Origin of the sequence: Rhizobium sp. BK602 (genome assembly GCF_014195095.1) — a bacterium.
Lineage (GTDB): Bacteria > Pseudomonadota > Alphaproteobacteria > Rhizobiales > Rhizobiaceae > Rhizobium.
The window spans coordinates 504,189-555,398 of record NZ_JACIBC010000006.1 but is presented as its reverse complement, the minus strand read 5'-3'; the positions used below and the strand labels follow the sequence as shown (position 1 = coordinate 555,398).

Here is a 51,210-nt window from a genome sequence, read left to right as displayed (position 1 = left end):
CCGATACGACAAACTCCTCGTTAACTTCAGAGGATTCGTCATCATCGCTGCCATAACAATCTGGCTCAGATAGTTAATTCGTCACCACAGCCTAGCCCGAAGCGTGGCCCCCTAATACAATGCCAACCGCTTGCTTCATCATGCGCTCTGCATTCTTGCAGTTTCCAAGCAGAGGGGCCATCTTCGGATAGTACGAGGTGAGTTTTTTGGGGAGGGAAAATGGGGGGCAGTGTAGCTGAAGAAAAGCCCGTTATCCGTACAGAGGCAGAGGTTTTTCAAGAGATTGCCGCCCTCTGTGCGTCGCCCGGATATATTCATGCGATAGCGTACTTCTGTTTTCGGGATAACCTCATCAAGTTCAGTGAAAATCTGGTCGTAAAAGACATGGATTCTCACTATGAGGGCTCCAGTCTTCTCCGCAGTGAAATCTCCACGTTGATCGGCTTAATGGCTCGGGCGCCGATCGGGCTAGAGCTTCCGGCTCCACAGGTCCTGCAAACCTACGTTGAACGCACAGATTCATTGATGAAAGAACTTCATCACGCAATGATGACGGGCGCATTCTTTGGAGGAAAGGATTGGGCTGCGCTTCTCGCAGAAGGTAGGGATCCATTCGATGATGGGGCCGCGATGCGTGAGCCCATCTTTTACGGTGGAGAGTCTGCATACAACTTCCAATACGAGGGCCTGACTGCTCCGAAGTACAGTGCTGACGATCCTTGGCTTGTCGACAAGCGAGGCTTCAGCATTGCCGATGCTCTAACTGTCACAAAGGCGATTGGCAAAGGGCATATTTCCAAGCTTTCTTCGCTTCGCAAGGAAATGCGCGCAAAAAGTCCTGATGAGTGGACCTTTCTGCCTGCTTTTATGTTCACTGCGAAGGAGATTGTTGACGAGTCAGGGCTGGACGCGGCGACTGTGGATGCTGTCCTGCGGGCCTTTCGATTTGAGAGCTACGAGCGCAATGCCCCTTTTACAGGCATCAGTGAATTTAACGAAACAAATGTGCGGCCAATCCTGTCCCTTGCTGAAGGCCCGTATGTCTTGCTTCAGCACTATCAGCTTCAGGAATCGCTGTATGAGTCGCCATTTTTCTGGATGATGGCAGATGATGACTATCGTTCCACCGCCACAGCGCATCGAGGAAGCTTCACCGAAACCTATTCGAGCGATCGACTCAGAGCCGTTTTCGGCGACGCTCGCGTACTGAGAAACATCGACATCTATCGCGGCAAGAATCGATATGCTGAAGCCGACGCATTAGTCCTGTTCGGCAATCATGCGATCGTCGTGCAAGCTAAATCGAAACGGTTGACGCTAGAGGCGCGGAAAGGCAATGACCGCGCACTACGGGATGATTTTAAAAAGGCAGTCGAAAACGCATACGATCAGGCGCTACTCTGTGCAGAGGCCCTGCAGAATCCCAACGCATTCATATTTCGAGATCCGTCCGGAGCTGAGGTAAGGCTCCCCAATTCTATTGATGTCGTCTTCCCGGTTTGTGTTCTGGCCGATCACTATCCCGCCTTGAGTTTCCAAAGCCGTCAATTTCTGAAGGTCCGCGCCACAGGCTCTGTCAAGCCTCCCCTGGTGACAGACGTGTTCACTCTCGATGTCATCGTTGAGTTTCTTGATACCCCGCTACAATTCCTAAACTACCTCGATCTACGGGCTCAGGCATTTGACAAGCTTCTTATCACCAATGAGTTGATCCCGTTTTCCTATCATCTTCGGAACAATCTTTGGCTCGATCCCAAGTACGACATGGTCAATCTTGGGGAGGATTTCACGGCACACGTCGATGTCGCAATGGCAGTGCGGCGGCAAGGCGTATCCGGCAGCCCTGAAGTGAGAGGGGTGCTGACACGGTATCGCGGAACGCGTACCGGAGCGATTCTCGACCAGATTCAAGAAGCAACAATCCCAGAACTGACCGAGTTGGGTCTTTGGATACTACAGCTTTCGGGCCAGACAGCCGATGGTGTGTCGCGGGCTCTTGAAAGCCAAATCCGAGCAGCGTTGAAGGAGCATGTAACAAAAGATCTTACTTTCCCCTTCGAGGATCAGTCTGCCGGATTGACAATTCATCTCAGCGCATTGCCGGATGAAATTGCGCAACAGAAAATCCTTCAGCACTGCCAATTGAAAAAGTACGATCTTAAAGTCGATCGCTGGTACGGGCTCGTCCTTCGCCCAGAAGACCTTGGGATTAGACATGCACTTGTTTTGAATGAGCCGTGGAAGCAAAATATCGCTATGGACAAGGTTCTATCGACACTTCCGCGACGTGCGCCGGTTCGGCTTGAGGCTATGGGGCGGGCTTCCCAAAAGGTCGGGCGCAACGAACCTTGCTCGTGCGGCAGTGGGCTGAAGTATAAGAAGTGCTGTTTGCCTCGATAGCTGCGATTAAGGACGCGGCATTATTGACCGCCTACGTAGACCTGCCAGCGGCGACTGGCAAATCCTTCCTGAACAAACAAACCTGCCAGTCCGCTTCCGGCCCCAAGTCGGTCATTCGTAACTGGCGCGCTGTCGTCTGCTTTTGGCCAACGCGATCGGCGTTTCATAAATTATAAAGGCGTCACAATGACATAGAGGTGCCCAGTTTCATCCTCTCCTGCGCGCCATTTTCTGCCAGATACGCTTCCTATAATCATTGCTGCTGCAGGATAACTGGCGGCACATACATCGGTGTTATGAGACCGTCGCTTTGGATTCGTTTCTGGACATTGGATGGCCGCGAAGCGGATGGCGTCGGTTTCGTGCCGGCATTCTTCTTTCCGGATGGAGGCTGCGCCGCGACCGATTGCGATTCCGTGAGCGTCATTGCCTGGAGTACGGCAAGCGCGAAATCGCTATATGCCTTTCCTCCTTGCGAAAACAGCCAATATTTTCCGTATTGACCCAACGTTACGCATTGCAGTCCACCCGCCGAGCATGAGGCTGGCGGGGTCGAGGCCCGGCTGTGGTATAGCCAGCCATGATGAGGTGGCTTTATCGTCAGCGCCGCCAGATCCTCAGGCCGAATTGGGTCGCCATTTACGGCGTTTGCGTAGAGATCGCGCATGACTTGAACGGCTTTGGCGCTATTGACTGGCGTCACCGAAAGCGTTGAAGAGCTGGAAAAAGACCCGACACTCAATGCAACCTCACTGGTGACACCCGCAGGTGCGAATGTCCGTTTTGGAGAAGCGCTCAATGAGCTGTCATATTTGAGGCTGGCGCCGGAGATATTCGCGAACGCCGGAACCGCGTAGGGATCGTCGATCGCTTTCGAAAGCTGCATCTTTATTTGATCGTACGATGCGGATTCGACGCTGCTCTGATATCTTTTTGCCCCCTGCAGGCTGGCGACATCAGCACAGCCCGAAACAAGTATCGGAAATAAAACGACAAAGAATCTTGTTTTCATAATCGCCCCATTCGCCCATCAAACAATCGCAATAGTTGCAGACATAAGCTCTCGCATATCTTCAATTCCGCCCTTTGGGCTCGCTCCCATCGGGCTTGCCATTTCCCGACCAGACATCGCCTCGCCGCTTGGCCTACCGCCCCAACCACGCCCTCAACCTGCTCCCTCGATGCGGGTCGGCATAGTGAAACAGCGCCGTGGCCCTGATCTTGTCCGGGTCGCAGGGAGCGTTCGTGTGGATCGAGCGATAACCCCAGAAGAAATAGAGGTCTCCGGGCACCATGGAGATGCGCAGAAACCAATCCGGGAGCGATTTCGCCAGGCTGCGCAGACCCCATTGCGTGAGCGGATTGTCGAGCAGGACCTTGTCGACGAGATTGCTGGCATACCAGCGTCTGACGCGCCGGAAGTTCGGCAGGACGATGAGTTCGCCGCTGTCCTTTCCGCTCGGCACCTCGATGGGCAGGAGCACGGTCAGAACGTAGGAATCGAAGTGAAACACCATGGAATGCTTGCGGCCCGTGCTCCCGGTCAGGCATCGCAGGATCTGATAATAGGGCTGGTCGGGCGCGGGTCTCGATGTTGCGATCTCATAAGCGCGCATACAAATGTGCCGGAGCGCCGGCGAGGATGCCATCCTGCCGAGTACGGTTTCGGCGACAGGTTCCGGGCCGCGCAGCATGGTGTAACGATTGCCCGCCTCCGTCACCCTGTCCCGCACGAATTGGCGCAGGGCATCCATGTCGGCGGGCGCGATATAGCGGGGAAGCACGGCATATCCATCGCGATTGATCTCCTGCACCAGCGCTGAAATCTCCTCTTCCGACAATTCGCGGCAATCGGAAGGCTGGCGAGGGTCGGCAGGCTCCGCCGGCTGGCCGACACCTGTCGCAGCGACGAATTCGGAAGCCATATTAGTCCCTCCCCTCATCCATATAGATTCAATTAAAAGTTAAGACAAAACTGTCGTCAACGACGTTTTTCTTTAATAACACGAACTTATTTTGGATATTTCCACCTTGAAAGGAATTTTGTAGCAACAACAATGAGGTATATTTTTTATATTCTTGGTATCGTCTTCTATTTCCGACGTATATTCGGCACGGAAACGGATGGGACTGCCATCCTGAGACGCGGATGAAGTATTCCTGGCCATACCTTTGCGCAATTTTCGGCCGCACCGATTGCACCTCTTCATCGCGAAAATGAGCCGGGCAGATGCCGTCCAGCGACGGCAACACGGCACCCGCCGGTCAGAACCATGAAAAAACTGTAACTTGCCTCTTGCCGCGTTGAGAGCGACATTTCCCCCGCGCCGGATAGATGAGGTGATAGACATGACAGATTTGGAAATGTTGGTCAGACGCCGGATTGAAGAGGAACGTGCCAAGGGGACCTCCCCCGAGCACATCACTCAGATCATCCAGGAGCTCTTCAACAGCGTGGACGCCTCCCAGGCGAGCGCGCCCGTAGCGGTTTCCCGCAGGCGATAGCAGAACCTCCCAGACTGACAGCGGCCGGTCGTGCCGCATGATATCTGCCGATTGACGGACCTTCCACGCTTGCCAGAGGCGCGTGGAAGGTCTTTTCATCTCGTCGATCGTCAGTCGGCCCTTTTCGCACCGAGCCGGTCGTCCAGCGCCGCCAGGATGCGGTAGGCCGCCTCGATACGCTCCGGAATGGGATAGTTTTTGTTGGCCAGGATGACGATGCCGATGCTGCGGCTAGGAATGAAGACGGCATAGGCTGCAAAGCCGCTGGTCGAGCCGGTCTTGTTGAACAGCATCTCGCCATGCGGCGCCTGCGGCGGAACGAGCTTGCCCGCCTTGTTGGCATTGCGCGACATGTGGCTGGAATTCCCTGCCAGCAGCCGGTCAAGGCCGATCGGATAGGCATAACTTTCCCAGCCCAGCCCCTGCCTCATATCGCCGATGCGATAATAGCCGACATGCGTGGCGGCGATTGCGCTGCGCAGCGTCCCGTCCAGCTTCGAGGCGTCCATATTGACCTCGAGGAAACGCAGCATGTCGGTCGCCGTCGTCTTCACGCCATAGGCTTCCGCATCAAGCACGCCCGGCGTCACGCGCCTGGGCTTGCCGGCCGTCGAATAGCCATAGGCATAATTGCCCATCTGATCGCCGGGCACGCGGATGTAGGTGTGGCTGAGGCCGAGGCCCGGAAAAATCGTCCGCTCCATCAGCGCATCGAAGGACTCGCCCATGCTGGCGGCGGCGAGATGACCGAACAGGCCGATGCTCGGGTTGGAATAGAGCCGATGAGTGCCCGGCGCATAGGCCGGGCGCCAGGTCCTGTAATAGGCGATCATCCTGTCCTGATCGGTCACATCGTCGGGAAATTGCAGCGGCAGTCCGCCCGCCGTATAGGTGCCGAGGTCGAGCAGGCTGATCTTGTCGAAGCTGCTGCCGGCAAGCGCCGGCATATATTGGCTCGCCTTGTCGGAAAAGGAGAGCGTTCCGCGCGTCGCGGCATAGGATGCCAGCGTTGCCGTGAAGGTCTTGCTGATCGAGCCGATCTCGAACAGCGTCTCGTCGCTGACCTTCTGCCCGCTTTCCCGCGAAGCGACGCCGTAATTGAAGACGTGCCGCCTCCCCTCCACGGTAACCCCTATCGCCATCCCAGGCACGCCGCTTTTGGCCATGATGGGACGGATAGCTTCATTCACGGTGCGCTCAAGCCGGGCCTGATCGACGCCATCGGCGGCATGGACATTGCTTGATAGAAAAAGAGAGGCGGCGATCACGCCAAGCTTCGGAAAAGACATTGTTTTCATCACGCGGACAAATCCTGTTAGGGGTGGCGAACATGGAAGGGAGTGGCTGGCGACGTCTCAAATCTGCGCCGCGATCCGGCCGATCTCGGCGATGACAGCGTTGCGTTCGTCGGCGGCGATCGCGGGGATCTCGCAGAAGGCCGTGACGATGATCGGCGCCCGGTCCGGCGGCCACAGAATGGCGACATCATTGGCATTGCCGTCCTTGTCGCCGTTGGTGCCGGTCTTGTCACCCGCCAGCCAGGTTTTCGGCACGCCGGCGCGCAGCCGCGCGTCTCCGGTCTTGTTGAGGATCAGCCATGCCGCCAACTGCGAGCGCGACGCCCCGGACAACACCTCGGTAAAAAGCAGCTTTCGCAAGGTCTCGAGCATGGCGCCGGCCGAGGTGGTGTCGCGGATGTCATCGGGGCCGTCATGGTAGTTGAGTTCGGTCTCGGTACGGTCGAGACGCGAAACCTCATCACCAAGGCTGCGGCAGAAGGCGGTCAACGCTTCCGGCCCGCCGAAGCTCTCAAGCAGGAGGTTCCCGGCCGTGTTGTCGCTCCGCGTCACGGCGGCGTCGCAGAGTTCGGCAACGGTCATGCCGGGCGCGCCGACATGCGCCTCGGTCACCGGCGATCCGGATTTCACCAGATCCTTCTCCGTGAAGGTGACGCGCCGGTCGAGTTTCTCCTCGCCCTTGTCGACCCGCGCAAGGACGAAGGCCGCCGCGAGGGCCTTGAAGGTGCTGCACATGAGGATGCGCTCGTCCCCGCGATGATCGAGGCGCTTGCCGTTTCCGAGATCGAGAATGCTGACGCAGATGCGGCCCGCATGCCTGCGCTCCAGCTCGGCCAGCCGAGCCTTGGCGGCCTCTATGTCCGGAGCCCGGCCATCCTGGGCATTGCCCTCGGCATCGAATGCCGCAAGGGCCGGAATAGTGAGCAAACTGCCGGCAAAGGCCTGCCGGCGTGACAATAACATCGTCATTCCTGTCATCCATTTCGGGTTGGTGTTGGAAGGAGAGCCGCGGCCTTGTCGGGCCGACCTCGCCCGATCCACCTGCTCTCTTGACGCAGACTATGACGATGCGTCTTGGCCTAGACAAACGATCAATTCTGAGCTTAGACATGAGAAAAACTTGGGCTAAAGGGACAATGGACATTTCGCAGCTGCCGCTGAACGCCCTGCGCGTCTTCGAAGCCTCGGCGCGGCATTGCAGTTTCACGCGGGCCGGGCTGGAGCTTCGGGTCACGCAAACGGCCATCAGCCACCAGGTCAAGGCGCTCGAGGATGTGCTGGGCGTCACCCTGTTCAAGCGCCTGCCGCGCGGCCTGGCGCTGACCGACGAAGGCCATGCCTTGCTGCCGGTGCTGACCGACGCCTTCCGCCGCATGAGCGCAACGCTCAGCCAGCTCGAGGAAGGCAATTTCGACGAGATCCTGACCGTCGGCGTTGTCGGCACCTTCGCGATCGGCTGGCTGCTGCCGCGCCTTGCTTCGTTTAAGAGGCGGCATCCCCATGTGGATCTGCGCCTGAAAACAAACAACAACCGCGCCGACATGCTGATCGACGGTCTCGATTTCTTCCTGCGCTTCGGCGACGGCGCCTGGCATGGGACGGAAGCGATCCATCTGATGGATGCGCCCCTTTCCCCGGTGTGCACGCCCGCCTTGAGCGAGGGACTTCGCACGCCGGCGGATCTGGCCAATGTCGAGCTTTTGCGATCCTACCGGGTCGACGAATGGCCGCTCTGGTTCAGGGCGGCAGGCGTCGCCCCGCCCAATCTGCGCGGCTGGATGTTCGATTCGTCCCTGACGCTAGTCGAGGCCGCCGCGCGCGGCGTCGGCGTCGCGCTCGTCCCGGTCGCCATGTTCTCTGAGGAGATCGCCGCAGGCCGGATCGTCCAGCCGTTCGAGATCACGGTGCTGACCGGCAGCTATTGGCTGACACGGCTGAAATCCCGCGCTGAAACCGCGTCCATGCAAGCCTTTCGGCAATGGCTGATGGCGGAAATCGAAGAGCTGCCTTAACCGGGCTCGGCTAGTTTCGGCCGTCCGCCGTCAGCGCGAAGAGATTGGTCGGGGCGCCATGCAGCATGAACTCACGCTCGAAAACAAAACCGCATTTTTCCAGAACCTTCCCCGAAGCCGTATTGACGGGGCGCACCAGGCCGATCACCCGCTTGGCCTCCAGCTCGTTGAAGGCGATGTCCAGCACCTGGCCGACGAGTTCCGTCGCATAGCCCCTGCCCCAGCTATCCGGATGCAGATGATAGGAAAGGTTCAATCCCTCGAACTCCTTCGAGACAGTCACGCCGCCGAAGCCGATGAGGCTTCCGTCCGCCTCCACCGCCCAGCGCCCGAATCCATGGCTGTGCCAATGCTCGATATCGCGGGACAGGCGCCGGGCGCTCTCTTCCGGCGTATCCGGCGTCGGATCGGGCCGGTGCGCGACCAGTTCCCACCGGGCGAACAGCGCGGTCACGAAGCCGAGATCCGTCTGCGCCGGCATCCGCAGGCGCAGGCGTTTCGTGCGTCGAATGCGATCAGTCATGGCTCACCCTGGCAATCCCGCCCGAACAAGAGATCCGATGCGGCAGATGGAAATTGCGACGAACACTTTGCGGTCTTCCTTGGATTATGTAAATCGAACGGGAACAAGGATTGGGAGATGATCATGAGCGACGACCTGCTGGGCACCGATGTCAATGCGATTGCGCGCATCCATGGGACTTTCACGCTGCGATCCGGCCAGGTCTCGAACGAATATTTCGACAAATACCGATTCGAATCCGACCCGGCCCTTTTGCGCCGCATAGCGCGACGCATGTTGCAGCTTCTGCCTGGTGATACCGAGGTGCTCGCCGGGCTGGAACTGGGCGGCATTCCGATCGCTACGGCAATGTCGCTGGAAAGCGGGTTGCCGGCCGCATTCATCCGCAAGGAGGCAAAGAGCTACGGCACCTGCAAGGCCGTGGAAGGCCTTGATATCAAGGGCAAGAAAGTCACCTTCATCGAGGACGTGATCACCACCGGCGGCGCGGTTGTCGATGCGGCGAGGCTGGTCAGCGCCGAAGGAGCCGATATTCTTGCGGTCGTTTGCGCGATCTGGCGAGGAAACGGCGAGCCCGCCATTCCCGGCTTGCCTGGCCTGCCTGTCCTCCCGGCGCTGCTGGCATCGCAGTTGCGATAGAGCCGCGACCCTCAAGCATCATATGGCTTCGGCCAAGGGTGCCGGTTCGTAGCAGCAGGCAGCCTTGGAAACACCCATGCGGCATCCGGATTCCTGAAGCGCCTCTCCTACCACTTCCACGAACAATCGGCGAAACCACAAGGCCCTGCTATCAGCCTGGTCGATACGGCGGTAGAGCATCGTCACCGAATCGACCGGCAGATCGAGGGGAAGCTCGGAAACAGTCAGATCATGCAGTTGCGCCATGCAGCGGGCGATCGATTCCGGGATCGTCGCGACGGCCGGCATGGCTCGCAACGTCGTCGGCAGGGCAGAAAAACGCGGGACCGTCGCCACCACCTGGCGGCGATGTCCAAGACGGGCGAGAGCGACATCGATACCGCTGGATGTGCTGCCGTCAAGGGATACGGTAATATGCGGCGCAGCCGCAAAATCCCGCAGGCTGAGCGGCGGCATGCGCTTCAGATGCCGGGCGTCGTAGATGCATAGCGAAGCCTGCTCGAACAGCGGCGCTCGAATATGCCAGGAGGCGGGCTCGTCATGTACGGAGATGCTGAAATCATAGGCCCCCTCGTCCAGGAGACGCGCGGCATCACGCTTGTCGAACGCCACGCCGATCAGGCGTGCTCCCGGCGCCAACTCGCGCAGCCGCGCGACCAAAGGCCCGAAGAAAGCCGATTCGAGATTGTCGCACATGCCGATGCGGAACTCGCCCTGCCAGTTCGCCGGATCGAAAGCGACCGGCGGCCGGATGGCCCGCTCGATGCCCGATAGCGCATCCTCGATGGCGGGCGCGATCGAAAGCGCACGCGGCGTCGGCTGCAACCCGCGTCCGACGCGCACGAACAATTCGTCATCCAGCGTCTCGCGCAGCCGCCGCAAGGCCGCCGACAGGCCGGGCTGTCCCAGCAGCAGGCGCTCGGCGGCACGGCTCACGTTCCGCTCCTGCATCAGCACGGAAAAGGCGAGCAGCAGATTGAGGTCGATCTTTCGGAGCGTCGCATCATTTATCATCACCAGTAATACCTGACATGGTTACTATCAATTTGCAATAGGATTGGAAGCTGTACATTTTCTCGTTCCCTGCCGCCCGCCAACCTCCCGAGAGGCGGCAGCATAGGAAGGAACGATCCGATGACTCTCTCCCAATCCAAAGGCGGAGCGGGGCTGGCATTGCTGCTGCTCTGCGCCGCCAACTTCCTGGATGCCATGGATGTCTCCACCATCGGCGTGGCCCTGCCCGCCATCCAGACGGAGCTCGGCATGCAGGCGACATCGCTGCAATGGGCGGTCAGCGCCTATGTGCTCGGCTATGGCGGCTTTCTGTTGCTGGGCGGCCGTGTCGCCGATCTTTTCGGCCATCGCCGCGTGTTCCTCTGGTCGCTCGGCATCTTCGCCGCCGCCAGCATCGCCGGCGGCTTCGTCGACAGCGCGCCGACGCTGATTGCCGCCCGCCTGATCAAGGGCATAGCCGCAGCCTTCACCGCGCCGGCAGCACTTGCCCTGCTGCTCTCCGTCTTCGGAGAGGGCAACGCTCGCGCCAAGGCGCTCGGCGTATTCTCCTCGACGGGTGCGGCCGGATTCGTACTCGGCATGGTACTGGGCGGGGCGGCAACCATCGTCAGTTGGCGCGCGACCCTGGTCATGGGCGCACCCGTCGCCATCCTCGCGCTGATTGTCGCCCCCTTCGTCCTGCCTGCCGATCACAAGCGAAGCGGCCCACGCGCCCGCTTCGACTGGGCCGGTGCGCTGACGATAACACCCGGACTGCTGCTGTTCGTCTTCGGCGTCACCAACGCCGCTGCCGATGGTTGGCGGGCCTTTCCCACCTGGGGAGCGCTGGCGGCCGCTCTGGTCCTGATCCTGCTCTTCCTGCTGGTGGAGTCCCGTCATAGCGATCCGATGGTGCCGCTTGCCATGTTCCGCCGACCCAAGCTCAGCCATGCCAACGCCGTCGCCGCCCTGTTCCAGGGTGCCTATGTCGGCTTCCAATTCACCGCCACGCTCTATTACCAGACCGTCGTGGGCTGGTCGGCTTTCGCCACCGGCTTCTCCTTCGCCATTGGCGGTATCTGCGTGATGTTCCTGGCACCTCGCTTTGCAACGATCGGACAAAACCGGGGCACCACCGGGCTGATGACGCTCGGCGTCGCCCTGCAGGCCGCCAGCTATGTCTTCTGGGCGATCTCGGCCGGGCATATCGATACGATCGTGCTCGTCGGCATCTCCCAGATCGTGCTCGGTCTCGGCTACGCCATGACCTATCCGTCCGTACAGGTCGCCGCACTTGCCGACGTCGCCGACGATCAGTCGGGCCTGGCCTCCGGCATGCTGTTCGCCTCCTTCCAGATCGGCGGCGGCATCGTGCTGGCGGCGGCATCGGCCATCTTCAGCGCGGCTCCGGGGTTCGGCTGGGATTCCTACATCGCCGGCACCGCCTTCGTCGCGGCCCTGGCAACGGCGATCACTGTTCTGGCGGCCATGGGCCCGCGCGGCGCCACGGCACGTCCGGATGCCTACCAGGCGGCAGAATAGTCTGCCCCTCATACCCGCGCCGGATCGGCGCGGGTATGAGCAATGGCGCCCGCCCCTCTCAACGCCCTTGCTATTCATTGACTTCACACCGACGTTGCAAGATGCTGAAAGCAACGCTGAAACCCCGGCTCCAAGGGACCGCATGCCGTCCGGCCGGGAATGCATCAGGCGGCAAACAGGCAAGGGGAGACTTCACCCATGTTCGACCACATCTCGATCGGCGTCAAAAGTCTGGAGAGATCCCGGCAGTTCTACGATGCCGCCTTGGCACCTCTCGGCTATGAGCGGCTCTCAAATTTCGACGGCACAGTCGGCTACGGCACCGAGCGGCCGCAGTTCTGGGTGAGCGAAGTGGAGCGCCCCGTGCCGGCGGATCGCGGCTCCGGCCTGCATTTCTGTTTCGTCGCGCCAAGCCGGGAAGCGGTGGATGCCTTCCATGCCACCAGCCTTGCCCAGGGCGGCGAGGACAATGGCAAGCCGGGCATCCGGCCGGATTATAGCCAGTTCTATTATGCCGCCTTCATCATCGACCCCGACGGCTATCGCCTCGAGGCCTATTTCCAGACCGACGCGTAATCACCGCGCACCCCGTCCCATAACCATCTGATGTTTCAGGCTGCTGTCAGGCTTCTGTCATAAATGAATGGCGAGGCGGGATCGGCCGCGCCGTTGCGCAGGCGCTTGCGATCTCCGTCCGATCTTGCATTCGATGACGGAAGGCCGCGTTTCCCGATGTACAATGACTCCGTTGCATACCCGAAACGCACGACCTCCCTCAGCAAACCCCTCCTATCCTTTCTCGCACTGTTCGCGGCCTGGTGGCTGCTGCTGCTCTTCTTCAACAGGTTCCCGCAGGTCGATCTTTCCGTCGCCCGCGCCGCCTTCACCGGTATGCCTTGCGACCCCGGCAGTCCCGCAGACGAGATCTGCGGCATGTTTGCCTATGACCGGAACCCGCTGTTCACATTTCTGCGCACCATCACGCTCGCCCTGCCCTACATCGCGGTGCTGGTCCTGCTCGCGATCCCCGTCCTCTCGTGGAAACGCCATGGGGCATTCTGGCGAACGCCGCTGGTCGACCGATGCATCGCCGCGCTGGTGTCGCTGACGCTCGGCTGCGGTCTTATCGTCAACCTCATCCTGAAGGCCTATTCGGGCCGGCCGCGTCCCCGCAGCACCGATCTGTTCGGCGGGGCGCTGGATTTTGTCCAGGCCGGCTCCTTCGCCGGCAAATGCCTCAGAAACTGCTCCTTCATCTCCGGCGAATCGGCCTCGGCTGGCTGGCTTCTCTGTCTCGTCCTGCTGCTGCCGCCGCGCTGGCGGCTGCCGCTGGGCCTGCCGCTTGCCGTCATATCCCTGTTGATGCCGACCATGCGCGTTCTCACCGGCGCGCATTATCTGTCCGACGCCGTCCTCGGCTGGCTCTCGTCGCTGGTGATCTTTGCCGCCGTGCTGACCGCGTTCGGGCTCTGGAGCTCCAGATCGCCGCAGCCCGCATGAAATCAGACTGGTTCAGCCGGCTTCCGGAAGACGGCGCGGCCGGCGACCACCCGCCTTCCCGTTGCCGACACCGGCAATTGCCTTGCGGACACGCGCGGTGAGTTCGGCGAGCCCGAACGGCTTCACGAGATAATCGACCGCGCCGATATCCATCCCGTTCATCCGATCGGAAATCTGGTCATAGGCCGACAGAATGATCACGGGCGTCGCCCCTGCCCGTGCGCCCATGGAGCGCAAGAGCTCCAATCCACTTCCATCGGGCAGGCGCAGATCGAGGAGAATCACATCGTAGAGGCTGGCGGCGACCGCCGTCCGTGCGGACCTCAGATCCGTCGACCAGTCGACGGCAAAGCCCTCGGCGCGCAGATGATCCTGCACCGCATTGCCGATGGTGATATCGTCTTCGACCAATAGAACCCGCACGCCTGCTTCCCCATTCGAAAGGGATGCTATGATCGGGATTGCTGACGGCGACCTGAACCGACGCGACGACGCGGCAAAATGCGCGTGGAAGCAAAATGGGATAGCGGTTCACAGGGAAAGGTTGTTCAGGTAAATGTCAGGAAACGGTGGGCATGGTCGCGCGCTCAACAGTCGAGCTGCGGCCGGTGCGCCACGGCGTGCGGCTTTCCGGCCCCATGGCCGGGAATGCCTTGGAGAAAACCTTTGAACGACATAAATAATCAGCCTGGCGGACGAAGCATCCGGCCAGCAATCGGCAGCGTCACGCTTTGCCTTATAACCACGCTTTATATACTTCTTGTGACAAACAGCATGTTCTGGACCAGGGCATACGGTTATTTCACGGCCGAACCCACTGCCTTTATCGCCTTCGTCCTCGGCATCTCCGCAGCCATCATGGCGCTTTTCACCTTTTTCTCCGCCAAATACGTCACCAAACCGACGCTCATCTTCTTCATTCTGGTTGCGGCGGTCTCCTCCTGGTTCAACGATCAGTTCGGAGTGACCATCGACAAGGAAATGATCCGCAACGCCGCCGTCTCGACGGGTGCCGAGGCTGGGCATCTGATCACGCCGCGTTTCGCCATGCATGTGCTGCTGACCGGCATCCTGCCCTCGCTGGTCATCATCTGGGTGCGTATCGTGCATCGCCCCATTCTCTGGAAGCTCGTCCATAATACCGCGGTCATCCTTGCCTGCGTGGCGGTCTTCATCGTGGCCGGCACCAGCTATTACAAGACCTTCGCCGGCGTCGGCCGGGCCCATCGCGATCTCATGGACACCCTCAACCCGGTGATGCCGATCACCAGCGCCGTGCGCTACGTCATCGATTCCCAGAGAAACGCGAATGTCGTCGCAGCACCGCTTGGGACGGACGCGCACAGGGTCGGCGCCGTCGACAACGGCAAGCCTCGCGTCACGATCATCGTCGCCGGCGAAACCGCGCGCGCGCAGAATTTCTCGCTCGGCGGTTACGGCAGGCCGACCAATCCGGAATTGGCGAAGCAGAACGTCGTCTATTTCCCGGACACCACGAGCTGCGGAACGGCGACGGCGACATCCATCCCCTGCCTGTTCTCCGTCTATACGCGGGCGCAATATAGCCATCGCAAGGGTCTCGAAACACAGAACCTGCTCGACGTCCTCACCCACGCCAAGGTCGACGTGACCTGGCTGGACAACGATACCGGCAGCTACAACGTCACCGATCGCGTTTCCTACACCTACCTGCCGACCTCGGCCGATCCACGCTTCTGCAAGGACGGCGAATGTCTCGACGCCATCCTGGTCGACAAGGTCGACAACTGGCTGGATCATATCAAGGGCGACAGCGTCCTCGTGCTGCATCAGCTCGGTAGCCACGGCCCGGCCTACTATCAGCGCTATCCGGAGGAATTCCGCCGCTTCACGCCCGATTGCCGTGCCAATGATTTCGGCAAATGCAGCCAGGAAGAGATCAACAATGCCTATGACAATACGATCCTCTACACGGATCATATCGTCTCGACGGTGATCGACAAATTGAAGCAGCGCTCCGGCTCGATATCCGGCGCCGTCATGTATTTCTCGGATCACGGCGAGTCGCTTGGCGAGAACGGCATCTATCTGCACGGCACGCCCTATATGATCGCCCCGCCGGAGCAAATCCATGTGCCCTTCCTCGTCTGGATGGCCGACGATCTGGCGAAGACCGCCGGCTACGATATGGTCTGTGTCGCGAAACAGGCGAGCGCGGGCAGCCATTCGCACGACAACATCTTCCACAGCGTCCTCGGCATGATGGACGTGGCGACGAAGGTCTACGATCCCAGTCTGGACGTGTTCTCCGCCTGCCGCCGCTCGGCAAACAAGCTCGCGCAAGCAAACTGACGGCAGCAGGCCGGCCAACCGAATGGCGGGATCGCAGGCGCGAACCCACCATTCAACACGCCCGGCTCAAAGCCGCGCCGGCTGGCGCACGGTGCGCTCGTTTTCGACGTTGCCGGTGTTGAGCGTCGTGTTCCGTTCCAGGAGCACGACCTCGCATGTCGGCTCGGCGACGGGACAATGCTCGACGCCATGCGGCACGATGATATAGTCGCCGGGACCGAGGACGACATCACCGCCCCTCTCCTCCCGCAGTTTCATCCGCAGCGTCCCTTTGACGACGAGGAAAAGCTCATCCTCCTCTTCATGATGGTGCCAGTGGAAGGCACCATCCAGCTTGACGAGCTTGATCTGGAAATCGTTGATATCGCCACCGATCCTCGGGCTCCAGGTCTCGTGAAGGGCCGCGAAAGCCTTTGCGAGATTGACCTTTTTTAGCTCCGTCATGATTTTCCTCCCTATCACTACGGCGGCCTTGCCAAAGACAACGCGCATCCATCGATGCCGGTATATCGAATTTCTCGAATGGAACCGACGAAACTTTGCGGATAGTTCGCCGGAGCGAAGACGCGTACACGCCATCTCACAATCATTGCTCCAGGCAACGGGAAAGATCATGACCGCACATATTGTCGAATTCGGGCTCGATACGTTCGGCGACGTCACCCATGACGACGGTGGCAAGCCGGACTCTCACGCACAAGTCATCCGCAACGTCATCGAGGAAGGCGTGTTTGCCGACCAGCTCGGCATCGATTTTTTCGGCATTGGCGAGCATCACCGCGAGGATTTCGCCATCTCCTCACCGGAAACGGTCCTTGCCGCCATCGCGGGCCGTACCTCGCGCATCCATCTCGGATCGGCGGTGACGGTTCTGAGCTCGGACGACCCGATCCGCGTCTTCCAACGCTTCTCCAGCCTGGATGCGGCCTCGAACGGACGCGCCGAAGTGATCCTCGGCCGCGGCTCGTTCACGGAATCCTTCCCGCTCTTCGGTTTCGAATTGTCGGATTATGAAAAGCTGTTCGAGGAAAAACTCGACCTTTTCGCCGCCCTGCTGACCAACGACCCGGTGACCTGGCAGGGCGGCATCCGGCCGCCGCTCGTCAACCAGCGCGTCTTCCCAACGATCGAGAAGGGCCACCTGAAGACATGGATCGGCGTCGGCGGCAGCCCGGCTTCTGTCGTGCGCGCCGCGCACTACAACCTGCCCCTGATGCTGGCGATCATCGGCGGCAGTCCCTATCGCTTTCGGCCCTATATCGATCTCTATCACAAGGCCTTCCAGCAACTGGGCGGCACGGCGCAGCCGATCGGCATCCATTCGCCGGGCTATATTGCCGATACCGACGATCAGGCGCGGGAGGAGCTATGGCCCAGCTACAAGGCGATGCGCGACCGCATCGGACGTGAGCGCGGCTGGCCGCCCATGGCGCGCGACGAATTCGAAAGCGAGATCGAAAACGGCTCGCTCTATGTCGGCTCGCCCGCAACGGTCGCCGCCAAGCTCGCACCGGTCATCAAGACGCTTGGGATCGACCGCTTCCAGCTCAAATACAGCGCCGGCACCCTCAGCCACCAAAAGCTGATGCGCTGCATCGAGCTTTACGGCCGCGAGGTCATCCCCGCCGTGCGGGCTGCGATCCGGTAACCCCGTTCATTTGAACGGCCATCGTGCGGCCCATGGCGACGGCGAAGCGGCGCGCCATCGCCAGAATCCTGTTGCCATGCTTTTGTAGTAAATGCTACAAATATCGACTATCGTAGTATTTGCTACAAATCGATCATGGAAGCACGGGCATGGCGACGGACGCTGCATCGCAGCCGCAGACAGCGCTTGAAGGCGCGACATTCGAGAGCCGCGTGCTGGCCATGCTCGACAGGCTTGCGCCCGCCGAGCAGCGCATGGCCCGCTTCTTCATCGACCAGGGGCAAGCGGTGCTGTTGAACTCCGCCGCCCAGATCGCGCAGCTCGCCGGCGCCAGCGATGCGACCGTGGTGCGCACCGCCCGCGCGCTCGGGTTCGAGAGCCTCTCGGCGCTTCGCGCCGCCATGCTTTCGGACCTGACGGCATCTCCCTCCCCCGGCAACCGCCTGGAACGGACGCTGGCCGAAACCGGCGGCGGCGCCGCCGACGCCCTTCATCATGTCATCGGCATCCACGAAGCCACGCTGGAGGTTCTGCGACGCCCGGATATTGCCGCAGGCTTCGCCCGGGCCATCGATATTCTCGCGGCGGCAAACCGGCGTCATGTCTTCGGGATCGGCCCTTCAGGCGCGATGGCGGATTATGCCAGCCTGCAATTCAACCGCATCGGCCTGCCCACCACCGCACTGTCGGCATCCGGCATCGCTCTGGCGGACCGCCTGCTGCGGATCGGCAAGGACGATGCCGTGCTGATGATGGCCTATGCGCCGCTCTATCGCGAGGTCGACATCGTACTCGACCAGGCGAGGCGCCACGGCATACCGGTGATCCTGATCAGCGATGATCTCGGCGCGCTGGTCGCCGACAGGGTCGCGGAAATCCTGCCGATCCCGCGCGGCAAGGCCGATCATCTCGCCATGCATGGCGGCACCCTGGTGCTGATCGAAGCGATGATCGTCGCCCTCGCGGCACGCCGTCGCGAAACCGCACTCGACAGTCTCGACCAGCTCAGCTCCCTGCGCGGCGCCCTCGACAGCGCCTGGAGCAAGCGGGGAACCAGAAAACGAAAATAGCCCGCGGGAACAAATCCTATACGCCATTCGGGAATCACTGCATGAGCAACCTCACGCCAATTCTATCCACCGTCACCGCCTCCTTCCTCGGCTCCTTCGTCGAAGTGGTGGAAGCCTTCACCATCGTCCTGGCCGTCGGCGTCACGCGAAGCTGGCGCCCGGCGCTGACGGGTGCAGCACTCGCGCTTGCCTTGCTTGCCGCCCTCGTCCTCGTTTTCGGGCCGCTGCTGGCGCTGATACCGATCCACACCATGCAGTTCGTCATCGGCGTTCTGCTGATCCTGTTCGGCATGCGCTGGCTGCGCAAGGCGATCCTGCGATCGCTCGGCGTCATCGCCCTGCACGACGAGGAAGCCGCCTTTTCCAAGGAAACCGCTATGCTCCGGCAACAATCCGGGGATCGGCGCGCCGATTATCTCGCCGGCCTCGCCGCCTTCAAGGCAGTGCTGCTGGAGGGTGTCGAGGTGGTCTTCATCGTCATTGCCGTCGGCGGCGCCCATGGCATGACGGTCTATGCCGGCTTCGGCGCCCTTGCCGCCTTCGTTCTGGTCATGCTGATCGGCCTGCTCGTGCATCGCCCGCTCGCCACCGTGCCGGAAAACACGCTGAAATTCGTGGTCGGCCTGATGCTCACCAGCTTCGGCATCTTCTGGACGGGCGAAGGCATGGGCGCGGACTGGCCGGGCGAGGATCTGGCCCTGATCGCCATCTTCGCCATCGTCTCGCTCACCTCCTTCCTCATCGTTCGCGGTCTTCGAGGCTCGACCGGAAAACCCACGGCAAAGGCAGCACAATGAACATTGTCCGCATCATCCTGTCCGAAGTCATCGGCATGTTCATCGACGATGGCAGCCTCGCGACCCATTGCCTGATCCTCATCCTGGCGATCGCCGGGGCCGTCGAATTCCTTGCCCTGCCGCCGCTTGTCGGCGGGTTCCTGCTCTTGGCCGGCTGCCTTGCCATCCTGCTCTACAGCGTGCGCCGCGGCATCAGACGATAGATCGACATTCGCGCCGCCTCTCGACACGAGACCGGCGAGAATGCGAAGCTTCGCCGCAGTTCGGCGCAAGGGAGAATCATTCAGATGAGCAGTGCCTATCCGGAGATCTACCTCGTCCGCCACGGCCAGACGGAATGGAGCCTGTCCGGCAGGCATACCGGGCGAACCGACATTCCACTGACGGCCGCCGGCGAAGAGGCCGCGCGCAAGCTCGCCAGCCGCCTGCCCGCCATCGATTTTGCTGCCGTCTGGTCGAGCCCGTCGCAACGCGCCCGCAACACCTGCGCGCTGGCGGGCTTCGGCGAGGCCGCCGTGATCAAGGATGACCTGGCCGAATGGGATTACGGTGCCTATGAAGGCGTCACCACGAAGGAAATTCTTGCCGAGCAACCCGGCTGGCAACTCTTCCGCGACGGCTGCCCGAATGGCGAGACGGCCGCCGATGTCGGCGCGAGAGCCGACCGGATCATCGCCGGCATCCGGGCGGTAAACGGTTCCGTCCTGATCTTTTCCAGCTCGCATTTCCTGAGGGTCTTCGCCGCCCGCTGGCTCGGCCTGCCGCCGGAAGGCGGTGAGCATTTCATCCTCGACACCACGAGCATCAGCGTGTTGGGCTATGAGCACGACCTGAGCGAGTCCGTCATCCGCCGCTGGAACCAGACCTGAGCGATCCTCGGCATTGGCATTATATCTGCCAGATACCAGGGCAATCGCATATGGGGAGGATGAGCACCGTAAACTCCTTCTCCCCTCGGGGAGAAGGTGGCCCGAAGGGTCGGATGAGGGGGTCTTTCCCCACGACAAGAGTGACCTTTCGCTAACGCTCAAGGTGCTCGTCGTTCTACTCCTCGCCCCCCTCATCCGCCTGTCGGCACCTTCTCCCCGCTGGGGAGAAGGGGTTGCGCGGCAACACGGCCGCTCGAATAGCTCAGACATCGAACGCCCACGCTTACCAGGCGGCCAGCCCCAGCAGCTTTTCGCCCAGCGGCGTCAAAACCGCCGTCTCGGCATTGTGCTTTTCCCATTCGCGCGGATCGCCGGGAAAGGCGTCACGCTTGGGATGATCGCGCTCGCGCCACAGACGGATGCGCTCTTCCCGCTCGGCGACATTGTCGAACTCGGCCGGATGCATGGAAATATATTGCGCCATGCGGACGCGGTTCTCCGCATGGTTCGGGCGGACGCCATGGGCCAGCAGCGAGTTGAAGATCATCAGATCGCCGGGTTCCATGTCGATATTGACGACTGAAAGCCCGGCCATGTCGGGATGCATCGGGTCGCGGTCGGCCGGCTGCGTCCTTTCCCACGTCTCGAAATGCTCGAACAGTTCCGGCACGCACTGAAACCCGCCGACATCGCCGTCCTGCTTCTTCAGGCTCAGAACGCCCTGTACGCCGATCGGCAGCGGCCGGATCGACGTATCCACATCCCAATGGATGAAGCCGTTCGGATTGCCCTTCACCTTCTTCGGCGGGTTGAGATTGGCGCGGTCGATCGTCACCCACAGGTCCTCGCGGTCCCAGATATCGACGAAGGCGTCGTAGATGCGCTCCTCCATGCGATTGTCCCAGAGCGCCTGGTGATTGTAGATTTCCAGCATGCCGGTATTGTTGAGTTCCTTCATCTTGTGCTCGCGGCGCTGTGGTGCATACCATGTCGAGGGATCGTTCGGGTCCTTCTCGTCGAAGGCCCAGAGCACCTCCGCCAGCCGCGCGACATTGGCAGCCGGAACCGCCTGACGCACGATCACATAGCCCTTGGTGATCCAATGCTGCCAATCCTCCAGCGAGAGGACCCGCAGCGGCAGGGTCTTGCGGATGTCCTTCAATTGCGTCGTGACCAAAGAAGCGGTCGGGTGTGCATCTCGTTTCAAAGCCTGCTGCATATGATCCTCCCATCTGATGAACGCCCAAGGTCTCAGGCGATAGCCGATTTATAGGGGGAGGCCCGCCGGTCATGTTGCCCGCCTCTGGCAAGATCTGATACTATTCTGGCTTTCAATATTCCGTAGACGCCTTATGAGACCCTATCTCGAAATATTGCCGCGCGTGCCGGACGCGTCCTGGAGCATGCTCAACCGGCGGCTCGACGATGCCATTCCCTTCCAGTGGCATCATCATCCCGAATTCGAGCTGACACTGACGCTGAACTCGATCGGCCAGCGCTTCATCGGCGATCACACAGGCGGCTACGAGGACGGCGATCTGGTGCTCGTCGGCCCGAACCTGCCGCATACATGGGTGTCCCGCGCCAAGATCGACGACGACAAGCCGCATGTCGCGCTCGTCCTCTGGTTCCATCGCGATTGGCTGCTGCGGATGACGGGGGGCGCCGTCGAATTCCGGTCGATCGAGACGATGCTGGAGCGGGCCGATCGCGGCCTGCAATTCTCGAAAGAGACCGCCGCCGCGATACGACCGGAATACGAAGCCATCTTTGCCAAACCGCCGGTGGAACGCCTGCTGTCTCTGCTGAACGTGCTGGCACAGGTTGCCGACGACCGGCGGGCCGCGCCGCTTGCCAGCGCACCGGCGCAGGCTCCGGAACTGAAGGAAAGCCGCGAGCGCATCGACCGCGTGCTGACGCATATGCATCTCCACTATGCCCGCGCCATCCCGCTCGAAGAGCTGGCCGATATCGCCGCGCTCAGCGTTTCCGGTCTGCACCGCATGTTTCGCCGCCATACCGGCACGGCGATTTCCGACTATCTGATGAGGATGCGCATCGGCGACGCCTGCGCCCGCCTCTCCTCCAGCAATCAGCCGATCCACCATATCAGCGATGCCGTCGGCTACCATTCCATCGCCAATTTCAACCGGCAGTTCAAAAGCCTGAAGAGCATGACGCCAAGGGAATACAGGCGATTGTTCGTCAGGCGGTGAGCGACGAGGACGGGAACAACCGCGCAAGCTTCGCCGCCGCCGCATCCGCTGCCTCGGGCGGCATGCGGGCGATGCCGAAGAGCAGGCCTGGTCGTGGCGGACCGAGATAGAGGGAAGACATGGCGCGCAACGCAAAACCCTGAGCATTGATCTTCTGCGCCGCTGCCCGGTCGTCGATACTCGCGTCCCGAAACCAGCTCGCCAGTTGCAGCCCGCCGGCGCCCTCGCCCACATCGAGCCAATCGCCGCAATGGCGTCGCAGCGCCGAAACGCTGGCCGCCATGCGCGCGGCATAGACAGTGTTCATATGCCGCAGATGCGCGCGAAAACGGCCATCGCGGATGAAGTCGGCCAAGGCCGCCTGGATATGGATCGCCACGACCGCCCCTCTCAACAGCTGCGCGGCCGTAACCTCCGGCAGGAGCCAGGACGGCACCACAGCGTAGGCAACGCGCAGCCCGGGAGCGAGCGTTTTCGAGAAGGTGCCGAGATAGGCCACCACCTCGCCCTGATCGATCCCCTGCAGGGCGGCGATGGGGCGCGAGGCATATTGGAACTCGCTGTCGTAGTCGTCTTCCAGAACGATCGATCCGTTGGCGCGGGCAAATTCGAGCAGTGCCAAGCGACGCGGCAGGCTCATCGTCGCGCCGGTCGGATATTGATGCGAGGGCGTGACATAGATCAGCCGTGGCGGCGGACCGGCGCTCTTGGCGATGTCGATGCCCGCCGTGTCGCAGGGCACGGGCACGAGATCGGCGCCTGCCATCCGCAGCAGCGCCTGCGCGGTCGCATAGCCGGGCTCCTCCATCCAGGCAACGGCCCCATCCGGGCGATCGGCTCGCAGCAGGACACGCGCCAGAAGATCGATCGCGGCTCCGGTCGAGGGGACGATGATCAACTGTTCAGCCCGGGCGACGACGCCACGCGTGGCGGAGATATGCTCGAGGATCGCCTCGCGCAACTCGCGAATGCCGCTATGGGCGCCGTAACCCAGATCATGCACCCGAAGCGAGCGGCCGCGAGCGCCGAGATACCGCGCCCAGGCGGCATGCGGGAAAGCAACGGTATCCGGCACCCCGGACTTGAACGAGCCATCGGAGGCGGTTTCGATCATTGGCGGCGGGCGCAATGGAGATGGCACGGCCTGTCCCTGCAAAGGCGGGGTCGAGAAGGCAGCAACGCGGGTTGCCGCACCCGTCGTCGAGTGCAGATAGCCTTCGGCCTTCAGCCGCTCATAGGCATTGACGGCGGTCGACCGCGCCACACCGAGCGAGGCGGCCAGCATGCGGGTCGACGGCACCCTCTGACCCGCCGGCATCTGGCCGCGAAGGATGCGATCGCGCATCACGCGATAGACCTGGCCCTCCAGATCGCCGGCTGTCCGGTCGAGCGCCGGCCATTGCGCCGCAGATGTCATGATGCTCCCCAACTGGTCTGCTAGAAATACATAAACTGGCAGTTCATAACATACCTCTTTGGCGGCAAGGATCAACAGCGCCAACGAGGACAGCATGACCGATCTTGCCCCGCCGCCATCCGCCGACTATCCGACCACCGAACGCACGCGCGTGCGGCGCGAACACCATCGGGGCAGCCATGCCCAGGCCGATGTTCATGCCATCCTCGACGCCACCCCGCTCTGTCACGTCGGCTATGTCATCGATGGCGCGCCCTATGTGACCCCGACGCTGCACTGGCGCGAAGGCAATCACCTCTACTGGCACGGTTCCGCCGCCAGCCGCTTTCTGCGCGCGGCCGAGGACATGCCCGTCTGCCTCACCTGCAGCATCATGGACGGCTATGTGCTCGCCCGATCCGCCTTCAACCATTCGGTCAACTACCGCTCCGCCATGGTCTTCGGCACGGCGCGCCTCCTGGACGACCCCGATGAGAAGGCCGATGCGTTGCGCCGCTTCGTCGAAAACCTGTTTCCCGGCCGTTGGGACAGCCTGCGGCCGATGACCAGCCAGGAGGTGAAGGCGACATCCGTGCTGCGCATGGAAATCGAGGAAGCAACCGCCAAGGTGCGCACCGGCCCACCGGGCGATGCCAATGAGGCGGATGTCCCGGTATGGGCAGGCGTCTTGCCGATACACAGTCAGCTCGCCCCCGCCATCGCCGCGCCCGGACTGCCCGATGGGATAGAGCTACCCGAACCGCTTGCCGCCCTGATACAATCGGGCCGGATTCGATAGATCGCCCTGCATTTGAAGCCCACATTTGAAAGATGAGACATGGACCTCGCCAATTGGAGCGGCGCACCGCGCCCGGAACGCATCACCCTGGAAGGCCGCTACGCCTGGCTCGAGCCGCTGGACGCCGCGCGCCACGGCGCCGACCTCTTCGCCTCGGCGCGGGCCCCCGGCGCCGATGATCGTTTCCGCTACCTCTTCGAAAATGCTCCCGCTGATCTCGCCGCCTTCACGCCCTGGCTCGAAAAGGCCGCCACCAGCCCTGATCCCCTGTTCTTCGCGACGATCGACAAAAGCACCGGCAAGGCCGAGGGCCGGCAGGCACTGATGCGCATCGACCCCGCCCATGGCGTCATCGAGATCGGCAGCATCCTCTGGGGGCCGGCCATCGCCCGCAGCCGCGTCACCACCGAGACGCTCTATCTCTTCGCCTCCTACGTCTTCGACACGCTCGGCTACCGCCGTTTCGAGTGGAAATGCAACAATCTCAACGAACCATCGAAACGCGCTGCCGAACGCTTTGGCTTTACCTTCGAAGGCATTTTCCGCCAGCACATGGTCGCCAAGGGTCAAAATCGCGACACCGCCTGGTTCGCCATGATCGATAGCGACTGGCCACGCCTGAAAGCCGGCTACGAGCGCTGGCTGGCCCCTGAGAACTTCGATGAAGCCGGGCAGCAGAAGAGCAAGCTGACGTTCGGATGACGCTTTAGCCCTTAGGCCGCTGAGAACGCGCCGCGCATCATCCCGACGACCTCGGCAATCGTCGGGCCGATGACCGGCGGCGGCGTGTCCGCCTCGCAGAACTCGCGCCAGACAAAGAATGTCAGCTCCGCCCCATCCGTATCCGGCTGTGGGGACGGTTTGCCGAAGGAGGCCAGAACCCGATAGCGCTCATCCCGCCAGAAGAGCGCTTCGACCCAATCATATATCGGCAAGATGTGGAAATGGATGGGATGTCCCGGCGAGTGGCCGTAACGGCCGATATAGACACAGACAGGATGAAGCAGGGTCTGGATCTGCCGTTGCGTCTCGGCAAGAAGCGGCCCAAGCGATGCGAGCGCTTCGGCCGGCAGATCGTAGAGCGCATTCGCTCCGGCCTTGGAACCGACCATCAGATAGCCCGGCAGAGCGGTATCCATGCGGTGGTTCACGAGCCAGTGCTCCGTCTCGTGAATTCTGAATTTTGCAGGAATATCCAATAACGGCACCTCGTTGCAGTCAGCGCGGCCTCCACCCGGATTTGCATCGGGGAAGACCTTCGTCTTCGGGCAGAGCAGCCCAAGATGGCCAACTTGCTCTGCGCCCGCAACATGGCGAAATCAAACGCTTCCCTTGCGCCTCAAGATTTCCCTTTCTCAGCCACAATCATCGCGGTACATATCGCTCATATTCACGCCAACCCACCTGATGATTCCGAGGATAGTGGCATGACCTTCCAAAACAGTTCGCGTCTCTACGCTGCTGTTTCATCCCTGTTGTGGCCGGCCATCTTTTGCGCCGGACTGACGGGCTCGTATTTCGCGTTCCATTCGCAGATGCATCTGCTGTGGTTCAATGTCACTTATTTCTCGATCGTCGCGATCATCGCGCTGTTCGAACGGCTCATGCCCTATGAGGAGACCTGGCTGGACAGCGATGGCGAGACATTCAACAACATCGCACATACGCTCCTGAGCAAGGGCGGCGTGCAGATCGCCGCGGCCATCGGCACGTCATTCCCGATGGCGGTCGCGACCGTCGCACAGCCTTTGCTGAGCCACAAGGCGAGTATCTGGCCGGAGCAGTGGCCGATGGCCCTGCAGGTCGTGCTCGGGCTGGTGATCGCCGAATTCGGCCTCTATCTCGCCCATCGCCTCGCGCATGAATATCTGTCGCTCTGGCGCTTCCATGCTCTGCACCACAGCGTCGAACGCCTCTGGGTCATCAATACCGGCCGCTTTCATATCATCGACACGCTGTTCAAGATCGCCCTTGGCCAGATCCCGCTCTATCTGCTCGGCGCACCCCTGCCGGTCTTCCTGTGGATCGGCGCGGTCACGGCCTTCATCGGCCTTCTGACCCATTGCAACATCGATGTGCGCACCGGCCCGCTCGACTGGATCTTCTCGACGCCGCGCCTGCATCGCTGGCATCACTCCAAGATCCTGGCCGAGGGCAACACCAATTATGGTGAGAACCTGGTGATCTGGGACCAGCTCCTCGGCACCTATCACAATCCGCCCCGTCCCTCTTCCACCGATATCGGCATCACCGGCAAGGTTGCCGACAGTTTCCTGGCCCAGCTCGTACAGCCCTTTTCCAAGAAGGGCGCCAAGCAGATCATCGGCAAGAAGCCGAAGGAAGTCCGGGACAAGGAAGAACTGGCCGCCGCCAAGGCCGCTGCCCGGCGCAAGCGGGCCGAGGAACCGCTCCGCAAGTCCGGCTGAGCCGCTTGGGCCGCAGCCTTTCCTGTCGAACACGGACCAATGGAGCCCCGAGCTTTTACCATCTGGCAAAAGGCTGCCTCTCCGAGCTTGTCGGCCTCAAGCCGGCAAGAGCCGGCACATGCCCCCACGATCCGTTTTCGAAAACGATCCGGCCACATCCCCGCTGCTGTCAATGCACGTAAATCTATTTCAAACGAGAAGATATTGTCATTTAACGTGTATTGAAAAAGATACCCCAGGGGGTTACCTATCCCTCGCAAATTGCTGACCATGAAAGATTAGGAAAACTATTGAAATGGAAGGGAGATTTACAACAGATTATCTCAAGCAACTCCATAGAATATTTTTCACATCCCGTGAAATTGACAGACTTGAACGAGAATTCATCAAGCAAGGCATAGCACATTTTCATGTTTCCGGCGCCGGACACGAGTCGACCGCGCTGCTGAACGAATTCCTCCACGACGACGACTGGCTGCATCTCCATTATCGCGACAAGGCCCTGATGCTGGCGCGGGGCATGCCCATTCGCGAATTCTTCTCCAGCCTCCTCGCCACCGCCAATTCCCATTCCGCCGGCCGGCAGATGAGCGCGCATCTTTCCTCCCGCGCTCTCAACATCACCTCCATCGTCGGCCCGGTCGGCAACAATGCGCTTCACGCCGTCGGCGCCAGCGCCGCGCTGAAGCATAAATCCGGTCTGCCGATCGCGATCTGTTGCGTTGGCGACGGCACGACGCAGCAAGGCGAATTCCTCGAAGCCGTGGCCGAGGCCGTGCGCGGCCAGTATCCGATCGTCTTCATCGTCGAAGACAACAGCTTCTCGATCTCGACCCGCACCACCGGGCAGACCTTCTTCGATCTGCCGACCGGCCCGGCCTCCTCCTTCTACGGTCTCGATATCATTCGCGCCGAAGGCGACGATCTGCAGGCCTCGCGCGAAGCCTTCCGCAAGGCCGTTCGCCATAGCCGCAACAACCGCACGCCGAGCCTCGTCGTTCTCAATATGGAGCGGCTGACCGACCACACCAACGCCGACGACCAGAAGACCTATCGCACCCAGGAAGAGATCGAGGCCGGTTCCGTCCACGATCCGCTCATCAATCTGCGAGCCGCCCTGTTGCAGGCGGGTATCGGCGCCGAGACGCTGGAAAAGATCGAAAAGGACCTGACCGCGGAAGTGCAGGCGGAAGCAGCCCTCGCCCGCAAGGAAGACGCGCCGCAGGTCGAGCCGGACGCAAAGGCGCCTTACCCGGCCTCCTTCGACACATCAGCCGAATATCGCGGCGGCGCAAGCGCCGCGACGCTGACCATGCGCGAGGCGCTGAACGGCGTGCTCGACAAGCAGCTTGCCGACAACCCCGAGGTCGTCCTCTTCGGTCAGGACATCGAAGACCCCAAGGGCGATGTCTTCGGCGTCACCCGCGGCCTCAGCACGAAATATCCCGAGCGCGTCTACAATGCGGCGCTGAGCGAATCGACCATCGTCGGCACCGCCGTCGGCCGCGCGCTGGCCGGCCAGCGCCCGGTCGCCTTCCTGCAATTCGCCGATTTCCTGCCGCTGGCCTACAACCAGATCGTCTCCGAAATGGGCAGCATGTTCTGGCGCAGCCAGGGCGCCTGGGAATCGCCCGTCATCCTGATGGTGAGCTGCGGCGGCTACAAGCCCGGCCTCGGCCCGTTCCACGCGCAGAGCTTCGAGAGCATGCTGGCGCACACGCCCGGCATCGACGTCGTCATGCCCTCCACCGCCGGCGATGCCGCGGGCCTGCTCAACGCCGCCTTCGAATCCCGGCGCCCGACGGTCTTCCTCTATCCCAAAGCCGTTCTCAACAATTCCGACGGCCGCACCTCCACCGATCTCGACAAGCATTTCGTCCGCCCCGGCCTGTCGCGCTATGTCGCCCGCGGCCGCGACCTGACGCTCGTCACCTATGGCAACACGGTGTCGCTCTGTGCCAAGGCGGCAAGCGCCTTCGAAGCCCAGGGATTCTCGGTGGAGGTCATAGATCTGCGCTCGATCTCGCCCTGGGACGAAAAGGAAGTGCTTGCCAGCGCCAAGCGCACCAAGCGCCTGATCGTCGTGCATGAGGACAATCGCACAGTCGGCATGGGTGCCGAGATCGTCGCGACCGTCACCGAGAAGACCGATGTCCCGATCATCGTCCGCCGGCTCGCCCGTTCGGACGCGCATGTGCCCTTCAATTTCCGCAACCAGCTGGAAACGCTGCCGTCCTACAGCAAGCTGGTCGACCTGATGGCCGAGGTCCTCGAATGCGAGGTCACCTGGCACGAAGAGGACAAGAGCGGCCCGACCGCCGCCATCAACGCGATCGGCTCCGGCCCCGCCGACGAGAACGTGCTGGTGACCGACATGCTGGTGAAGCCTGGCGACACGATCGAGGTCGGTCAGCTCGTCGCCGTGGTCGAGGCGACCAAGGCTTCGGTCGAGATCTGCGCCAATATCGGCGGCGTGGTGCAGGAAGTCTTCGCCAAGGTCGGCGATCAGATCGCCACCGACAGCCCGCTGCTGACCGTCGATGCCGACCGCGATCTCAGCGAGCGCAACTTCGCGCTTGCCTCCGAGGTTCAGAACAAGTTCGTGCTGCGCCGCCTGAAGTCGCATGCCATTCCGGCGCTGCGCCGCCATTCCGGCAATTTCACCGAAATCGCCGTCAGCGGCATGGGCTTTGCGACCGGCGCCCGCCGGGTGAGCAACGAAGAGATCATCCATAACTGGCCGAACCGGCGCGCCGAGGAAATCTTCGCGCTGACCGGCATCAAGAGCCGCTTCTGGGTCGGCCCCGGCGAAGGCACGCTGAGCCTCGCAACCAAGGCCGTCCGCGACCTGCTGCGCCAGACCAACACGACGATCCACGACATGGACCTCGTCATCGCCGCCACCGGCACGCCCGATATCGCCACGCCCTCCTTGGCAAGCCGCGTCGCCGTCGCCGTCGCTGAAGACGGCGTGCGGCCGTCGCTCGCCGCCTACGATATGGGGGCCGCCTGCTCCGGCTATCTCTATGCCCTGCAGCAGGCCTATGATTTCATTGCCCAGCAGAACGACGCCAAGGTGCTGATCGTCACCTCGGAAGTGCTGTCGCCGCTGCTCGACATGAGCGATTTCTCCACCGCCATCCTGTTCGGCGATGCCGCCACCGCCTGCCTGGTGACCAGCCGCGACATGGCGCGCAGCCCGCTCTTTGCCGCCAGCCGCCCGGTCATCAGCGGCCGCCCGGAACCGGGCGACCTGCTCTACGTGCCGCTGCCGGACGACGGCGTCATTGCGATGAACGGGCGCTCGGTCTTCACCGAGGCGGTGCATTCCATGTCGCGTTCGATCGAAGATGCCTGCGTCGACGCCGGGCTCGAACTCGCCAATCTCGACCTTTTGGTGCCGCATCAGGCCAACCAGCGCATCATCGACACCATCTCCAAGCGCAGCGGTCGCCCGGCCCTCAGCGTCATCGAGAATTACGGCAATACCAGCTCCTCGAGCATTCCGCTTGCCATGATGCATATCGCCAACGAGCGCAGCGAACCCCTCAGCCTCGGCCTCGTCGCCTTCGGCGGCGGCATGACCTCGGGTGCGGCCATCGTGCGCACGATCAAGTAACAAACATCGACAGCAGAACCGCCGCCTTCCATCGACGGCGGTTCTTCGCAGGCACTGATGCTCCGCGCCTGATCTCCCGTCATCAACGGCATTGCCCTGGCGTCGCTCTGCCGATGGAAATCTCCCCAGCCCCCTCCCTGCGCTATACATATCCGCAGCCCTTCCGTCATCGGTAGTCATCGAACATCCATGGCCCCGATAATCCGTGCGCGCTCGATGGCATGGCAGGGAAATGCCGGAATGGCGGGATGCATCAACAAAATACAACCTATAGCCATCATTCTTCACTACAATTCATCCATCCTTGCTTGCAAGTCTCCTTGAAAAGCACCGGAGCGGTACTTTACTTAATATGTATGGCACAGACACCCAGTCCATCGCACCGATCGCTTCTGCGTTACGAACTCGCACCCGATAGCGCCGCACGGCAGGCATTGGATGAAACCTTTGCCGCATACGGGCAAATGATGGCGATTCTCGCCGAGATCGTCTCGGACAAGACCGGAGCAAATCTCGTGGTTCTCCATGAGCTCGCCTATGAAATCATCCGCGAACGCACCGGTTTACCCGCGCGTCTGGTGACGCTGGGCCTGCGTGATTTTGCGGCCAATCGCGGCGGGACGGCCGATGTCAGCCGTCTGCCGCTCGATGAAAAGCTCTTTGCCATCAAGGGTCCGTCGGACCTGACAATCTCGACGGTGCGCGGCCGTGTCGCCGTGCCCTTCGACGTGGCCGGTTATTTCAAAGGGTGGGAGAGTGTCTTTCCCGCTTATCTGATCGCCGATGGCGGCCACTATGAGATTCACATCGGCGTAACGCCAAACTCCCCTCGAACGGAGGACTATACGAACATGAACGAAGGCATTCTTTCCCGTATGGGACGGCTGATCGCCGGCCTCGCCAATGCGGCGGTCGACATGGCGGAAGGCGCAAACAAGATCGCCGTCATCGAGCAGGCGCTGCGCGAAATCGACGCCGCCGCCGATGAAGCTCGCGCCGATCTTGGCAAGGCGCGCGCCGAGGAGTACCGCATCCAGAGCCGTCGCACCGAAATTACCGACGACCTCACGGCCCTCGACGAGAAGATCCGGCTTGCTGTTTCCGCTGGCCGTGACGACCTCGCCAAGGCAGGCGTCGCCCGCCAGATCGATCTCGAGGCCCAGATCGCCGCGCTCGACAGAGCGCTGACGGATGCGAACGAGCAGATCGATGAGGGCCAGAAGGCGCTGCAGGCCGTTCTCGCCACCCGCCGCGAGGCCGAAGCCCGCCTGGCCGATTTCAGACGCAGCCTTGCCCGCCACGCGCCGGAGGAAGCAGCTGGCGGCAAGCCTCATGCCGCCCCAGGAGCCGGAGCTGCCCGCGCAGCCGCCGCAGTCTCACGCCTGACCGGCGTGCCCGCAGGCAAACCCGCAACCAGCGCCGAGCTCGACGAACTCGATCGCCTGCACCGCGAACAGGCCATAGAAGCCCGCCTTGCCCGTTTCAAGGCAACCGATCAGTAACGCCGATGCACCTTTTTCTCGCACCCGAATGCGCGCCGTTTGCAATTGCGGCGATGATCCTGGTCGGCCTGACCACCATAGAGATTATCTCCATGCTGGTCGGCGCCTCCTTGAGCGAGATGATCGGCAAGCCGCATTTCGATGGTCACGACGGCGTTGTCGCCGGCCTGCTCTCCTGGATCAATCTCGGCGGCGTGCCGCTGTTGATCCTGATCATGCTGCTGCTCGGCATCTTCGCCATCACCGGCTTTGCCATACAGACGGTCGCAGACATTGTCTGGACACCGCTGCCGGCAATCGTTGCCGTGCTTCCCGCTGCCTTCCTCACCATACCCTTGGTGAGAGGTTCGACCCGTACCATCGCGCGGCTTATTCCCCGCGATGAAACCTATGCCGTCGATGCCGGCGATTTCGTTGGCCGTACCGCGAAAGTCACCGTCGGACCACTGGACCAGGGCCTGCCTGGGCGCGTCTCGCTCAAGGACACGTACGGCAACTGGCATCAGCTGCGCGCCAGTGCCGCAAAAGGCGAAGGCCCGTTTGGCATCGGCGCCGAGGTCCTTCTTGTCGACCGCAAGGCCGATATCTTCATCGCAGTTCCAGTCCCCTCGGACCTCGCCGGTCCAGCTGAACAATCCTCTACGGAGCAACACTAATGTATTACGGCCTATATGACCTTCTTCTGCCAGCAGGCATCGGCATCGTCCTGATCCTCGGGATCGGCTTTGTCTTCGCCACGCTCTATGTCCGCTCCAGCCGCGATGAGGCCTATGTGCGCACCGGTCTCGGTGGCCAGAAAGTCGTCCTCGACGGCGGTTCCGTCGTCCTGCCGATCTTCCATTCGATTGCCCGCGTCAACCTCAAGACTTTGCGGCTCGAGGTCCAGCGCGGCGAAAACGACGCACTGATCACCAAGGACCGCATGCGCGTCGACATCGGCGCCGAATTCTATGTCCGCGTCAAGCCGGACAGTTCTTCCATAGCGCTTGCCGCGCAGACGCTCGGCAGCCGCACCAACGACAGCGAGCAGCTTCGCCAGTTGATCGAAGCGAAATTCGTCGACAGCCTGCGCTCGGTCGCCGCGACAATGAACCTCGATGCGCTGCAGGAACAGCGCATGGATTTCGTCAAGGCCGTACAGGAAGCCGTCGGCTCCGACCTGCAGTCCAATGGTCTCGAACTCGAGTCCGTGTCCCTTACCCGTCTCGATCAGACCGATATCAAGCACTTCAACGCCAACAACTTCTTCGACGCCCATGGTCTGGCGGCGCTGACCCGCGTCACCGAAGCCCGCAAGAAGGAGCGCAACGAAATCGTTCGCGATACCGAAGTCGCGATCGCCCAGAAGGACCTGGAGGCCCGGCAGCAATCGCTGACCATCGAACGGACGAAGCGCGAGGCCGAGCTCAACCAGGAGCGCGACATCGCCAACAAATCGGCCGCAACCCGCGCCGAAACCGCACAGCAGGAACAGGCGGCGAAGCGCTCGGAAGAAGAAGCCCGCATTGCCGCCGAACAGGCCATCGCCGAACGCGAAGCCATGGCCAAGCAGGTGCGTGAATCCGCCAATATCGACTCGACCCGCGCCGTGCAGCAGCGTGACACGGAAGCCCGCCGCGACAACCAGATCGTGGCTCAGGAAAGCGCCATTGCGGTTGCCAACAAGAGCCGTGAAGAGTCGGAAGCCAAGGCGAAGGCCGAGGCCGCACGTGCGCTCGCCATCGCTGCGGAAGAAAAGGTCGGTACCGCCAAGGCCGTCGAGATCGCCGAACGCGAAAAGCAGATCGCGGTGATCGACGCGCAGAAGCGGGCGCAAACCCAGGCAACCGCTGTCACCATCGCCGCCGAGGCGGAAAAGCAGGCGGCGATCGACCAGGCCGACGCCATCAAGACGCTGGCGACGGCCGATGCCGATGCGGCGATCATCAAGGCCAAGGGTATCCTGGAAACCGGCAAGGCGACGGCCGAAAGCGAGGCGCTGCTCAACGAAGCGCGCAACAAGCTCAGCCCCGCCATCATCGAATATGAGATCACTCGCGAACGTATCCGCATCGTCCCGGCAGCGCTTGCCGAAGCGGTCAAGCCGATCGAAAAGATCTCGGATATCAGGATCTTCGATACCGGCGGCATGCTCGGCCGCAATGGCACGGGCGGAAACGGTGGCAACGGCGTCGGCCTCGGCGAAGGTCTTGCCGGCCAGCTGCTCTCCTATCAGGCCAACAAACCGATCCTCGACCGCCTGCTCAAGGAAGCCGGCTTCGACGGCGACAATGCCATCTCGGCACTGCTTGGCAACTTGGAGGGCAGGACTGCGTCCGCGCAGTCAGACGAGGATGCGCAGGCCATTGAAGAGATAAACAAGCCGGCCTAACGGCAGCATCTGATCGACCAAAACAAAACCCCGGAATCCGCAGCGGATTCCGGGGTTTTTCGTAGGTTCACAAACCTGTGCGCCTTACGGCTTCGGGCGGTTTCTCAGCGCCTCTGCCTCGGCGTAGAACTTCTTTTCCCATTCCTTGTGATTGTCGAGGCCTTCCTTGATGAAGGGCGTGAAGATCGCCAGGTTCATCAGCGCCCAGTTAACGATGCGGGCCGGGAATTTCAGCGGCTTGACGAAATCGACGAACAGGACGACGCGGGTCTTGTCGGTATGGTTCCAGGCTTCGTGCTCGTAGGCATCGTCGAAGATCAGGACCTTGCCTTCCTGCCAGTGGCAGACCTGCTGGTCGACGCGGATGGCGAGCTTGTCCTGCGGCTCCGGCACGATGAGGCCGAGATGCAGGCGCAGCACGCCGTTATAGGGACCGCGATGGGCCGGCAGGTGCTTGCCCGGCTCGAAGATGGAGAACATCGCCGTGGTCAGGCCAGGGATCTTCTGCACGGCCGCCCAGGTGTTCGGGCAAGCCTTGATGTTCTGCTCCGACTTCACGCCAAAGCCGAGCAGGAAGAAGGTCTTCCAGCGGCTGTCGGTCGAAATCGTTTTCACATCCGTCGAGATGTCCTGGAAGGTCGGCAGCTCGCTCTGGCGCAGCAGCACCTTCTCGAGTTCGGCGCGGATCGCCGGATAATCCTTCTCGATCTCGGCCGCCCAGGGGAAGGTGGCGGTGTCATAGACCGGCGGATTGCCGAGCTTGGCATATTTCAGGTTGAGGCCTTCGGCCCAGGCGACAACGCCCATAAAGAAGCGTGTTACCGCGCTCGGGCGGTCCATCGGCGCGATGCCGGCCGTGCCAAAAGTCTGTTCCGGAGCATTCGGCTCGGTGGATGTGGGAGCTGGTGCGCTCAAGATGCTCTCCGTCATGTCTGTCTGTATCGGGGTTTTCTGGGGGAGGAAATCGGTTCCGGGGAATTCGCGTGGGACTTTCGAAATGGCAGCAGGCCTGGGATGACCGTATGTGCCTCACTCAATGATCCGGTCTGCGCCCGACTCCTTTGTTATGCAATGATCATAATGGACGATTATATGAGTTCATTAGTCGAATTTCGCAAGAGAATCCGTTCTCAGGAGCGGTGCTTTGTCGCGCCCATTTTCCATCGTCCGTTTTTCGCGGATATCCACCCGCGAATTGGCGGAAATACGGCAAGATGGACCAGGGCTGCTCCCTAGACGGTCTGGACCTGAACGATTAGCCGGACAATGACAAGTCCGGCAATCAGAGCACCGATCGAGAGAAGAACCGACAGGGCGACATAGGCGACGGACGGCATCCATTGGCCGCGCTCCCAGAGCACGACGCTTTCGAGCGCGAAGGTCGAAAACGTCGTGAATCCGCCGAGAATGCCGGTCGTCAGAAAAAGCCGAAGCTCCTGCGGCACACCGCCGCGAAAAGCGAAATATTCGGTCAGCAGGCCCATGATGAATGCACCGACGACATTGACGACAAGGGTCCCGAGCGGAAAATCGAACCCGAACAAGCGGGCGGCCAGCTCGCTGACACCGAGACGGAAGACGCCGCCGAGGCCGGCTCCGAGAAAAACGACGAGATAGATCATGACACTCTCCCGTTGCGGCTCAAGGCCGATATCCATGCCGACGGCATTCGCGAATGACGTATCCTGACTTCCTTTTTTGCGGTCACGTCCGCTGCTTGCGCCCCTTCACGTCACGATCGCGAATCTGGCGAAGCGGGATATCTGCGGGGATATGGCCGGAAGCAGCGCTTTTCGCGATTCCCAGGCGCTGCGACAGATAGATGCTGGTATGGCCGCTGCAGATATAGGCAAGAAAGCAGGCCACGGCGAGATAGACCGCATGCGTGGCGCCGAAGAGCTCGATGCCCATGATCATGCAGGCGAGCGGCGTATTGGTGGCTCCGGCAAAAACCGCGACAAAGCCCAGCGCCGCGAAGAGATCGATCGGCGCGCCGAGAATGGCGGCAATCGCATTGCCGAGTGCCGCGCCGATGAAGAATAGCGGCGTCACCTCCCCGCCCTTGAAGCCGGAGCTCAGCGTCACGATCGTAAAGACGGCTTTCCAGAACCAGCTCCAGTAATCGGCATGCGCCGGGTCGAAAAAGCCGGGGATCGTCGCGTCGCCAGGATGGGGCGACCAGACGCCGAGACCGAGATATTCGCGCGTGCCGAGCGCATAGACGAGGCCGATCAGCACGACGCTGGCGATCACCGGCCGCAACGGCGCATAGGCGCAGAGCCGCTTGAAGGCGGCCGATACCATATGGGAGATTTCGCTGAAGCAGCGGGCCATCAGCCCGAAGAGCACACCGGCCACTCCGACCTTGAGCAGCAACAGCGCATCGAGGTGGAAGGTCGCCGCCGGCATGCCGGCGAGATAGGCGACATGATAACGGGTATGTTCGATGCCCCAGGCCTGGCAGGTCCAATCGGCCGTGATCGCCGCCATGAGGCTCGGGATCAGCGCCTCATACTGCATCCGCCCGATGGTCAACACTTCGAGCGCGAAGACCGCGCCGGCAATCGGCGTGCCGAAGACCGCACCGAAACCCGCGGCGATCCCCGCCATCAGCAGGATACGAACTTCGGCATGGCTCAAGCGGAAAAGCCTGGCGAAGGCGCTGGCGATGCTGCCGCCGAGCTGCACTGCCGTCCCCTCGCGCCCCGCCGAGCCGCCGACCAGATGCGTCAGGACCGTCGAGACCAGAATGAAGGGCGCCATGCGCAGCGGCACCCCGCCCCCCGGCTCATGGATCTGCTCCACGATCAGATTGTTGCCGCCTTCAGATCCGCGGCCGAAGCGCTGATAGGCCAGCACCATCAAGAAGCCCGCGACCGGCATCAGAAAGATCAGCCAGGGATAGTCGAAACGCGCCGCCGTCGCCCGATCGAGACTCCAGAGAAACAAGGCGCACAGCGAGCCGACCACGGCCGCCATCGGCACCACCAGGACGATCCATTTGAACATGCTGCGCAATTGCTGAAAGCGATGATGAAAGAAATCGGATGCGGACATCAGTTCGCCCCTCCCGCAAACCCGGTTGCAGGCCTGTCGGGGATCAGAATGAGGAGACAAGGAAGGGATGACGGCTGGATTGCGGACATGGCTCTACTCCTTCGTCCCGTCGGACGGGTTGAGTAGGAGTCATCAGCGTCCCTGGACATCCAGAGCAGCGGTTCGGCCACCATGGCCCGGCAGAAATCCATTACCGTTGGATTTTCCATACAGACAAGCGAACGCTCCTGTCAATCCGGCACCAGGGTAAGGCGATCTTTCAAACCGCTTTGGCAATCATCTCGATCGGCGCAAGCAGGCCGTTGCCAACCGACATGCCGACATTGCCCACGCGTTCCGCCGCCCTCTCCCCCATCAGCGCGCCGAGACCCGGTGTCTGACCGCTATTGTTGGCGGCGCTGGCGCGCATTTCCTGCGCCAGGCGGATCGCGAGCGCACTGCGATCCTGCTCGGATTCCAGCGAGAAACCCGCCTCGTCGAGCAGGCGCCGATAGGTTTCGGGGCTGCGGACAAAGCTCGTTTCCGGTGTCATCGCCCAGGGCATGGGATAGGGCAAGGTGCCGTCGCGCACCTGCATGATCTCATAGAGACCGAACACGCCGCCACGCCGCAGCACGCGCCGGATCTCGGCGAACAAGGCCGCCTTGTCCTCGATGTTCATGCCGACATGGATCAAGGTGGCACGCTCGAAACTCTCGTCGGCAAAGGGCAGCGCCAAGGCGCTTGCCTGCCGGAACGAGACCTGCATGGCCATGCCGCAGCGCTCGGTCAAGACCTTGGCGACATCGACGAACTCCTCCGTCAGATCGATGCCGGTCACCACGCAGCCATAGGTGCTGGCCATATAGCGCGCCGGCCCGCCAAGCCCCGAGCCGATATCGATGAGCCGCATGCCGTCGATCAGGCCGAGATCGCGGGAAAATTCGCGTGTCGCCTCGCGCCGCCCGAGATGAAACTCATCGATGCCGGCAAGGTCGTCGATACTCAGATGATCGACGTCCTTGCCGCTCGCGGCCAGACCCGCAAGGATCGTCGTTTCCAACGACCCATGCGTATAGTGTTTTGCAACCTTTTCCTCGGTGGACATAGCCTTCCTCCTCTGAAGGCGGCCATTTGAAGGTCACAGACGGACTGGAGAGACCGTCACACCTTCAATTCCCGCCGCTCCTTCTCCGTGACCATGGCGAGATCAAGCACGCGCTGCAAGTTCGCCGCATGGCGGAAGCTCGGGTCCTGATGACTGCCGGTCATGACGGCATCGGCAAAGCGCTGGTAATTGGTCGGCACGGGCGGAACCTCGATCACCTTCCATGTAGCGCTTTCGGTGTCGTCGCCAAGGCAGCCACGCAATTCCGAACCGTTGGGGCTATGGGAAATCTCCAGCCCGCCGCGCTCGCCATAGATGCGCAGCTTCAACTCGTTGAGATGCCCCGTCGCCCAGCGGCTCGCATGCACGACACCGAGCGCGCCGTTGGCGAAATCGACCGACATCGAGAAACTGTCATTCGCATCGAGCGTATATTCGCCGATGCGCTCGTCCGGCGCCTTGTTGAAGGTCTTCAGCCGGGCAAAGACATGGTCGATATCGGTCGCAGCCCCATAGGCGGCGAAATCGAGGATATGAATGCCGATATCGCCGAGCACGCCGTTGGAGCCGTGACCGGTGGACAGACGCCAGAGCCATTTGGATTCGCTGCGCCAATCGCCCCAGGCCCTGGAGACGAGCCAGCTCTGGAGATAGGAGGCCTCCACATGCTTCACCGTGCCGATCTCGCCCGAGATTACCATCTCGCGCGCCTTCTGCAGTTGCGCGACATTGCGGTAGGTCAGGTTGACCATGTTGACGACGCCGGCCCGCTCGGCCGCCTCCGTCATTTCCAGTGCCTTGTCGTAATTCTCCGCCAGTGGCTTTTCGCACAGGACATGCTTGCCGGCGGCAAGCAGCGGCAAGGTCGTCGGATGGTGCGCCCGATCCGGCGTCACATTGGTCACCGCGTCGAACGCGCCCCAGGCGAGCGCCTCGTCCAGCGACGAGAAGCGGTTCTCGATGTCGAACATATCGGCGAAGGCGGTCAGCCTCGTCGCGTCTGTGTCGACGGCACCGACGATCTCGACGCCTGGAATCCGGACGAAGTGCTCGGCCTGGTTCTTCGCCATGCCGCCCGTGCCAACAATTAGGAGACGCATATTATAACCTCAGCGGTAACCGGCTTCGCCGGCCTGGTGCAGTTTCGGACCACGTTCGACGATCGGCTCCAATGCCTTCTCGACCGGCACGTTTGGCGCGTCATGAATGCTCGTCTGCGTGCCCAGCGGGTTGTGCGCCCACTTGACGGCGTTGATCAGCACCTTCTGCACGGTATCGTTGTGGTAGGTCGGATAGGTCTCGTGACCGGGACGGAAATAGAAGATATTGCCGGCACCGCGGCGCCAGGTCATGCCGGAACGGAAAACCTCGCCACCCTGGAACCAGGAGATGAACACCGTTTCGAGAGGCTCCGGCACGGAGAACTGCTCACCATACATCTCCTCGTTTTCCAGCTCGAAATGCTCGCCGAGACCGGCGGCGATCGGATGGCGGGGATTGATGACCCAGAGGCGCTCGCGTTCGCCCGCCTCGCGCCATTTCAGTGCGCAGGGCGTACCCATCAGCCGCTTGAAGATCTTCGAGAAATGGCCTGAATGCAGCACGATCAGGCCCATGCCTTCCCAGACGCGCCTGGCGACGCGCTCGACGATTTCGTCATTGACGGCACCATGGTCCTTGTGGCCCCACCACAAGAGGACGTCGGTCTCCTTCAGCCGCGCTTCGCTGAGGCCGTGTTCCGGCTCCTGCAACGTTGCAGTGGTGGCTTGTATGCCGGCGTCGGCGTTCAGGGCCTTGGCGATCGTGGTATGCATGCCTTCCGGATAGATCTCGGCCACGACCTTGTTGGTCTGCTCATGAATATTCTCCCCCCAAACGACTGTGCGGATGGTCATTGCAATGCTCCTCTAAAACCATTGAAATTGAGCGTGTTAGGCGATCCAAAGCGCTTTGGAAAACGGGTATTCGCCGAGCCTCCTTCAGCCTTCCAGCGCAAAGACATAATGCGTCCGAAGCGATTTGACAAAGGCAAAAACAGCATCGGGAAACACCTGTGTTTTCAGTGCGACACGGATTTTGAAAACAGGTTGACGACGAGGACACCGGCGATGATCAGGGCCAGGCCAACGAGAGCCGCCAGGTCGAGTTTCTGGCGAAAAAACACCAGTCCCACGGCGGAAATCAGCACGATGCCGAGCCCGCTCCAGATGGCATAGGCGACGCCGACCGGGATCACCCGCAAAGTGAACGACAGGCAGTAGAAGGCCGCGGCATAACATAGCAGCACCACGATCGAGGGGCCGAGACGGGTGAACTGCTGCGACATCTGCAGCGCCGTCGTGCCGAGCACCTCCAGCATGATTGCCACCAGCAGCATCCCGTAAACAAATGCGTTCGCCATCAAACCCTCTCGATATTCCTATTGTTTTGCGCCCGTCCGCACGGAAACCGCTGCTCGCTTTTCCTGGGATTACGCTAAAGCCGTGTCAGTTCGATCAAACGTTCGACCAGTTTGGCGCGGGCGCTCTCGTCCATGTCACTGCTCCCAAGCAGATCGGCAAGCCAGAGCCCATCCGTCGCCAGCCTCACGATTGCCGCATCCACCGAGGAATCGGTGCCGACATACTCCTCGCTGCGCTCGCGCACCCAGTCGTGCCAGCGCTGCCGCAGATGCGGCTCGCTGAGCAGCACCATCGTCACCTGCGCCCAGTCCCTGGTTTCCTGCGGCTTGTCGCGCAGGGCGAGGCAGGCATGCAGGTAGCCGCGGGTGAAGCGGCCATGCGGCAAGGGATCGGCCCGCATCGCCTCCTCGATCGCCGCATCCAGTTGTGCGATCAGGCTGTCGAACAGGGCCTCAAGCAACGCGTTCTTGCTCGGGAAATGATGCAGCAGCCCACCCTTGCTGATGCCGGATGCACCGGAAACCGCATCCAGCGTCACCGCAACCATGCCCTTCTCGGAGGCAAGCCGCGCCGCCACCTCCAGCAACTGCCGGCGGACGACCAAAGGCTGCTTTTTTCTATGGTGCGCAGTAGACATGGCGACATAACATACCAATTGGACGGTTTCGTCAATGACAGACTCGATACACTGGGTCGGTGACAAATCGCCTCAGTTCACCGCATGATGGGCGACATCGTTCTGGTCAAAGATCGTCAGCTTCCGGCCATCCACGACAAAGGCAATCGGCGTACCCGCGCTGATCGTGCTCATGCCCGGATCCGTCCCGATGATCTTGGAGCCGTCCTTGAGACGCACATGCACGAGCGACCGGTCGCCCAGACGCTCCACCGTCTCGACCGTGCCGCTGATGTCTCCCTGCTCGGGCGCCGTCGCTACCAGATATTCGGGTCGGATGCCGAGCGTCAGCTCCGATCCCGCTACACCGTTCAGCGGAATCGAGGTCTTGATCCTCGATCCGTCGGGAAGCACGGCGGTCGCGAAGCCACCCGTCTCCTCGACATTGGCGACGGCGACGAAATTCATGCCCGGCGAGCCGACGAACTGGGCGACATAGCGTGTTGCCGGACGCGTATAGATCTCCACCGGCGTCGCCACCTGCTCGATCTTCTTGTTGTTCATAAGCACGATGCGGTCGGCGAGCGTCATCGCCTCCACCTGGTCATGGGTGACGAACACCATCGTGGCGCCCAGGCGCTCGTGCAATTGCGCGAGTTCGACGCGGGTGCGGGTGCGCAGGCCGGCATCGAGATTGGAGAGCGGCTCGTCGAACAGGAAGACATCCGGTTCGCGAACGATGGCGCGGCCGATCGCCACGCGCTGACGCTGACCGCCCGACAGCGCCGAGGGCTTGCGGTCGAGCAGATGCGGCATTTCCAAAATCTTCGCCGCTGCCTCGATGCGCTTGTCGATCTCCGCTTTCGGCGTCTTGATGTTCCTGAGGCCGAAGGACATGTTGTCGCGAACGGTCATATGCGGATAGAGCGCATAGGACTGGAACACCATCGACACGCCGCGCTCGCCGGGCGGAAGCTGATCGACACGCCGGCCGCCGATCCAGATCTCGCCCCTGGTGATCGATTCAAGCCCAGCGATCATTCTGAGCAGGGTCGACTTGCCGCAACCCGACCCGCCGAGGAACACCACGAACTCCCCACGCTCGATCGTCAGATCGATATCGTTGAGAACCTGGACCGCGCCGAAATGCTTCGTGACGGATTTGATGTTGATTCCTGCCACTGTTTCCTCCTCCGGAAGAATTGAACTTCATCAGACTGCCGCTTTTGCTTGATCTCTCCGGCATTCCACCGCCCATGGGTCGGGGTGCCGGAGGCCTTCGGCTTCGTCTATTTGACGGCCCCGACCGCCACGCCCCGCGTCAGGGTGCGCTGGAAGATCAGGAAGAAAATCACCGTCGGCGTGACGCCGAGCAGCGAGGCCGCCGCGATCGCCGTCGGGTCCGACGTATTGGCCCCCGACAGCACGCCCATGGCGACCGAGACCGTCTGGTTGTTGTTGGAGACCAGGAACACCAGCGGGATCAGGAATTCGTTCCAGGTCCAGATGAAGAAGAAGGTCGCCAGCACGGCGAGCGTTGGCCGCAGCACCGGCACGATCACCATCCACAGGATCTGCCAGCGGCTGGCATTGTCGATCTGCGCCGCCTCGATGATCTCGCGTGGGAAGGTGCTCATGACCGACGACAGCAGATAGGTGCCGAAGGCGGTGTGCAGCACGCCGATGATCAGGATCACCGACAACATGGAATCGAACAGGCCGACCTGCTTGGCCATGTAGTACAGCGGATAGACCAGGGCCTCCTGCGGCGCCATGATCGAGATCAGCAGCAGCACCAGCAGCGCCTTGCCGCCCCGCACGCGCCCGATGCCGATGGCATAGGCGTTGAGCAGGCTGAGAACGACGGCGAGTATCGCCGTACAGCCGCTGATCAGGATGCTATTGAAGAGCTTGCGGGTGAAATCGACATTCGCCCAGAAGTTCTTGAGCGCCGTGAGATCGAAACTGCGCGGGAAGGCAAGCGGGCCGTTAGCCGCATAGTCCGACGGAGTCTTGATGGCATTGAAGGCAGCCAGGAAGAAGGGAAAGAGCGTGCCTGCCAAAAAGACGAACAGGATGGCGAGGACCACCCAGCGCGTGATCCCCTTCTTCTGGCGATGATCCGCCGGCATTTCCGATGCAACCGCGGTCGAGAGAGAAACCGTCGCCGTCATCTCAGTGCGCCCCCTCTGTCTGTTTGGATTGCATGCGCAGGAAGACGATGCCGAGCACGATGGTCATAGCGGTTTGCAACGTCGCGATCGCCGCAGCGTAGCCGACACGGTTCGTGGTGAAGAAGTGATAGTAAGAGAGGTAGGACGGCACCGTCGTCGCATTGTCCGGCCCGCCTGATGTCAGAACGTAGATCGGCGCGAACACCTTCAGGGCGGCAATCAGCGTCGTCAGAGCGACCACGAAAATCTCCGGCATCAGCATAGGGATCGTGATGTAACGAAAACGGCCGAACCAGCTGGCATTGTCGAGTTCAGCGGCTTCGTAAAGCGAGGGATCGACGCGCGCCAGCCCCGACATGAAGACCACCAGACAATAACCGATCTGAATCCAGACAATGACGGCAGACACGGCCCAGAGCGCATAATTCGCATCCCCCAGCCAGTTCCGCGCCATGAAATCGAGACCGATCGCTTTCAAAACGGCATTGATGATGCCGATTGGATTGAGGATCCACGCCCACAACACGCCGGCCGCGGTCAGTGGTAGAATTTGCGGGAGATAAAAGCCCGCGCGAAAGAAGCTCGACAGGCCCTCGCTGAACTGGGCGCTGATATAGTCGAACAGCACCGCCGCCAGCACCAGGCCCAGAAGGATGGGCACGATGGTCATGGAGATGATGAACAGAAGCGTATGCTGGATCGACCCCCAGAAGGCAGCATCCACGAGCAATCTCTCGTAGTTCTGAAACCCGATATATCGCGGCGTTCCGATGCCCTTCCAGGTGGTGAAGCTTATCGCGAAATTGGCGATCAGGGGGACGAGCACCAGCAGGCCGAACCCCAGCATTCCGGGGATCATATAGAGGTAATACCCCGCCCGGCCGGTGTTTTTGGACGTCTCCATCGAATTCCTCCAGTCCGAGACAGCGAGACGGCGCAAAGCCGTCCCGCCGCTTTGAATTGCTCCCGAAAGCCTTACTGAGCCGCCGCCTGTGCGTCGTCGTAAGCCTTCTTGAGACGCTCGGCGAACTGCTCCGGAGTTGCCGAGCCATTCACCAGGCCGGTGGTCGCCTGGATCAGCAATTCATAATAGCCGGGGACCGGCCAGTCCGGATAAAAGCCGAGGCCGCCCTTGCCGGAGATCTCGTTGAAGAGTTCGACATTGCGCTTTCCGACCGCATCGGTGATCGCCGCCGGATCGGCGGCAATGGCGACGCCGCCGAGATTGGCCTGCTCATTCTGGTTCTGCTTGCTCAGCACGAGGTCGATGAACTCGTAGGAGAGATCCTTGTTCTTGGCGCTCTTCGGCACCATGAACATGCTGCCCGTCGAACCCGTGCTGTATTTCGGGGTCGGGAAGACGAACTGGCCCCATTTGAAATTCTTGATCGTGCTGGCGAAATTGCCGTTGTTCCAGGTGCCGCTGACGAACATCGGCGCCTTGCCGGAAGAGAAGACGTTTGCGGCATCCTGGCCCTTGAGGCCGGTCGAATCCTTGGAGATATAACCCTTCTTCACCCAATCCACGACCTTCTGCGCGGCAAAGAGGAAGGGCTTCGTATCGAGCGGCGCCTTGAGGCCCTGATAGTTCTTGACCCAGCTATCGTCGGCCTGCGTCAAGGCCAGCGTATAGACCAGATGCTGGGCGTTGGAATCCACCGTGCCGTAGGCAAGCGGCGTGATGCCCTTCTTCTGGAACGTATCCAGCGCGGCCTCGAATTCCTCCAGCGTCGTCGGCACCTTGATACCGTTGGCCTCGAACATGTCGATATTGTAGAAGACGGAGACGAATTCGGCATAGGCCGGGATGCCGATGATCGGGCCGGAACCATAGATGCCGTTCTCGTCGTATTTGCTGAGCTGGGTGTTGGTCTCGTTGAGGATCTTGTCCCAGCCACGTGTCTTGAATTCGTCGTCGAGCGGCGTCAAGAGCCCCTGCGAGGCGACGAGGCCGGCGGTCGCATTGCCCTTGTTGTATTCGAGCACGTCCGGCGCCTGGTCCGAATTGAGGATGAGGCTGCCCGCCTTCTGCAATTGCTCGAAGGTCTTCTGTTCGAAATTGATGTTGATATCCGGATGCTTGGCCTTCAGTTCGCCAAGCGCCTTGGTCCATGCCTTGGCTTGGGCCGTGTCGGGCAGCTCGTACCACCACACATTGAATGTCTTGCTCTGGGCTTGCGCAACGCCGGCGGCCAGCAGAACCGACATGCCGGCGGTGATCGCCAACTTCGAAAATACGTTCATCTATTTTCCTCCACCATGCGAACCGTGACGATGTCAGTCCGACGGCATGGCTCGCGATGCCTGTCGGCGTGTTCCTCTTGGTTTGCCTTTCGTCCGCTCGCCCAAGGGCGGGCGGATTTCGTGGGCATCGCGACGCTCCTCCGCTTCGATGCCTGGTGGTCCGCAGCCTCGCCGCTCCGGACCCTTGAATTAACGCATAACTTTCCCCTTAAATCGATCCGGATTTAGGGGGCCGACGCTATTCGACGAAATCGCCGCCGCGGCTTCTCTTGAGATAGTTCAGACCGTGAACCTGGCCAGTCATCTCGAGCGCATCGCGGTAGACCGGATCATGCCAGCCTTCGATGTCGATCGAGCCGGACCAGCCGGCAAGGCGCAGCTCGGAGATGATATCCGTCCAGTTGCTGTCGCCGAAACCCGGCGTGCGCATGAAGACGAACTTCTCCTTGCCGAAGATGCCGTGTTCCTTGATGACGTCCCAGCGGATCGTCGCGTCCTTGCCGTGAACGTGGAAAATCTTGCTCGCCCATTTGCGGATCTGCGGCAACGGCTCGATGAGATAGACCATCTGATGGCAGGGCTCCCATTCCAGCCCGAGATTGTCGTCCGGCGTCTCGTTGAACATCAGTTCCCAGGCGTCGGGATTGTGCGCGATGTTCCAGTCGCCGGTCGCCCAGTTGCCGTCCATGGCGCAATTTTCGAAGGCGATCTTGATGCCCTTGTCGGCCGCCCGCTTGGCAAGCTCGCTCCAGACCTGCTTGTAGCGCGGCAGGCTGTCGGTCAGCGGCTGGTTGCGGATGCGGCCGGTGAAGCCGGCGACGCAGGTGGCACCGAAATGATGGGCATTGTCGATGCAGTCCTTCCAGCCCTGCAGCGTCTGCTGGTCGAGCTCCGTGCCCTCGAGCGGATTGCCGAACATGCCGAGCGTGGAAATGGTGATGTCGCGGTCGCCGATGGCATCGCGGCAGCGTTTGCCGAGCTCGGCAAGGTTCTGTCCCCTGGTTGTCTGCCAGAAGAAGGGCTCGAAGCTTTCAAAGCCGAGATCGGCGATCTTGGCGATGCCTGCCGCGGCATCCTCGTTGGTCGCCCTGATCATCGTGCCGATGCGAATGGCCTTGGCCGGATTTGTCATGATCTCACTGTCCTTATGCTTAGATTTCGATACGACGGCCCGATTTCGCGCTTTCGATCGCGCCGAGGACCATGGCGAGGCTATGGATATTGTCGCTGCTTTCGGTCTCCGGCCGCCGGCCCGTCTTCACGGCCTCGATGAAGGAGGCGATGACGCTGGCATGGCTATGCGTCTCATCCTCGTTCCGCGGCGGGGGAACATCGATCGGGCTGAAGCCTCGCAGCAGACCAGGCTCATGACCGGCGACGGAGGCTTCGAAACTATCCTCCCCATCCCAGGTCAGCATGCCCTTGCTGCCGGTCAGCCGCCACGCGCTCTCCCAGCTCGTGCGCTTGCCCTCGGCGCACCAGGAGCCCCGATAGCTGAAGACGACATCGTCGGAAAATTCGAACAGCGCATGCGCCGATGCCCCATGCCTGTACCAGGAGCCGGCCGGGTTCTTCTCGACGCAATAGACCGCCAGCGGCACCTTGCCGGAAACGAAGCGGGCGGCATCGAAGGTATGGATCGCCATGTCGAGCAACAGCACATTGTCCATCTCCTCGCGGAAACCGCCGAAATGCGGGCCGAGGAAGAAATCGCAATGAATGCCGGTAAGCTCGCCGATCGCCCCCTCCTCCACGAAGCGGCGCATGCGGCGCACCCCGGAGATGAAGCGGCGGTTCTGGATGATGGCATGCACCTTGCCGGTCTTGGCAGCCAGCTCGATAAGAGCGGCCCCCTCCTCCAGCGAGGTCGCCATCGGCTTTTCGCTCAGCACATGGCAGCCAGCCTTCAGAGCGGTCGAAACGACGCCGAAGCGGGCGGCGGGAATGACGACGTCGAACACCAGGTCGGCCTTGGTAGCACTGATAACCTCGGCCAGATCCGAACCGATGACGGCCCCGTCGAGCCCGAATTCGCTGGCAAGACCTTCGGCGGTCGCCGGGTTGAGATCCACGAGGCCGACGACCTTGATGGTTTCGGCAAGCGACGGCGTCGAGGCGATGGCCTTGAGCCAGCCTTTGGACATAGCTCCGCACCCGCACAAAATGGCGTTGAATTTCACGATTTCCTCCAGCGAACGGTGTCAAAACTCCTCGTGACACGCATTCCGTAAACGTTTACGATCCTATGCGAAAAGATTTTCCTGTGTCAATAGAGGAGGACTATGGAAAATGGCGCATGGAGGAAAACACCCGCCGATGAAGGGAATTCGTCAGCTTGCCGAACATCTCGATATCTCGATCGGCACGGTATCACGCGCGTTGAATGGCAAGCCTGATGTCAACGAAGAGACGCGCAAGCGCGTGCTCGCCGCTGCCGAACAGCTGGGCTATGTGGCCAACCAATCCGGACGCAGCCTGCGGCAAGGCACGACGAACGTCATCGGCCTGATGATCCAATCCAGCAAGGAAACCGTTGAAAACAGCGACAATTTCTTCCTGACCGTGACGGGTGGGCTGCAGAGCGTGTTCGCGCGCCACAACCTCGATCTGATCATGCTCCCCTGCCCGAATGATGAAAATCCCTACGAATATCTGAAACGCATGGTGGCAAGGCGCATCGTCGATGCGCTAATCATTTCGGAGACGCAGCGCATCGACAAGCGTTTCGATCTGCTCGCCAAAACGAAAATCCCTTTTGTAGCACTTGGCCGCAGCCTCTCCATCGGTCAGCATCCCTGGGCCGACCTCGATTTCGACGGCGTCGCCAATTGCGCTGTCGACCGCCTCGTGGCGCATGGGCATCGCCGCATTGCCATCAGCGCTCCCTCCAGCGACATCAACCTCGGCTTCATCTTCGTCGAGGGCTATCGACGCGCGCTGGAGCGGCATGGCATCGCCTACGACCCGGCACTGGTCATCCGTGCCAAGTCGAGCGAACAGGGCGGCTATCAGGTCGCCGACGAATTGCTTCGCCTCGAAGACAGGCCGACGGCTGTGATCCTGATCTACGAATTGATGGCCATCGGCCTATATCGGCGCGTGATGGAAGCCGGCATCATTCCGGGGCGCGATATTGCCGTCGTGGGCTTTCGTGAGGCGCCGCGCGCCAAGTTCCTGCAACCGCCGTTGACCTGCTTTCGCACGTCCCTGCACGAGCTTGGTGTCGAACTGGCCGAGATTTTACTCTCCAGCATGCCGGCCTACAGCCACATCTATCCCAAGACGCAGCGCCAGATGATTTGGCCGCTCGAACTCGTCCCCGGCGAGAGCGACAGCTTTCACCTGAAAGCGCAGTAGCGCCGAAACGCCGCATGGGCGGAATCCGCGATTGCGATCCGGCGTGCGAATTGCCATGTAGAGCATGGCGAACGGGGACCGACATGTGAGCGAAGAGACCATCACACTCTATCAGGCGATCGGCGGCGATCAGGCCGTCCGGGCGCTGACGACACGTTTCTACGACCTGATGGACACGTTGCCGGAGGCGTCCAACTGCCGCGCCGTGCACCCGCCGAGCCTCGAGGGCTCGCGCGAAAAATTCTACGAATATCTGACCGGCTATCTCGGCGGACCGCAGCTCTATATCGAGAAACGCGGCCATCCGCGCCTGCGCAGCCGCCATTTCGTCGCCGCCATCGGCCCGGTCGAGCGCGACGAGTGGCTGCTCTGCTTCCGCCGCGCCATGGATGAAACCATCGAGAACGAAAAGCTGCGGGCGATCATCTGGGAGCCCATCGAGCGCCTCGCCTTCCATATGCAGAACAGGGAATAGCCATGAGTCTCAGCGCCACAATCCGTCCGCTCACCCTGTTTGTCGCCGGCATCCTCGGCGCCGCCGGCGTCGCGCTTGCAGCGGCCGCATCCCATGGCGGCGACACGCATTTCCTCGGCTCGGCCTCGACCATGTGCCTGGCCCATGCCCCCGCCCTGCTCGCTCTCCATGCCGGCTATGACCGCATCCGCACCGCGCCATTGGCGGCTGTCCTGCTCGGATTGGGAACACTGATCTTCGCGGGCGATCTCGTCAGCCGCCATTTCCTCGGCAACTCGCTGTTTCCCATGGCAGCACCTGCCGGAGGCATGGGCATGGTGGCGGGATGGGCTGTCGTCGCGCTCGGAGCCTTTTTCAGGAAAGCGGCGGTCGGGGCTTAAAGGTGCGGCAAACTCGGAGCCATATCTCGCTCCGCTGAGCTTATCGAAGGGGCAGACTAGGCCGCCTCGACGGCCTCAAACCCCGGCGACCACATTGAACCCTTCGAACTGCGGCGGTCCCCAGTAGAGCGCCTTGTTATCCCCGGCGCTGCGATGCGCCGCGCGGAAATTCTCGGATTTCGTCCAGTTGAGGAAATCCTCTTCGCTGCGCCAGAGCGTGTGCGAGGAAAACAGCGTATAGCCTTCCTCGACATTGGTGGACCCGCGCAGAAGGCGGAACTCCACGAAGCCGGGGACATCCCCCAGCCGGGAATCGCGGCCTTTCCAAACAGCTTCGAAAGCAATCTCCGAACCGATAACGACCTTGAAACGGTTCATGGCGATATACATTGGCTGGCTCTCCTGGCGATCAGACCTTCTTGCGGCGATCGACAGTCTTGCCCGGCAAAGGCGTAAAGGCAATGACATTCGTGCCATCGCGCGCCGTAAAATCCGGCGATATATCCGATTGCTCTCCCGGCAGCCGCACCTGCCAGGACGGAAAGGCCGTCACGTTGGGAGCCTGCCGCTGCTCTTCGGCGCGGCGCATCAGCAATTCATAGAGTTCCGGCACAAGGCCGTCACCATTCTGCGCGGCCAGCTTGTGCAGGCCGATCATCATGAACCCGTCAGGGCCTTTGTCATTCATCGGGAAGAGTCTCGTTCGTTCATTGTCGTCAGCGCCCGCTCCAGGCTCGACTTGCTGCCGTTGCGCAAGGGGATGAAGGCCTTGCCGAACTTCTTGCAGCCGGTCTTCACCCGCAGGCAGGCATCATGGCTGATACAGTCGATCGGGCAGAAGACGCAGTCGACGGAGGGCAGCACGGTATCGATGCGCGACACCGCCTCGCGCAGGCCGCCATCATGATGGATCAGCTCGGCGCCGAAGTTGCTGGCGATCTGGCGCAGATGCGCCACCTGGC

At 61.4% G+C, this 51,210-nt stretch carries 51 protein-coding genes and 1 riboswitch (1 of these 52 cut by a window edge); of the genes, 23 read left to right on the top strand and 28 right to left on the bottom strand.

Features of this window, described 5'->3' with window-relative positions; all coding sequences use genetic code 11:
• Nucleotides 1-219 precede the first annotated feature (219 nt).
• Nucleotides 220-2,400, top strand: a complete 2,181-nt coding sequence (locus FHX11_RS29975; protein WP_184360617.1) for an SEC-C metal-binding domain-containing protein — start codon at nt 220-222, stop codon at nt 2,398-2,400.
• 253 nt (nt 2,401-2,653) lie between these two features.
• Here FHX11_RS29975 and FHX11_RS21840 read toward each other — a convergent pair whose 3' ends face one another.
• The 4 genes from FHX11_RS21840 to bla all read right to left on the bottom strand — a co-directional run bounded on the left by FHX11_RS21840 (nt 2,654) and on the right by bla (nt 7,172).
• A complete protein-coding gene (locus FHX11_RS21840) occupies nt 2,654-3,412 on the bottom strand; it encodes a hypothetical protein (RefSeq protein WP_246781100.1) in 759 nt (252 codons plus the stop codon).
• Between the two features lie 133 nt (nt 3,413-3,545).
• Entirely contained in the window at nt 3,546-4,325 is a 780-nt protein-coding gene (locus FHX11_RS21835) for a hypothetical protein (RefSeq protein ID WP_184360614.1), read from the bottom strand.
• A 690-nt stretch (nt 4,326-5,015) separates the two neighbouring features.
• Nucleotides 5,016-6,203 carry a class C beta-lactamase gene (ampC, locus tag FHX11_RS21830; protein WP_184360611.1) on the bottom strand — a complete coding sequence of 396 codons (1,188 nt, stop codon included), beginning with the start codon at nt 6,201-6,203 and terminating at the stop codon, nt 5,016-5,018.
• A gap of 57 nt (nt 6,204-6,260) precedes the next feature.
• The gene (bla, locus tag FHX11_RS21825) at nt 6,261-7,172 is read right to left on the bottom strand and encodes a class A beta-lactamase (protein WP_184360608.1); all 912 of its coding nucleotides are present in this window, start codon (nt 7,170-7,172) and stop codon (nt 6,261-6,263) included.
• A 167-nt stretch (nt 7,173-7,339) separates the two neighbouring features.
• Here bla and FHX11_RS21820 point away from each other — a divergent pair, with 167 nt between their 5' ends.
• Complete coding sequence (locus FHX11_RS21820) at nt 7,340-8,215, top strand: LysR family transcriptional regulator (protein ID WP_184360605.1); 876 nt, start codon at nt 7,340-7,342, stop codon at nt 8,213-8,215.
• A 10-nt stretch (nt 8,216-8,225) separates the two neighbouring features.
• Here the strand turns inward: FHX11_RS21820 and FHX11_RS21815 are convergent, their stop codons facing one another.
• Entirely contained in the window at nt 8,226-8,738 is a 513-nt protein-coding gene (locus FHX11_RS21815; RefSeq protein ID WP_184360602.1) for a GNAT family N-acetyltransferase, read from the bottom strand.
• A gap of 123 nt (nt 8,739-8,861) precedes the next feature.
• Here FHX11_RS21815 and pyrE point away from each other — a divergent pair, with 123 nt between their 5' ends.
• Nucleotides 8,862-9,377, top strand: coding sequence for an orotate phosphoribosyltransferase (pyrE, locus tag FHX11_RS21810; RefSeq protein ID WP_184360599.1), 516 nt, complete (start codon nt 8,862-8,864; stop codon nt 9,375-9,377).
• An 18-nt stretch (nt 9,378-9,395) separates the two neighbouring features.
• Here pyrE and FHX11_RS21805 read toward each other — a convergent pair whose 3' ends face one another.
• Nucleotides 9,396-10,391 carry a LysR family transcriptional regulator gene (locus tag FHX11_RS21805; protein ID WP_184360710.1) on the bottom strand — a complete coding sequence of 332 codons (996 nt, stop codon included), beginning with the start codon at nt 10,389-10,391 and terminating at the stop codon, nt 9,396-9,398.
• 120 nt (nt 10,392-10,511) lie between these two features.
• Here FHX11_RS21805 and FHX11_RS21800 point away from each other — a divergent pair, with 120 nt between their 5' ends.
• The 3 genes from FHX11_RS21800 (at nt 10,512) to FHX11_RS21790 (ending at nt 13,412) form a co-directional block, all read left to right on the top strand.
• A complete protein-coding gene (locus tag FHX11_RS21800; protein WP_184360596.1) occupies nt 10,512-11,912 on the top strand; it encodes an MFS transporter in 1,401 nt (466 codons plus the stop codon).
• A 198-nt stretch (nt 11,913-12,110) separates the two neighbouring features.
• Nucleotides 12,111-12,488 (top strand): VOC family protein, encoded by a 378-nt coding sequence (locus FHX11_RS21795; protein WP_184360593.1) that lies wholly within the window; start codon nt 12,111-12,113, stop codon nt 12,486-12,488.
• 156 nt (nt 12,489-12,644) lie between these two features.
• Entirely contained in the window at nt 12,645-13,412 is a 768-nt protein-coding gene (locus FHX11_RS21790; protein ID WP_184360589.1) for a phosphatase PAP2 family protein, read from the top strand.
• 12 nt (nt 13,413-13,424) lie between these two features.
• Here the strand turns inward: FHX11_RS21790 and FHX11_RS21785 are convergent, their stop codons facing one another.
• Nucleotides 13,425-13,835: a response regulator gene (locus FHX11_RS21785; protein WP_184360586.1), complete on the bottom strand. Its 411-nt coding sequence runs from the start codon at nt 13,833-13,835 to the stop codon at nt 13,425-13,427.
• Nucleotides 13,836-14,060: 225 nt separating this feature from the next.
• On the opposite strand from FHX11_RS21785, the gene FHX11_RS21780 reads away from it, so the two are divergent.
• Nucleotides 14,061-15,743, top strand: a complete 1,683-nt coding sequence (locus FHX11_RS21780) for a phosphoethanolamine--lipid A transferase (RefSeq protein ID WP_184360583.1) — start codon at nt 14,061-14,063, stop codon at nt 15,741-15,743.
• A 66-nt stretch (nt 15,744-15,809) separates the two neighbouring features.
• Here the strand turns inward: FHX11_RS21780 and FHX11_RS21775 are convergent, their stop codons facing one another.
• Entirely contained in the window at nt 15,810-16,187 is a 378-nt protein-coding gene (locus FHX11_RS21775) for a cupin domain-containing protein (protein WP_184360580.1), read from the bottom strand.
• Nucleotides 16,188-16,356: 169 nt separating this feature from the next.
• Here FHX11_RS21775 and FHX11_RS21770 point away from each other — a divergent pair, with 169 nt between their 5' ends.
• The 5 genes from FHX11_RS21770 to FHX11_RS21750 all read left to right on the top strand — a co-directional run bounded on the left by FHX11_RS21770 (nt 16,357) and on the right by FHX11_RS21750 (nt 20,127).
• Complete coding sequence (locus FHX11_RS21770) at nt 16,357-17,391, top strand: LLM class flavin-dependent oxidoreductase (protein ID WP_184360577.1); 1,035 nt, start codon at nt 16,357-16,359, stop codon at nt 17,389-17,391.
• Nucleotides 17,392-17,540: 149 nt separating this feature from the next.
• Nucleotides 17,541-18,461, top strand: a complete 921-nt coding sequence (locus FHX11_RS21765; protein ID WP_184360575.1) for a MurR/RpiR family transcriptional regulator — start codon at nt 17,541-17,543, stop codon at nt 18,459-18,461.
• Between the two features lie 41 nt (nt 18,462-18,502).
• Entirely contained in the window at nt 18,503-19,258 is a 756-nt protein-coding gene (locus FHX11_RS21760; RefSeq protein ID WP_184360572.1) for a COG4280 domain-containing protein, read from the top strand.
• Nucleotides 19,255-19,461, top strand: coding sequence for a hypothetical protein (locus tag FHX11_RS21755; protein ID WP_184360570.1), 207 nt, complete (start codon nt 19,255-19,257; stop codon nt 19,459-19,461). The genes FHX11_RS21760 and FHX11_RS21755 overlap by 4 nt, the downstream gene beginning before the upstream one ends.
• 84 nt (nt 19,462-19,545) lie before the next feature.
• Nucleotides 19,546-20,127: a histidine phosphatase family protein gene (locus FHX11_RS21750; RefSeq protein ID WP_184360567.1), complete on the top strand. Its 582-nt coding sequence runs from the start codon at nt 19,546-19,548 to the stop codon at nt 20,125-20,127.
• 283 nt (nt 20,128-20,410) lie between these two features.
• Here FHX11_RS21750 and FHX11_RS21745 read toward each other — a convergent pair whose 3' ends face one another.
• Nucleotides 20,411-21,346, bottom strand: a complete 936-nt coding sequence (locus FHX11_RS21745; RefSeq protein WP_184360565.1) for a phytanoyl-CoA dioxygenase family protein — start codon at nt 21,344-21,346, stop codon at nt 20,411-20,413.
• Nucleotides 21,347-21,479: 133 nt separating this feature from the next.
• Here FHX11_RS21745 and FHX11_RS21740 point away from each other — a divergent pair, with 133 nt between their 5' ends.
• A complete protein-coding gene (locus FHX11_RS21740; RefSeq protein ID WP_184360562.1) occupies nt 21,480-22,343 on the top strand; it encodes an AraC family transcriptional regulator in 864 nt (287 codons plus the stop codon).
• Here FHX11_RS21740 and FHX11_RS21735 read toward each other — a convergent pair.
• On the bottom strand, nt 22,333-23,760 hold the full coding sequence (locus tag FHX11_RS21735; protein WP_184360559.1) for a PLP-dependent aminotransferase family protein: 1,428 nt from the start codon (nt 23,758-23,760) through the stop codon (nt 22,333-22,335). The two genes, FHX11_RS21740 and FHX11_RS21735, sit on opposite strands and share 11 nt — an antisense overlap.
• A 94-nt stretch (nt 23,761-23,854) precedes the next feature.
• Here FHX11_RS21735 and FHX11_RS21730 point away from each other — a divergent pair, with 94 nt between their 5' ends.
• Complete coding sequence (locus tag FHX11_RS21730; protein WP_184360556.1) at nt 23,855-24,538, top strand: pyridoxamine 5'-phosphate oxidase family protein; 684 nt, start codon at nt 23,855-23,857, stop codon at nt 24,536-24,538.
• A gap of 39 nt (nt 24,539-24,577) precedes the next feature.
• Nucleotides 24,578-25,240, top strand: coding sequence for a GNAT family protein (locus tag FHX11_RS21725; protein ID WP_184360553.1), 663 nt, complete (start codon nt 24,578-24,580; stop codon nt 25,238-25,240).
• An 11-nt stretch (nt 25,241-25,251) separates the two neighbouring features.
• Here FHX11_RS21725 and FHX11_RS21720 read toward each other — a convergent pair whose 3' ends face one another.
• A complete protein-coding gene (locus tag FHX11_RS21720) occupies nt 25,252-25,737 on the bottom strand; it encodes an HIT family protein (RefSeq protein ID WP_184360550.1) in 486 nt (161 codons plus the stop codon).
• Nucleotides 25,738-25,965: 228 nt separating this feature from the next.
• On the opposite strand from FHX11_RS21720, the gene FHX11_RS21715 reads away from it, so the two are divergent.
• The 5 genes from FHX11_RS21715 to FHX11_RS21695 all read left to right on the top strand — a co-directional run bounded on the left by FHX11_RS21715 (nt 25,966) and on the right by FHX11_RS21695 (nt 34,456).
• Nucleotides 25,966-26,964, top strand: coding sequence for a sterol desaturase family protein (locus FHX11_RS21715; RefSeq protein ID WP_184360547.1), 999 nt, complete (start codon nt 25,966-25,968; stop codon nt 26,962-26,964).
• A 295-nt stretch (nt 26,965-27,259) separates the two neighbouring features.
• Complete coding sequence (locus FHX11_RS21710) at nt 27,260-30,583, top strand: thiamine pyrophosphate-dependent enzyme (protein ID WP_184360544.1); 3,324 nt, start codon at nt 27,260-27,262, stop codon at nt 30,581-30,583.
• Between the two features lie 356 nt (nt 30,584-30,939).
• Nucleotides 30,940-32,085 carry a PspA/IM30 family protein gene (locus FHX11_RS21705; RefSeq protein ID WP_184360541.1) on the top strand — a complete coding sequence of 382 codons (1,146 nt, stop codon included), beginning with the start codon at nt 30,940-30,942 and terminating at the stop codon, nt 32,083-32,085.
• A 5-nt stretch (nt 32,086-32,090) separates the two neighbouring features.
• Nucleotides 32,091-32,741, top strand: a complete 651-nt coding sequence (locus FHX11_RS21700) for an OB-fold-containig protein (RefSeq protein ID WP_184360537.1) — start codon at nt 32,091-32,093, stop codon at nt 32,739-32,741.
• Nucleotides 32,741-34,456 carry a flotillin domain-containing protein gene (locus FHX11_RS21695; RefSeq protein ID WP_184360534.1) on the top strand — a complete coding sequence of 572 codons (1,716 nt, stop codon included), beginning with the start codon at nt 32,741-32,743 and terminating at the stop codon, nt 34,454-34,456. Before FHX11_RS21700 ends, FHX11_RS21695 begins: the two co-directional genes overlap by 1 nt.
• Nucleotides 34,457-34,540: 84 nt before the next feature.
• Here the strand turns inward: FHX11_RS21695 and FHX11_RS21690 are convergent, their stop codons facing one another.
• The 14 genes from FHX11_RS21690 to FHX11_RS21625 all read right to left on the bottom strand — a co-directional run bounded on the left by FHX11_RS21690 (nt 34,541) and on the right by FHX11_RS21625 (nt 48,216).
• The gene (locus tag FHX11_RS21690) at nt 34,541-35,386 is read right to left on the bottom strand and encodes an aspartyl/asparaginyl beta-hydroxylase domain-containing protein (RefSeq protein ID WP_184360531.1); all 846 of its coding nucleotides are present in this window, start codon (nt 35,384-35,386) and stop codon (nt 34,541-34,543) included.
• A 302-nt stretch (nt 35,387-35,688) separates the two neighbouring features.
• On the bottom strand, nt 35,689-36,078 hold the full coding sequence (gene crcB, locus FHX11_RS21685; RefSeq protein WP_184360528.1) for a fluoride efflux transporter CrcB: 390 nt from the start codon (nt 36,076-36,078) through the stop codon (nt 35,689-35,691).
• A gap of 82 nt (nt 36,079-36,160) precedes the next feature.
• A complete protein-coding gene (locus FHX11_RS21680; RefSeq protein WP_184360525.1) occupies nt 36,161-37,513 on the bottom strand; it encodes a voltage-gated chloride channel family protein in 1,353 nt (450 codons plus the stop codon).
• Between the two features lie 116 nt (nt 37,514-37,629).
• A riboswitch (Fluoride riboswitch) is annotated at nt 37,630-37,717 on the bottom strand.
• Nucleotides 37,718-37,772: 55 nt separating this feature from the next.
• Nucleotides 37,773-38,600 (bottom strand): class I SAM-dependent methyltransferase, encoded by an 828-nt coding sequence (locus FHX11_RS21675; protein ID WP_184360523.1) that lies wholly within the window; start codon nt 38,598-38,600, stop codon nt 37,773-37,775.
• Between the two features lie 56 nt (nt 38,601-38,656).
• On the bottom strand, nt 38,657-39,700 hold the full coding sequence (locus tag FHX11_RS21670) for a Gfo/Idh/MocA family oxidoreductase (RefSeq protein WP_184360520.1): 1,044 nt from the start codon (nt 39,698-39,700) through the stop codon (nt 38,657-38,659).
• A 9-nt stretch (nt 39,701-39,709) separates the two neighbouring features.
• Entirely contained in the window at nt 39,710-40,495 is a 786-nt protein-coding gene (locus tag FHX11_RS21665; RefSeq protein WP_184360517.1) for a ThuA domain-containing protein, read from the bottom strand.
• 164 nt (nt 40,496-40,659) lie between these two features.
• Nucleotides 40,660-41,001, bottom strand: coding sequence for an SMR family transporter (locus FHX11_RS21660; RefSeq protein ID WP_184360514.1), 342 nt, complete (start codon nt 40,999-41,001; stop codon nt 40,660-40,662).
• Between the two features lie 74 nt (nt 41,002-41,075).
• Complete coding sequence (locus FHX11_RS21655) at nt 41,076-41,639, bottom strand: TetR/AcrR family transcriptional regulator (RefSeq protein WP_184360511.1); 564 nt, start codon at nt 41,637-41,639, stop codon at nt 41,076-41,078.
• Between the two features lie 72 nt (nt 41,640-41,711).
• Nucleotides 41,712-42,800: a sn-glycerol-3-phosphate ABC transporter ATP-binding protein UgpC gene (gene ugpC, locus FHX11_RS21650; RefSeq protein ID WP_184360508.1), complete on the bottom strand. Its 1,089-nt coding sequence runs from the start codon at nt 42,798-42,800 to the stop codon at nt 41,712-41,714.
• Nucleotides 42,801-42,907: 107 nt separating this feature from the next.
• Nucleotides 42,908-43,750, bottom strand: coding sequence for a carbohydrate ABC transporter permease (locus tag FHX11_RS21645; RefSeq protein WP_348649727.1), 843 nt, complete (start codon nt 43,748-43,750; stop codon nt 42,908-42,910).
• A 43-nt stretch (nt 43,751-43,793) separates the two neighbouring features.
• Complete coding sequence (locus FHX11_RS21640) at nt 43,794-44,696, bottom strand: sugar ABC transporter permease (RefSeq protein ID WP_184360502.1); 903 nt, start codon at nt 44,694-44,696, stop codon at nt 43,794-43,796.
• Between the two features lie 71 nt (nt 44,697-44,767).
• Nucleotides 44,768-46,036, bottom strand: coding sequence for an extracellular solute-binding protein (locus tag FHX11_RS21635; protein ID WP_184360499.1), 1,269 nt, complete (start codon nt 46,034-46,036; stop codon nt 44,768-44,770).
• 238 nt (nt 46,037-46,274) lie between these two features.
• Nucleotides 46,275-47,168: a sugar phosphate isomerase/epimerase gene (locus FHX11_RS21630; RefSeq protein ID WP_184360496.1), complete on the bottom strand. Its 894-nt coding sequence runs from the start codon at nt 47,166-47,168 to the stop codon at nt 46,275-46,277.
• Nucleotides 47,169-47,187: 19 nt separating this feature from the next.
• Nucleotides 47,188-48,216, bottom strand: a complete 1,029-nt coding sequence (locus tag FHX11_RS21625; RefSeq protein WP_184360493.1) for a Gfo/Idh/MocA family oxidoreductase — start codon at nt 48,214-48,216, stop codon at nt 47,188-47,190.
• Between the two features lie 136 nt (nt 48,217-48,352).
• Here FHX11_RS21625 and FHX11_RS21620 point away from each other — a divergent pair, with 136 nt between their 5' ends.
• From FHX11_RS21620 to FHX11_RS21610, 3 genes are all read left to right on the top strand, one after another.
• Complete coding sequence (locus FHX11_RS21620; protein WP_184360490.1) at nt 48,353-49,393, top strand: substrate-binding domain-containing protein; 1,041 nt, start codon at nt 48,353-48,355, stop codon at nt 49,391-49,393.
• Nucleotides 49,394-49,478: 85 nt separating this feature from the next.
• A complete protein-coding gene (locus FHX11_RS21615; protein WP_184360487.1) occupies nt 49,479-49,868 on the top strand; it encodes a group II truncated hemoglobin in 390 nt (129 codons plus the stop codon).
• A gap of 2 nt (nt 49,869-49,870) precedes the next feature.
• A complete protein-coding gene (locus tag FHX11_RS21610) occupies nt 49,871-50,248 on the top strand; it encodes a DUF423 domain-containing protein (RefSeq protein ID WP_184360484.1) in 378 nt (125 codons plus the stop codon).
• A gap of 75 nt (nt 50,249-50,323) precedes the next feature.
• Here FHX11_RS21610 and FHX11_RS21605 read toward each other — a convergent pair whose 3' ends face one another.
• The 3 genes in view from FHX11_RS21605 to FHX11_RS21595 are tightly spaced (at most 19 nt apart) and all read right to left on the bottom strand, a layout consistent with a single transcriptional unit that may run on beyond the window.
• Nucleotides 50,324-50,638, bottom strand: coding sequence for an antibiotic biosynthesis monooxygenase (locus FHX11_RS21605; protein WP_184360481.1), 315 nt, complete (start codon nt 50,636-50,638; stop codon nt 50,324-50,326).
• Between the two features lie 19 nt (nt 50,639-50,657).
• The gene (locus FHX11_RS21600) at nt 50,658-50,936 is read right to left on the bottom strand and encodes a hypothetical protein (RefSeq protein WP_184360478.1); all 279 of its coding nucleotides are present in this window, start codon (nt 50,934-50,936) and stop codon (nt 50,658-50,660) included.
• Nucleotides 50,933-51,210 carry the 3' portion of a DUF2325 domain-containing protein gene (locus tag FHX11_RS21595; RefSeq protein ID WP_184360476.1) on the bottom strand. 121 nt of this gene lie beyond the right edge of the window, so only the last 278 of its 399 coding nucleotides appear in the window; its start codon lies off the right edge, out of view; it ends in the stop codon at nt 50,933-50,935. Before FHX11_RS21595 ends, FHX11_RS21600 begins: the two co-directional genes overlap by 4 nt.

Excerpts from the sequence above, each read along its gene's own strand:
- crcB (WP_184360528.1), bottom strand. The coding sequence starts at position 36,078 with ATGATCTATCTCGTCGTTTTTCTCGGAGCCGGCCTCGGCGGCGTCTTC.
- FHX11_RS21630 (WP_184360496.1), bottom strand. The coding sequence starts at position 47,168 with ATGACAAATCCGGCCAAGGCCATTCGCATCGGCACGATGATCAGGGCG.
- FHX11_RS21680 (WP_184360525.1), bottom strand. The coding sequence starts at position 37,513 with ATGTCCGCATCCGATTTCTTTCATCATCGCTTTCAGCAATTGCGCAGC.
- FHX11_RS21815 (WP_184360602.1), bottom strand. The coding sequence starts at position 8,738 with ATGACTGATCGCATTCGACGCACGAAACGCCTGCGCCTGCGGATGCCG.
- FHX11_RS21610 (WP_184360484.1), top strand. The coding sequence starts at position 49,871 with ATGAGTCTCAGCGCCACAATCCGTCCGCTCACCCTGTTTGTCGCCGGC.
- FHX11_RS21635 (WP_184360499.1), bottom strand. The coding sequence starts at position 46,036 with ATGAACGTATTTTCGAAGTTGGCGATCACCGCCGGCATGTCGGTTCTG.
- FHX11_RS21800 (WP_184360596.1), top strand. The coding sequence starts at position 10,512 with ATGACTCTCTCCCAATCCAAAGGCGGAGCGGGGCTGGCATTGCTGCTG.
- FHX11_RS21790 (WP_184360589.1), top strand. The coding sequence starts at position 12,645 with ATGTACAATGACTCCGTTGCATACCCGAAACGCACGACCTCCCTCAGC.
- bla (WP_184360608.1), bottom strand. The coding sequence starts at position 7,172 with ATGACGATGTTATTGTCACGCCGGCAGGCCTTTGCCGGCAGTTTGCTC.
- FHX11_RS21700 (WP_184360537.1), top strand. The coding sequence starts at position 32,091 with ATGCACCTTTTTCTCGCACCCGAATGCGCGCCGTTTGCAATTGCGGCG.
- FHX11_RS21600 (WP_184360478.1), bottom strand. The coding sequence starts at position 50,936 with ATGAATGACAAAGGCCCTGACGGGTTCATGATGATCGGCCTGCACAAG.
- FHX11_RS21665 (WP_184360517.1), bottom strand. The coding sequence starts at position 40,495 with ATGACCATCCGCACAGTCGTTTGGGGGGAGAATATTCATGAGCAGACC.
- FHX11_RS21605 (WP_184360481.1), bottom strand. The coding sequence starts at position 50,638 with ATGTATATCGCCATGAACCGTTTCAAGGTCGTTATCGGTTCGGAGATT.
- FHX11_RS21670 (WP_184360520.1), bottom strand. The coding sequence starts at position 39,700 with ATGCGTCTCCTAATTGTTGGCACGGGCGGCATGGCGAAGAACCAGGCC.
- FHX11_RS21755 (WP_184360570.1), top strand. The coding sequence starts at position 19,255 with ATGAACATTGTCCGCATCATCCTGTCCGAAGTCATCGGCATGTTCATC.
- FHX11_RS21775 (WP_184360580.1), bottom strand. The coding sequence starts at position 16,187 with ATGACGGAGCTAAAAAAGGTCAATCTCGCAAAGGCTTTCGCGGCCCTT.
- FHX11_RS21730 (WP_184360556.1), top strand. The coding sequence starts at position 23,855 with ATGACCGATCTTGCCCCGCCGCCATCCGCCGACTATCCGACCACCGAA.
- FHX11_RS21640 (WP_184360502.1), bottom strand. The coding sequence starts at position 44,696 with ATGGAGACGTCCAAAAACACCGGCCGGGCGGGGTATTACCTCTATATG.
- FHX11_RS21760 (WP_184360572.1), top strand. The coding sequence starts at position 18,503 with ATGAGCAACCTCACGCCAATTCTATCCACCGTCACCGCCTCCTTCCTC.
- FHX11_RS29975 (WP_184360617.1), top strand. The coding sequence starts at position 220 with ATGGGGGGCAGTGTAGCTGAAGAAAAGCCCGTTATCCGTACAGAGGCA.
- FHX11_RS21780 (WP_184360583.1), top strand. The coding sequence starts at position 14,061 with ATGCCTTGGAGAAAACCTTTGAACGACATAAATAATCAGCCTGGCGGA.
- pyrE (WP_184360599.1), top strand. The coding sequence starts at position 8,862 with ATGAGCGACGACCTGCTGGGCACCGATGTCAATGCGATTGCGCGCATC.
- FHX11_RS21690 (WP_184360531.1), bottom strand. The coding sequence starts at position 35,386 with ATGACGGAGAGCATCTTGAGCGCACCAGCTCCCACATCCACCGAGCCG.
- FHX11_RS21820 (WP_184360605.1), top strand. The coding sequence starts at position 7,340 with ATGGACATTTCGCAGCTGCCGCTGAACGCCCTGCGCGTCTTCGAAGCC.
- FHX11_RS21695 (WP_184360534.1), top strand. The coding sequence starts at position 32,741 with ATGTATTACGGCCTATATGACCTTCTTCTGCCAGCAGGCATCGGCATC.
- FHX11_RS21750 (WP_184360567.1), top strand. The coding sequence starts at position 19,546 with ATGAGCAGTGCCTATCCGGAGATCTACCTCGTCCGCCACGGCCAGACG.
- FHX11_RS21655 (WP_184360511.1), bottom strand. The coding sequence starts at position 41,639 with ATGTCTACTGCGCACCATAGAAAAAAGCAGCCTTTGGTCGTCCGCCGG.
- FHX11_RS21620 (WP_184360490.1), top strand. The coding sequence starts at position 48,353 with ATGAAGGGAATTCGTCAGCTTGCCGAACATCTCGATATCTCGATCGGC.
- FHX11_RS21840 (WP_246781100.1), bottom strand. The coding sequence starts at position 3,412 with ATGAAAACAAGATTCTTTGTCGTTTTATTTCCGATACTTGTTTCGGGC.
- FHX11_RS21660 (WP_184360514.1), bottom strand. The coding sequence starts at position 41,001 with ATGGCGAACGCATTTGTTTACGGGATGCTGCTGGTGGCAATCATGCTG.
- FHX11_RS21710 (WP_184360544.1), top strand. The coding sequence starts at position 27,260 with ATGGAAGGGAGATTTACAACAGATTATCTCAAGCAACTCCATAGAATA.
- FHX11_RS21805 (WP_184360710.1), bottom strand. The coding sequence starts at position 10,391 with ATGATAAATGATGCGACGCTCCGAAAGATCGACCTCAATCTGCTGCTC.
- FHX11_RS21705 (WP_184360541.1), top strand. The coding sequence starts at position 30,940 with ATGGCACAGACACCCAGTCCATCGCACCGATCGCTTCTGCGTTACGAA.
- FHX11_RS21795 (WP_184360593.1), top strand. The coding sequence starts at position 12,111 with ATGTTCGACCACATCTCGATCGGCGTCAAAAGTCTGGAGAGATCCCGG.
- FHX11_RS21645 (WP_348649727.1), bottom strand. The coding sequence starts at position 43,750 with ATGCCGGCGGATCATCGCCAGAAGAAGGGGATCACGCGCTGGGTGGTC.
- FHX11_RS21765 (WP_184360575.1), top strand. The coding sequence starts at position 17,541 with ATGGCGACGGACGCTGCATCGCAGCCGCAGACAGCGCTTGAAGGCGCG.
- FHX11_RS21770 (WP_184360577.1), top strand. The coding sequence starts at position 16,357 with ATGACCGCACATATTGTCGAATTCGGGCTCGATACGTTCGGCGACGTC.
- FHX11_RS21835 (WP_184360614.1), bottom strand. The coding sequence starts at position 4,325 with ATGGCTTCCGAATTCGTCGCTGCGACAGGTGTCGGCCAGCCGGCGGAG.
- FHX11_RS21740 (WP_184360562.1), top strand. The coding sequence starts at position 21,480 with ATGAGACCCTATCTCGAAATATTGCCGCGCGTGCCGGACGCGTCCTGG.
- FHX11_RS21725 (WP_184360553.1), top strand. The coding sequence starts at position 24,578 with ATGGACCTCGCCAATTGGAGCGGCGCACCGCGCCCGGAACGCATCACC.
- ampC (WP_184360611.1), bottom strand. The coding sequence starts at position 6,203 with ATGAAAACAATGTCTTTTCCGAAGCTTGGCGTGATCGCCGCCTCTCTT.
- FHX11_RS21675 (WP_184360523.1), bottom strand. The coding sequence starts at position 38,600 with ATGTCCACCGAGGAAAAGGTTGCAAAACACTATACGCATGGGTCGTTG.
- FHX11_RS21715 (WP_184360547.1), top strand. The coding sequence starts at position 25,966 with ATGACCTTCCAAAACAGTTCGCGTCTCTACGCTGCTGTTTCATCCCTG.
- FHX11_RS21745 (WP_184360565.1), bottom strand. The coding sequence starts at position 21,346 with ATGCAGCAGGCTTTGAAACGAGATGCACACCCGACCGCTTCTTTGGTC.
- FHX11_RS21735 (WP_184360559.1), bottom strand. The coding sequence starts at position 23,760 with ATGACATCTGCGGCGCAATGGCCGGCGCTCGACCGGACAGCCGGCGAT.